The organism is Priestia sp. KCTC 13724 (assembly GCF_056820425.1).
This window is the reverse complement of the sequence record NZ_JBXDLD010000054.1, coordinates 1-57671: the sequence shown is the minus strand read 5'-3', so window position 1 is coordinate 57671 and position 57671 is coordinate 1. Positions and strand designations below refer to the sequence as shown.

General features: G+C 37.6%; 55 protein-coding genes, 1 riboswitch and 2 other annotated features (1 of these 58 running past the window's edge). Of the genes, 50 read left to right on the top strand and 5 right to left on the bottom strand.

Annotated elements, in window-relative coordinates; all coding sequences use genetic code 11:
- From citZ to AC1UFB_RS07850, 22 genes are all read left to right on the top strand, one after another.
- On the top strand, nucleotides 1–585 hold the 3' portion of the coding sequence (gene citZ, locus AC1UFB_RS07955; protein ID WP_062686864.1) for a citrate synthase. It extends 534 nt beyond the left edge of the window; 585 of the gene's 1119 nt are visible here — the last part of the coding sequence; its start codon lies beyond the left edge, outside the window; it ends in the stop codon at nucleotides 583–585.
- A gap of 91 nt (nucleotides 586–676) precedes the next feature.
- Nucleotides 677–1963 (top strand): NADP-dependent isocitrate dehydrogenase, encoded by a 1287-nt coding sequence (icd, locus tag AC1UFB_RS07950; protein WP_025907251.1) that lies wholly within the window; start codon nucleotides 677–679, stop codon nucleotides 1961–1963.
- Between the two features lie 31 nt (nucleotides 1964–1994).
- Nucleotides 1995–2933 carry a malate dehydrogenase gene (mdh, locus tag AC1UFB_RS07945; RefSeq protein WP_025907249.1) on the top strand — a complete coding sequence of 313 codons (939 nt, stop codon included), beginning with the start codon at nucleotides 1995–1997 and terminating at the stop codon, nucleotides 2931–2933.
- A 179-nt stretch (nucleotides 2934–3112) separates the two neighbouring features.
- The gene (locus tag AC1UFB_RS07940) at nucleotides 3113–3589 is read left to right on the top strand and encodes a MaoC/PaaZ C-terminal domain-containing protein (RefSeq protein WP_100346727.1); all 477 of its coding nucleotides are present in this window, start codon (nucleotides 3113–3115) and stop codon (nucleotides 3587–3589) included.
- Between the two features lie 171 nt (nucleotides 3590–3760).
- Nucleotides 3761–4477: a response regulator transcription factor gene (locus AC1UFB_RS07935; RefSeq protein WP_025907245.1), complete on the top strand. Its 717-nt coding sequence runs from the start codon at nucleotides 3761–3763 to the stop codon at nucleotides 4475–4477.
- On the top strand, nucleotides 4470–6239 hold the full coding sequence (pnpS, locus tag AC1UFB_RS07930; RefSeq protein ID WP_482588934.1) for a two-component system histidine kinase PnpS: 1770 nt from the start codon (nucleotides 4470–4472) through the stop codon (nucleotides 6237–6239). Before AC1UFB_RS07935 ends, pnpS begins: the two co-directional genes overlap by 8 nt.
- A 352-nt stretch (nucleotides 6240–6591) precedes the next feature.
- Complete coding sequence (gene polA, locus AC1UFB_RS07925) at nucleotides 6592–9216, top strand: DNA polymerase I (RefSeq protein WP_100346729.1); 2625 nt, start codon at nucleotides 6592–6594, stop codon at nucleotides 9214–9216.
- A gap of 33 nt (nucleotides 9217–9249) precedes the next feature.
- Nucleotides 9250–10083, top strand: a complete 834-nt coding sequence (gene mutM / locus AC1UFB_RS07920; RefSeq protein WP_100346730.1) for a DNA-formamidopyrimidine glycosylase — start codon at nucleotides 9250–9252, stop codon at nucleotides 10081–10083.
- 61 nt (nucleotides 10084–10144) lie between these two features.
- Nucleotides 10145–10777 (top strand): sporulation membrane protein YtaF, encoded by a 633-nt coding sequence (gene ytaF / locus AC1UFB_RS07915; RefSeq protein WP_025907237.1) that lies wholly within the window; start codon nucleotides 10145–10147, stop codon nucleotides 10775–10777.
- 20 nt (nucleotides 10778–10797) lie between these two features.
- Complete coding sequence (gene coaE, locus AC1UFB_RS07910; RefSeq protein WP_025907234.1) at nucleotides 10798–11394, top strand: dephospho-CoA kinase; 597 nt, start codon at nucleotides 10798–10800, stop codon at nucleotides 11392–11394.
- Nucleotides 11395–11548: 154 nt separating this feature from the next.
- Nucleotides 11549–12580 carry a glyceraldehyde-3-phosphate dehydrogenase gene (locus tag AC1UFB_RS07905; protein ID WP_025907232.1) on the top strand — a complete coding sequence of 344 codons (1032 nt, stop codon included), beginning with the start codon at nucleotides 11549–11551 and terminating at the stop codon, nucleotides 12578–12580.
- Nucleotides 12581–12919: 339 nt separating this feature from the next.
- On the top strand, nucleotides 12920–13300 hold the full coding sequence (speD, locus tag AC1UFB_RS07900) for an adenosylmethionine decarboxylase (RefSeq protein WP_025907230.1): 381 nt from the start codon (nucleotides 12920–12922) through the stop codon (nucleotides 13298–13300).
- A gap of 173 nt (nucleotides 13301–13473) precedes the next feature.
- Nucleotides 13474–13857: a cytosolic protein gene (locus AC1UFB_RS07895; protein WP_482588930.1), complete on the top strand. Its 384-nt coding sequence runs from the start codon at nucleotides 13474–13476 to the stop codon at nucleotides 13855–13857.
- A gap of 239 nt (nucleotides 13858–14096) precedes the next feature.
- Nucleotides 14097–14558, top strand: coding sequence for a transcriptional regulator NrdR (gene nrdR / locus AC1UFB_RS07890; RefSeq protein WP_025907227.1), 462 nt, complete (start codon nucleotides 14097–14099; stop codon nucleotides 14556–14558).
- Nucleotides 14559–14621: 63 nt separating this feature from the next.
- Nucleotides 14622–16049, top strand: coding sequence for a replication initiation and membrane attachment family protein (locus AC1UFB_RS07885; RefSeq protein WP_100348143.1), 1428 nt, complete (start codon nucleotides 14622–14624; stop codon nucleotides 16047–16049).
- Nucleotides 16050–16073: 24 nt separating this feature from the next.
- Nucleotides 16074–17006, top strand: a complete 933-nt coding sequence (dnaI, locus tag AC1UFB_RS07880; protein ID WP_025907224.1) for a primosomal protein DnaI — start codon at nucleotides 16074–16076, stop codon at nucleotides 17004–17006.
- Nucleotides 17007–17101: 95 nt separating this feature from the next.
- Nucleotides 17102–17965 (top strand): sporulation protein YtxC, encoded by an 864-nt coding sequence (gene ytxC, locus AC1UFB_RS07875; RefSeq protein WP_100346731.1) that lies wholly within the window; start codon nucleotides 17102–17104, stop codon nucleotides 17963–17965.
- 387 nt (nucleotides 17966–18352) lie between these two features.
- Nucleotides 18353–20290 (top strand): threonine--tRNA ligase, encoded by a 1938-nt coding sequence (thrS, locus tag AC1UFB_RS07870; RefSeq protein WP_061784962.1) that lies wholly within the window; start codon nucleotides 18353–18355, stop codon nucleotides 20288–20290.
- 171 nt (nucleotides 20291–20461) lie between these two features.
- Nucleotides 20462–20587, top strand: a sequence feature (ribosomal protein L20 leader region).
- Nucleotides 20588–20653: 66 nt separating this feature from the next.
- Nucleotides 20654–21157 carry a translation initiation factor IF-3 gene (infC, locus tag AC1UFB_RS07865; protein WP_025907220.1) on the top strand — a complete coding sequence of 168 codons (504 nt, stop codon included), beginning with the start codon at nucleotides 20654–20656 and terminating at the stop codon, nucleotides 21155–21157.
- Nucleotides 21158–21178: 21 nt separating this feature from the next.
- Nucleotides 21179–21379 carry a 50S ribosomal protein L35 gene (gene rpmI, locus AC1UFB_RS07860; protein ID WP_013059426.1) on the top strand — a complete coding sequence of 67 codons (201 nt, stop codon included), beginning with the start codon at nucleotides 21179–21181 and terminating at the stop codon, nucleotides 21377–21379.
- 38 nt (nucleotides 21380–21417) lie between these two features.
- Nucleotides 21418–21777, top strand: a complete 360-nt coding sequence (gene rplT, locus AC1UFB_RS07855; RefSeq protein ID WP_025907209.1) for a 50S ribosomal protein L20 — start codon at nucleotides 21418–21420, stop codon at nucleotides 21775–21777.
- Nucleotides 21778–21842: 65 nt separating this feature from the next.
- Complete coding sequence (locus AC1UFB_RS07850) at nucleotides 21843–22097, top strand: DUF1294 domain-containing protein (RefSeq protein ID WP_025907207.1); 255 nt, start codon at nucleotides 21843–21845, stop codon at nucleotides 22095–22097.
- 427 nt (nucleotides 22098–22524) lie between these two features.
- On the opposite strand, the gene AC1UFB_RS07845 is transcribed toward AC1UFB_RS07850, so the two are convergent.
- Complete coding sequence (locus AC1UFB_RS07845; RefSeq protein WP_225001589.1) at nucleotides 22525–22902, bottom strand: hypothetical protein; 378 nt, start codon at nucleotides 22900–22902, stop codon at nucleotides 22525–22527.
- A gap of 122 nt (nucleotides 22903–23024) precedes the next feature.
- On the opposite strand from AC1UFB_RS07845, the gene AC1UFB_RS07840 reads away from it, so the two are divergent.
- Together AC1UFB_RS07840 and AC1UFB_RS07835 are read left to right on the top strand one after the other, a co-directional pair.
- On the top strand, nucleotides 23025–23513 hold the full coding sequence (locus AC1UFB_RS07840) for a dUTP diphosphatase (protein WP_061784965.1): 489 nt from the start codon (nucleotides 23025–23027) through the stop codon (nucleotides 23511–23513).
- A gap of 71 nt (nucleotides 23514–23584) precedes the next feature.
- Nucleotides 23585–24670 (top strand): M42 family metallopeptidase, encoded by a 1086-nt coding sequence (locus AC1UFB_RS07835; protein ID WP_328100890.1) that lies wholly within the window; start codon nucleotides 23585–23587, stop codon nucleotides 24668–24670.
- Between the two features lie 38 nt (nucleotides 24671–24708).
- On the opposite strand, the gene sspI is transcribed toward AC1UFB_RS07835, so the two are convergent.
- Nucleotides 24709–24915 carry a small acid-soluble spore protein SspI gene (sspI, locus tag AC1UFB_RS07830; protein WP_061784967.1) on the bottom strand — a complete coding sequence of 69 codons (207 nt, stop codon included), beginning with the start codon at nucleotides 24913–24915 and terminating at the stop codon, nucleotides 24709–24711.
- 104 nt (nucleotides 24916–25019) lie between these two features.
- On the opposite strand from sspI, the gene AC1UFB_RS07825 reads away from it, so the two are divergent.
- From AC1UFB_RS07825 to pheT, 3 genes are all read left to right on the top strand, one after another.
- The gene (locus AC1UFB_RS07825; protein ID WP_025907196.1) at nucleotides 25020–25778 is read left to right on the top strand and encodes a TrmH family RNA methyltransferase; all 759 of its coding nucleotides are present in this window, start codon (nucleotides 25020–25022) and stop codon (nucleotides 25776–25778) included.
- A 48-nt stretch (nucleotides 25779–25826) separates the two neighbouring features.
- Nucleotides 25827–26055 (top strand) — a binding site (T-box leader).
- Nucleotides 26056–26106: 51 nt separating this feature from the next.
- The gene (gene pheS / locus AC1UFB_RS07820) at nucleotides 26107–27141 is read left to right on the top strand and encodes a phenylalanine--tRNA ligase subunit alpha (protein WP_138116558.1); all 1035 of its coding nucleotides are present in this window, start codon (nucleotides 26107–26109) and stop codon (nucleotides 27139–27141) included.
- Nucleotides 27142–27154: 13 nt separating this feature from the next.
- Nucleotides 27155–29566 carry a phenylalanine--tRNA ligase subunit beta gene (gene pheT / locus AC1UFB_RS07815; protein WP_482588925.1) on the top strand — a complete coding sequence of 804 codons (2412 nt, stop codon included), beginning with the start codon at nucleotides 27155–27157 and terminating at the stop codon, nucleotides 29564–29566.
- 224 nt (nucleotides 29567–29790) lie between these two features.
- Here the strand turns inward: pheT and rnhC are convergent, their stop codons facing one another.
- Nucleotides 29791–30714 carry a ribonuclease HIII gene (rnhC, locus tag AC1UFB_RS07810; protein WP_239428614.1) on the bottom strand — a complete coding sequence of 308 codons (924 nt, stop codon included), beginning with the start codon at nucleotides 30712–30714 and terminating at the stop codon, nucleotides 29791–29793.
- 158 nt (nucleotides 30715–30872) lie between these two features.
- Between rnhC and zapA the strand changes: the two genes are divergently transcribed.
- The 13 genes from zapA to AC1UFB_RS07745 all read left to right on the top strand — a co-directional run bounded on the left by zapA (nucleotide 30873) and on the right by AC1UFB_RS07745 (nucleotide 45825).
- Nucleotides 30873–31133, top strand: a complete 261-nt coding sequence (zapA, locus tag AC1UFB_RS07805) for a cell division protein ZapA (RefSeq protein ID WP_025907834.1) — start codon at nucleotides 30873–30875, stop codon at nucleotides 31131–31133.
- A gap of 8 nt (nucleotides 31134–31141) precedes the next feature.
- Entirely contained in the window at nucleotides 31142–31684 is a 543-nt protein-coding gene (locus tag AC1UFB_RS07800) for a CvpA family protein (RefSeq protein ID WP_482588923.1), read from the top strand.
- Between the two features lie 184 nt (nucleotides 31685–31868).
- On the top strand, nucleotides 31869–33584 hold the full coding sequence (gene polX / locus AC1UFB_RS07795; RefSeq protein WP_025907836.1) for a DNA polymerase/3'-5' exonuclease PolX: 1716 nt from the start codon (nucleotides 31869–31871) through the stop codon (nucleotides 33582–33584).
- A gap of 22 nt (nucleotides 33585–33606) precedes the next feature.
- Entirely contained in the window at nucleotides 33607–35970 is a 2364-nt protein-coding gene (locus tag AC1UFB_RS07790) for an endonuclease MutS2 (protein ID WP_482588921.1), read from the top strand.
- Nucleotides 35971–36003: 33 nt separating this feature from the next.
- Nucleotides 36004–36411: a DUF350 domain-containing protein gene (locus AC1UFB_RS07785; RefSeq protein WP_076512640.1), complete on the top strand. Its 408-nt coding sequence runs from the start codon at nucleotides 36004–36006 to the stop codon at nucleotides 36409–36411.
- 224 nt (nucleotides 36412–36635) lie between these two features.
- Nucleotides 36636–38324 carry a long-chain-fatty-acid--CoA ligase gene (locus tag AC1UFB_RS07780; RefSeq protein WP_100346738.1) on the top strand — a complete coding sequence of 563 codons (1689 nt, stop codon included), beginning with the start codon at nucleotides 36636–36638 and terminating at the stop codon, nucleotides 38322–38324.
- A 108-nt stretch (nucleotides 38325–38432) separates the two neighbouring features.
- On the top strand, nucleotides 38433–39023 hold the full coding sequence (locus AC1UFB_RS07775; RefSeq protein ID WP_025907840.1) for a TetR/AcrR family transcriptional regulator: 591 nt from the start codon (nucleotides 38433–38435) through the stop codon (nucleotides 39021–39023).
- 48 nt (nucleotides 39024–39071) lie between these two features.
- Entirely contained in the window at nucleotides 39072–39845 is a 774-nt protein-coding gene (locus AC1UFB_RS07770; RefSeq protein WP_025907841.1) for an enoyl-CoA hydratase, read from the top strand.
- Nucleotides 39846–39867: 22 nt separating this feature from the next.
- Nucleotides 39868–40641 (top strand): electron transfer flavoprotein subunit beta/FixA family protein, encoded by a 774-nt coding sequence (locus AC1UFB_RS07765; RefSeq protein WP_100346739.1) that lies wholly within the window; start codon nucleotides 39868–39870, stop codon nucleotides 40639–40641.
- Between the two features lie 29 nt (nucleotides 40642–40670).
- A complete protein-coding gene (locus AC1UFB_RS07760) occupies nucleotides 40671–41651 on the top strand; it encodes an electron transfer flavoprotein subunit alpha/FixB family protein (protein WP_025907843.1) in 981 nt (326 codons plus the stop codon).
- Nucleotides 41652–41930: 279 nt separating this feature from the next.
- Nucleotides 41931–42245 carry a thioredoxin gene (trxA, locus tag AC1UFB_RS07755; RefSeq protein ID WP_025907844.1) on the top strand — a complete coding sequence of 105 codons (315 nt, stop codon included), beginning with the start codon at nucleotides 41931–41933 and terminating at the stop codon, nucleotides 42243–42245.
- Nucleotides 42246–42442: 197 nt separating this feature from the next.
- Nucleotides 42443–44209 (top strand): excinuclease ABC subunit UvrC, encoded by a 1767-nt coding sequence (gene uvrC / locus AC1UFB_RS07750; protein WP_100346740.1) that lies wholly within the window; start codon nucleotides 42443–42445, stop codon nucleotides 44207–44209.
- Between the two features lie 66 nt (nucleotides 44210–44275).
- A riboswitch (Lysine riboswitch) is annotated at nucleotides 44276–44453 on the top strand.
- 133 nt (nucleotides 44454–44586) lie between these two features.
- Nucleotides 44587–45825 carry an aspartate kinase gene (locus tag AC1UFB_RS07745; protein WP_100346741.1) on the top strand — a complete coding sequence of 413 codons (1239 nt, stop codon included), beginning with the start codon at nucleotides 44587–44589 and terminating at the stop codon, nucleotides 45823–45825.
- A gap of 19 nt (nucleotides 45826–45844) precedes the next feature.
- Here the strand turns inward: AC1UFB_RS07745 and AC1UFB_RS07740 are convergent, their stop codons facing one another.
- Complete coding sequence (locus AC1UFB_RS07740) at nucleotides 45845–46360, bottom strand: YslB family protein (protein WP_025907847.1); 516 nt, start codon at nucleotides 46358–46360, stop codon at nucleotides 45845–45847.
- 467 nt (nucleotides 46361–46827) lie between these two features.
- Here AC1UFB_RS07740 and AC1UFB_RS07735 point away from each other — a divergent pair, with 467 nt between their 5' ends.
- The 7 genes from AC1UFB_RS07735 to AC1UFB_RS07705 all read left to right on the top strand — a co-directional run bounded on the left by AC1UFB_RS07735 (nucleotide 46828) and on the right by AC1UFB_RS07705 (nucleotide 52825).
- The gene (locus tag AC1UFB_RS07735) at nucleotides 46828–47436 is read left to right on the top strand and encodes a succinate dehydrogenase cytochrome b558 subunit (protein WP_025907848.1); all 609 of its coding nucleotides are present in this window, start codon (nucleotides 46828–46830) and stop codon (nucleotides 47434–47436) included.
- A 28-nt stretch (nucleotides 47437–47464) separates the two neighbouring features.
- Nucleotides 47465–49258 (top strand): succinate dehydrogenase flavoprotein subunit, encoded by a 1794-nt coding sequence (sdhA, locus tag AC1UFB_RS07730; protein ID WP_025907849.1) that lies wholly within the window; start codon nucleotides 47465–47467, stop codon nucleotides 49256–49258.
- Nucleotides 49259–50032, top strand: a complete 774-nt coding sequence (sdhB, locus tag AC1UFB_RS07725; protein WP_025907850.1) for a succinate dehydrogenase iron-sulfur subunit — start codon at nucleotides 49259–49261, stop codon at nucleotides 50030–50032.
- 158 nt (nucleotides 50033–50190) lie between these two features.
- Entirely contained in the window at nucleotides 50191–50415 is a 225-nt protein-coding gene (gene gerE, locus AC1UFB_RS07720) for a spore germination transcription factor GerE (RefSeq protein ID WP_013059396.1), read from the top strand.
- A gap of 183 nt (nucleotides 50416–50598) precedes the next feature.
- Complete coding sequence (locus AC1UFB_RS07715) at nucleotides 50599–50922, top strand: hypothetical protein (RefSeq protein WP_025907851.1); 324 nt, start codon at nucleotides 50599–50601, stop codon at nucleotides 50920–50922.
- A gap of 193 nt (nucleotides 50923–51115) precedes the next feature.
- Nucleotides 51116–51616 (top strand): cation:proton antiporter regulatory subunit, encoded by a 501-nt coding sequence (locus AC1UFB_RS07710; protein WP_076512646.1) that lies wholly within the window; start codon nucleotides 51116–51118, stop codon nucleotides 51614–51616.
- Between the two features lie 3 nt (nucleotides 51617–51619).
- Complete coding sequence (locus AC1UFB_RS07705; protein ID WP_328101403.1) at nucleotides 51620–52825, top strand: cation:proton antiporter; 1206 nt, start codon at nucleotides 51620–51622, stop codon at nucleotides 52823–52825.
- 238 nt (nucleotides 52826–53063) lie between these two features.
- On the opposite strand, the gene AC1UFB_RS07700 is transcribed toward AC1UFB_RS07705, so the two are convergent.
- The gene (locus AC1UFB_RS07700) at nucleotides 53064–53270 is read right to left on the bottom strand and encodes a hypothetical protein (protein ID WP_061785402.1); all 207 of its coding nucleotides are present in this window, start codon (nucleotides 53268–53270) and stop codon (nucleotides 53064–53066) included.
- 236 nt (nucleotides 53271–53506) lie between these two features.
- Between AC1UFB_RS07700 and AC1UFB_RS07695 the strand changes: the two genes are divergently transcribed.
- From AC1UFB_RS07695 to AC1UFB_RS07685, 3 genes are all read left to right on the top strand, one after another.
- Nucleotides 53507–55504, top strand: coding sequence for a penicillin-binding transpeptidase domain-containing protein (locus AC1UFB_RS07695; RefSeq protein WP_328101401.1), 1998 nt, complete (start codon nucleotides 53507–53509; stop codon nucleotides 55502–55504).
- Nucleotides 55505–55892: 388 nt separating this feature from the next.
- On the top strand, nucleotides 55893–56510 hold the full coding sequence (locus AC1UFB_RS07690) for a DUF47 domain-containing protein (RefSeq protein WP_078989216.1): 618 nt from the start codon (nucleotides 55893–55895) through the stop codon (nucleotides 56508–56510).
- Between the two features lie 13 nt (nucleotides 56511–56523).
- Nucleotides 56524–57525, top strand: a complete 1002-nt coding sequence (locus AC1UFB_RS07685) for an inorganic phosphate transporter (RefSeq protein WP_025907857.1) — start codon at nucleotides 56524–56526, stop codon at nucleotides 57523–57525.
- Nucleotides 57526–57671 lie beyond the last annotated feature (146 nt).

Here is a 57671-nt window from a genome sequence, read left to right as displayed (position 1 = left end):
TTACACGCTGACCATGAGCTAAATGCATCTACATTTACCGCTCGCGTCTGTGTGGCAACTCTCTCAGATATTTATTCTGGTATTACAGCAGCAATCGGAGCCTTAAAAGGACCTCTTCATGGTGGTGCAAATGAAGCCGTTATGAAAATGCTATCTGATATTGAAACGGTAGAAAATGCAGAGCCGTATATTCGTAGTAAGTTAGCAAATAAAGAGAAGATTATGGGCTTTGGTCACCGAGTGTATCAGCAAGGGGATCCACGTGCTAAACATTTGAGAGAGATGTCTGAGAAGCTTACAAAACAAGCTGGAGACTCTACTCTTTATGAAATGTCTGTAAAGATTGAAGAGATTGTTACAAGTGAGAAGAGGCTTCCACCAAACGTAGACTTCTATTCCGCTTCTGTCTATCACAGTCTAGGAATTGATCATGATTTGTTTACACCAATCTTTGCTGTAAGCCGCGTATCAGGTTGGGTAGCACATATTTTAGAACAGTATTCAAACAATCGATTAATTCGTCCACGTGCCGATTATATCGGCGAAGGAAAGCAAGCGTATATTCCGATTGAGCAAAGAGATTAACTTTTATGTAAGAAAGTGCTCAGCGTAAGTTGAGCACTTTATAATAAGCTATTAATCTATTAAGCTTTAAAACTTCAAGGGGGTTATTTTTATGACAAACGGACAAAAAATTACGGTAACAAACGGAGTATTAAATGTACCTAACAATCCAGTAATTCCATATATCGAAGGAGACGGAATTGGTCCGGATATTTGGGCAGCAGCATCTCGTGTATTAGAAGCAGCTGTTGAAAAAGCATATGATGGCGAAAAAGAGATTGTTTGGAAAGAAGTATTAGCAGGGGAAAAAGCATTCAACGAAACTGGCGAGTGGCTACCAGCTGAAACATTAGATGTTATTCGTGAGTACATAATCGCGATTAAGGGACCATTAACAACGCCAGTAGGTGGAGGAATCCGTTCACTAAACGTTGCTTTACGTCAAGAGTTAGATTTGTTTACTTGCTTACGTCCAGTACGTTATTTCGAAGGTGTTCCATCACCAATTAAACGTCCAGAAGATACGGACATGGTTATCTTCCGTGAAAATACAGAGGATATCTATGCTGGTATCGAGTATGCAAAAGGTTCTGAAGAAGTTCAAAAGTTAATCAACTTCTTACAAACTGAAATGGGTGTTAATAAAATCCGTTTCCCTGAAACATCAGGTATTGGAATTAAGCCAGTATCATCTGAGGGTACAGAGCGCTTAGTTCGCGGAGCAATTAACTATGCAATCGAACACGGTCGTAAGTCTGTAACGCTTGTTCATAAAGGAAACATCATGAAGTTTACTGAAGGTGCCTTCAAAAACTGGGGTTATGAATTAGCTGAAAAAGAATTCGGCGATAAAGTATTTACTTGGGCTCAATATGACCGCATCGTTGAAAAAGAAGGAAAAGATGCTGCAAATAAAGCACAAGCAGAAGCAGAAGCTGCTGGAAAAATTATCGTAAAAGATTCAATTGCAGATATCTTCTTACAGCAAATCTTAACTCGTCCTCGTGAGTTTGACGTAGTTGCAACAATGAACTTAAATGGTGACTATATTTCTGATGCTTTAGCTGCACAAGTAGGTGGAATTGGTATTGCACCGGGTGCTAACATTAACTATGAAACTGGACATGCAATCTTTGAAGCAACACATGGTACTGCTCCTAAATATGCAGGTCTAGACAAAGTAAACCCTTCATCTGTATTATTATCAGGTGTGTTAATGCTAGAACATTTAGGCTGGACTGAAGCAGCTGCGCTTGTAATGGAATCAATGGAAAAAACAATCGCTTCTCAAGTAGTAACATATGATTTTGCTCGCTTAATGGATGGAGCGAAAGAAGTAAAATGCTCTGAGTTTGCAGATGAGTTAATTAAAAACTTAGGAAATCAAGTAACAGTATAATAGTAAACGAGAACGATTTGGGGGAATTAACATGTCAAACAAACGAAAAAAAGTCTCAGTTATTGGTGCTGGCTTTACAGGTGCAACAACTGCGTTTTTGATCGGACAAAAAGAATTAGCTGACGTTGTATTGGTGGATATTCCACAGGCAGAAAACCCAGCTAAAGGTAAAGCGTTGGATATGTTAGAAGCAGGCCCAGTACAAGGTTTTGACGCTAATATTACAGGAACAGCTAACTATGAAGATACAGCTGACTCTGATGTCGTCATTATTACGGCTGGTATTGCACGTAAACCTGGTATGAGCCGTGACGATTTAGTTACGACAAACCAAAAGGTAATGAAGTCTGTAACGCAAGAAATTGTTAAATACTCACCAAATTGTTATATTATCGTGTTAACCAATCCAGTTGATGCGATGACGTATACAGTATTTAAAGAATCAGGATTTCCAAAAAATCGTGTAATTGGTCAGTCTGGTGTACTAGATTCGGCTCGTTTCCGTACATTTGTAGCACAGGAACTGAATGTATCAGTTAAGGACGTTACTGGCTTTGTACTAGGAGGACATGGTGACGATATGGTTCCTCTTGTGCGCTACTCATACGCAGGTGGAATTCCGCTTCAAACGTTAATTCCACAAGATCGCTTAAATGCTATTGTGGAGCGTACGCGTAAAGGTGGCGGCGAGATTGTAAACCTTTTAGGAAATGGTAGTGCTTATTATGCACCTGCTGCATCTCTCTTAGAAATGACAGAAGCTATCCTAAAAGATCAGCGTCGTATCTTACCTGCAATTGCGTACTTAGAAGGTGAATATGGCTACAGTGGTATTTACCTTGGTGTACCAACAGTTCTAGGTGCCAATGGTATTGAGCAAGTGATTGAATTAGAACTAACTGAACAAGAAAAAGCAGCTTTAGATCAATCTGCTGATTCAGTTAAAAATGTGATGAGTGTTCTTGTTTAAAAATAGACAAGCACTTGGTAAACGGTGTGGTAAAAAGCATCATTTATAAAAGAAAAACAGGAAAATTCGAGGGAAACCTCGAATTTTTTTGTTGTAGAAGTTTCACTGCTTTAGACAAGAACTGTTCGCATGATTAGCGATCGTTCATGAAAGCTACAAAGAGAAAGGATGAAGTAGCAATGGTGCTAGGGAAAAAACAAAAGGTTGGAAGAACCATAAAACAAATCCAAGTTGGCGAAAAGCTTTCACTTACTGAACGCATAGAGGACAAGGATATTCTTCTATATCTAGGCTTAACAAATGACGCCAATCCCCTTTATATTCAGCATGATTATGCTGCGCAAACGACGTTTAAAAAGCCGATTGTTCCAGCAATTATGATCAATGGAATGATGACAGCGGCTATCTCCAAATATTTGCCGGGTCCAGGAAGTCATATTCTAAAGCAAACCGTTGCATTTCCTAAGCGTATTTACCATTACAGTACAGTCGAGTTTTTATTTGAAGTAGTTAATAAAAATATGGACGAAAAGACAATTACAATTGATGTACAGGCAACAGATGAGAATGAGGAGAGCGTTGTACAAGCTCAATTTATTGTATGTCCTCCTCAAGAACTATCGATTGCCGAAACACATGAGTTTGAGAACTTTTAATGCAGTGACAAACGGGCCTCCTTTTTAATTAGGGGGCTTGTTTATTGGCATAATATTATGAAATGCCTTTGAGAACTTTAAGGAACCAGTGTATGATAATGACATACATATAGACAAAATATTGGGTGAAGTGGCGTTTAAAATGAATTGATGGAGGCTTATGTTACGAACATGAATAAGAGATTATTAGTAGTAGACGATGAACAGTCAATCTCAACATTATTACAGTATAACCTGCAGCAAGCTGGTTTTGAGGTCAGCACGGCAATGGATGGAGAAGAAGGGTACAATAAAGCACTGGAAGAAAACCCAGATTTAATCGTGTTAGACTTAATGCTTCCCAAAATGGATGGAATTGAAGTGTGCAAAAAGCTTAGACAGCAGAAAGTTATGACGCCTATATTAATGTTAACGGCTAAGGATGATGAGTTTGATAAAGTGTTAGGTTTAGAACTTGGAGCAGATGACTATATGACAAAACCGTTTAGTCCACGAGAAGTTGTTGCTCGGGTAAAGGCCATACTTCGTCGTTCTCAAATTAGTAATCAAGCCAATCAGGAAGAAGAGGATGGAGAAAGAATCTTTATTGGAGATTTAAAAATTCTTCCCGAGCATTACGAAGCTTATTTTCAGCAAGAGCAGCTAGAATTAACGCCAAAAGAGTTTGAACTATTATTATATTTATCAAAACATAAAGGGCGAGTGCTGACGCGTGATCAGTTATTAAGTGCCGTTTGGAATTATGACTTTGCGGGTGATACAAGGATTGTAGATGTCCATATTAGTCATTTGCGTGAAAAGATTGAAAGCAATACAAGAAAACCAATTTATATTAAAACCATTCGTGGTTTAGGGTATAAATTAGAGGAACCAAAGGTAGATGAATAAGTTCCGCTCGCGCTTACTTTTTGCACTGCTAACGTTAATTATTGTGGTACTGGTTTGTTTAGGCTTATTATTAGCTCAGCTTTTCAAAAATTTCTATTTTCAAACCTTTCAAGAACGGATGGAAAAAGAAGCTGAGCTTGTCGAACTTTTTATTGGGAAAGAAGGCCTGACAAATCCAACTCTTCAAGAAAATGTAGATTCGATTAGTGAGTCATTAAGTGTTCGAGCAACTATTATTAACAATGACGGTACAATTCTTGTAGATTCAAATGCAAGTAGTCACAATGGCTCCTTGGAAAACACTCGTATACTCCAAGAGGTAATAAAGAAGCAAAGCGTGAATCAGGAAGCATTCAGCCGCATCGAAGAAAATCATGACCTCTACTATTATGGTGTGCCACTTGTCATTGACGGTCAGAAAGAAGGGTTTGTTGTTTTAAGTACTTCTTTTGCGTCATTAAATCAAGTCAATCAACAAATATGGGGACTGTTAATTGGAAGTCTTGGCGTTGCGTTAATCGTCATTTTATTACTAGGAATAAAGATTATGAATCGCTATACCAGACCAATTGAATCGGCTACTCAGGTAGCCATGGAGCTAGCAAAAGGCAATTATAAAGCTCGTACTTATGAAGATTATATGGATGAAACAGGAATGCTAAGTCAATCCATTAATGCATTAGCCCGTAATTTACAAGAGTTAATTCGTAGCCAAGAGATGCAACAAGATCGCCTGCGGACGCTCATTGAAAATATGGGTAGCGGGATGATTTTAATTGATAGTCGCGGCTATATTAACCTAGTAAATCGAGCTTATAAAGAACAATTTCAAATAAAGATGAATGATTTCTTATATCACCTATATTATGAAGTGTTTGAACATAAAGAAGTCGTTTCCCTAGTAGAAGAGATTTTTATGACAGAAGTGAAGGTTCGCAAATATGTTGTACTCTCTCGAAATATCGAACGTCGACATTATGATGTATACGGAGCGCCAATTATCGGATTAAATGATGAATGGAAGGGGATTGTTCTGGTTTTTCATGACATAACAGAACTTAAGAAACTAGAGCAGGTTCGCCGAGACTTTGTTGCTAACGTATCTCATGAGTTAAAGACACCCATCACATCAATTAAAGGCTTTAGTGAAACGCTTTTAGATGGTGCTATGGAGGAACCAGAGCTAAGAAAGCAGTTTCTATCGATTATCATGAATGAAAGTCAACGGATGGAAACGTTAATACAAGATTTGTTAGATTTATCAAAAGTGGAACAGCAAGGTTTTCAGCTAAACGTTCAAGCCATTAATATTAATACGCTTCTTTATGAAATCGTTATGGTTCTTTCTAATCGAGCAAAAGAGCGAGGAATTGATCTTCAAATTGAAACACTTGAAGAAGAATGTTTAATTGAAGCAGATATCCAGAGGTTAACCCAAATCTTTATGAACTTAATTAGCAACGCATTGAATTATACGATGCCAAGCGGTAAAGTTCATATTCGAATTGAAGAAAAATTAGACAAAGTCCTTGTTCATATCACCGATACAGGGATTGGCATCGCACAAGAAGAAATTCCTCGAATTTTTGAACGCTTTTATCGCGTAGATAAAGCAAGAAGTAGAAATTCCGGTGGTACAGGTCTTGGACTAGCAATTGTCAAACATCTTGTAGAAGCACATAAAGGGCATATTGGCGTACAGAGTAAAGTGAATGAAGGGACAACTTTTTCTGTCACGTTAAATAAATACTTAGAAAACTAAGCAAATGTTTACGTTCCTTTTACAAAGCATTTAAGGAAGCTTAATATAAGCTTGTTATACTTTTCTATGGAAACCCCTTCATCCAAGGAACCAATTTTGGAAGACGAGAGGAGTCTTCATACTCCTTTCGTCCATTTTTTTTATAACATAAGACAAAGGTATTATTCTATAAAGGATAATGCCTTTTTTGTTTATATCATTTATAATTAGGGCGCATTCTTAGTTCGAATTATGCATGAAACTAGTTTCTGGTAAAAAACTAACTGTAATTAGATAGATTAGTTTTTGTTGTTGAGAGGAAACTTTTGATAAAATAGAATAAACGTTCTTTTTTTGAAATGGAGGATTATTCATGTCCAAGAAATTAGTATTAATAGACGGCAATAGTATCGCATATCGTGCATTTTTTGCTCTGCCTTTACTGAATAACGATAAAGGTATACATACAAACGCAATTTACGGATTTACAATGATGTTAATGCGCATTTTAGAAGAAGAGAAACCAACACATCTTCTTGTAGCATTTGATGCTGGTAAAACAACTTTTCGTCATAAAACATTTACAGAGTATAAAGGTGGAAGGCAAAAAACGCCCCCTGAGCTATCAGAGCAATTTCCATTTATTCGAGACCTGCTAGATGCCTATGGAATAAAGCGCTATGAGCTAGAGAATTACGAAGCCGATGACATTATTGGTACATTAGCAAAGCAAGCTGAAAAAGAGAACTTTGAGGTGAAAGTAATTTCAGGTGACAAAGATTTACTTCAGCTTGTTTCAGAACACATAACAGTAGGTATCACGCGAAAAGGTATTGCAGATGTTGATGCCTATACGCCAGCTTTAATCGATGAGAAGTATGGCATTAAAGCTATGCAAATTATTGATATGAAGGGACTTATGGGTGACTCTTCTGATAATATTCCAGGTGTTCCTGGAGTTGGAGAAAAGACGGCTCTGAAATTATTAAAAGAGTTTGGAACAGTTGAAAACGTCTTAGAATCAATCGATCAAGTGAGTGGTAAAAAATTAAAAGAAAAGCTATCAGATAACAAAGAGCAGGCACTCATGAGTAAAGAGCTTGCTACAATCGACACAAACGCACCTATTGAAGTGAGCTTGGAAGCTGTTGCGTATCAAGGTGAAAACAGTGAAAAGCTTGTAGCACTATTTAAAGAACTTGGCTTTAATTCTCTTTTAGATAAATTTGGTGGCGATTCAGAGGAAAGTAGCTCTTTTGAAGAGCTTGAATACAAGATAGTGAACAGTGTAGACAACGAGATATTAACAAACGATGCTGCGCTTGTTGTGGAAGGATATGAAGAAAACTATCACCATGATCAGCTGCTAGGTTTTGGTATTAGCAATGAAAATGGCCATTTTTTCATTGGAAAATCAGTAGCTTTAGGGTCCGCTGAATTTGTGAACTGGTTACAGGATCAATCAATGAAAAAGACTGTATTTGATGGAAAAAGAATGGTCGTTTCAATGCGATGGGAAGGCTATGAGATTAAAGGAATTGAACAGGACATTATGATTGCTTCTTACATCTTAAATCCTGCTGAAGCCAACGATGATCTAGCTACAATTGCTAAGCTAAAAGGATATACGCAAGTGAGCTCTGATGAAGTGGTATACGGAAAAGGGGCAAAAAAATCAGTACCTGAAGTAGGAGAATTAGCAGAACATGTTGCTAGAAAAGCAGCGGCTCTTCAATTTTTAAAAGAAAAGCTGCTAGCCGAGCTAAAAGAAAATGAGCAGTATGACTTATATGAACAGCTCGAAATGCCCCTGTCATTTGTATTAGCTGATATGGAATATCAAGGAGTGAAAATTGACCATAACCGCTTAGATGAATTAGGGAAAACCATTCATGAACGTCTGAAGGAATTAGAAGCTACTATTTATAGTTATGCTGGAGAAGAATTTAACATTAATTCAACGAAGCAGTTAGGCGTTATTTTGTTTGAAAAGCTTGAGCTCCCTGTTATCAAAAAGACAAAAACAGGCTATTCTACTTCCGCAGACGTGTTGGAGCAGTTAGCTGATAAGCATGACATTATCCAAGAAATTTTAGAATACCGTCAGCTTGGCAAGCTCCAGTCCACATATGTGGAAGGGCTAAAGAAAGTCATCCATTCCGATCAGAAAGTTCATACGCGTTTTAATCAAACTCTAACGCAAACAGGGCGCTTAAGCTCAGTTGATCCGAACTTGCAAAATATTCCAATACGCTTAGAAGAAGGGAAAAAAATACGTTCAGCTTTTGTCCCGTCAAAGAAAGGTTGGGTAATCTTTGCTGCTGACTATTCTCAAATCGAGCTACGCGTTTTAGCGCATATTGCAGCTGATGAAAAACTAATTGAGGCATTTACAGAAGATCTCGATATCCATACAAAAACGGCTATGGACGTGTTCCATGTAGCAAAAGAGGACGTGACGTCTAATATGAGGCGTCAAGCAAAAGCGGTTAACTTCGGAATTGTGTATGGTATTAGTGACTATGGGTTATCACAGAACCTCGGGATTACGCGAAAAGAAGCGGCAAAGTTCATTGAGCGCTACCTGGAAAGCTTTCCTGGTGTTCAAGAATATATGGCGGATATTGTACGTCAAGCAAAAGAAGCGGGATACGTAACAACTTTATTGCATCGTCGTCGCTATCTGCCAGAGATTACAAGTCGCAACTTTAATCTGAGAAGCTTTGCTGAGAGAACGGCTATGAACACACCTATTCAAGGAACAGCTGCTGATATTATCAAAAAAGCAATGATTGAAATGGCAAAGCGATTAAAAGAAGAGAAATTAGAAACAAAGCTTCTTCTTCAAGTACATGATGAGCTTATCTTTGAAGCGCCAAAACATGAAATTGAAATTCTTGAGCGTATTGTTCCAGAGGTGATGGAAAGTGCACTAAAATTAGATGTACCTTTAAAAGTAGATTACTCGTATGGTGCTACTTGGTTTGACGCTAAGTAAACAACAATGAATTAGCAAAGAGAGGTGGATAAGGTGCCCGAATTACCAGAAGTTGAAACGGTTCGCCGCACGCTCATTCATTTAGTAAAAGGAAAAACAATTGATGAAGTAAAAGTAACATGGCCAAATATCATTAAGCGACCGGTTGAAGTTGAACAGTTTTGTGATGCACTAAAGGGACAGACGATTCAAGATGTACACCGTCGAGGGAAATTTCTAAAAATCATTTTAGATAACTACGTATTAGTTTCTCACCTCCGAATGGAAGGTAAGTATGCTCTTGCTAAGAAGGATGAACCAATTGATAAGCATACACATGTTATTTTTCTGTTTAAGGATGGTACGCAGTTAAGGTATAAAGATGTACGAAAATTTGGGACCATGCATTTATTTCAACCAGGAGAAGAAGAGCTCTCACCACCTCTAAGTACACTGGGTCCGGAGCCTTTTGAAGAACTGTTTACGGCGGAAGTTCTAAAAAAACGAATCGGTCGAACGAGTCGAAAAATTAAGGCGGTTTTATTAGACCAACAAGTGGTCGTTGGGCTTGGGAATATCTATGTGGATGAAGCGCTTTTCCGAGCTCGTATACATCCTGAGCGTGTAGCAAGCCAGCTCACCGATGAGGAGTTGGACCGTTTGCATAAAGAAATCGTAGCAACTCTACAGGAAGCGGTTGAAAAAGGTGGAAGTACCATTCGATCCTACGTAAATACTCAAGGAGAGATGGGGATGTTTCAGCTTCAGCTTTATGTTTATGGTAAAAAAGACGAACCTTGTGTTGTATGTGGCACTCCGATTAAGAAATATGTAGTAGCGGGAAGAGGTACGCATATTTGTCCAAGTTGCCAGAAGCTTGAAGAATAATAACAATGGATGGGCTCCTTTCATATACTTTAGATAGATGAAATGGAAGGAGCTCTTTAAGATGATTTCACTTTCTTTAATACTAGTAGCTTTTGCAGTAAGCCTAGATAGCTTCAGCGTAGGATTAACATACGGATTGCGAAAACTTAAAATTCCGTTTAAATCAATTTTAATTATTGCTTGTTGTTCCGCGTTTACATTAACGCTTGCGATGTTTGTCGGCAAAATGATTACGCATTTATTTTCTCCGGCTGCGCTTGACACCATTGGTGGCATTATTTTTGTATTGTTGGGCATGTGGATTTTGTATCAATTTTTTCGTCCTGAAGAAGAGGAAACAGCAAAGCTGGAAGAAAAAATCATTTTTAAAGTAGAAATAAAATCCATTGGCTTGGTCATTAATATTTTGAAAAAGCCGACGACAGCAGATTTAGATAAATCAGGCTCTATTACGGGAGTTGAAGCGTTAATTTTAGGTATCGCGTTATCATTGGATGCATTTGGAGCTGGAATAGCAGCAGCTTTATTAGGTTATTCGCCAGTCATATTGGCCATCGCAGTAGCGGCAATGAGCTTTATTTTCCTTACATTAGGAATTCAAATTGGAAAATGGTTTTCTAAACTAGCTTGGATGAGGATGTTTTCATTTGTACCAGGTGTTGTATTGATTTTAATGGGAATATTGAGATTATAAGAAGTAAAAGGGAGAACATTATGACGATTGTTGTTGGTTTAACGGGTGGAATCGCTAGTGGAAAAAGTACGGTCTCAGCGATATTCCGTGAAATGAATATACCGGTAATCGATGCTGATCAGATTGCAAAAGAAGTCGTTCAGAACGGTAGAGTCGCTTATAGTAAGATTGTTGAGGCATTTGGAAAAGAGATTTTACAAGAAGATCTAGAAATTAATCGTGCTGCTCTTGGTCAGATTATCTTTCATAACGAACAGGAGCGTCAAAAGCTCAATTCAATTGTACACCCGGAAGTTCGAAGTGAAATGTTAAAGCAAAAAGAACAATTGATTGCTGAGCAATATCAGCTAGTTGTGTTGGATATTCCACTTTTGTTTGAAAGCAAATTAACGTATCTAGTAGACCAAGTTATTGTTGTCCATGTAAATGAACTTGTGCAGCTTGAGAGACTACAAAAAAGAAATAACCTCTCTAAAGAAGATGCATTAGCGAGAATTAAGTCTCAACTGCCTTTAACTGAAAAGGCAAAGATGGCAGATTTTATTATTGATAACAATGGAAGTATAGATGAAACAAAAGAGCAAGTTATAAAACTTGTATCAAAATTAACAAATTGAGTTGGAGAGAAGTCATTCTTTCCAGCTTTTTTTAATATATGTAGAATAAGACAACAAAATAATGTGCAATAATTCTTCATTTTAAAATTATTTATGTTATACTATTTTGTATAAAAAGTTAATTAGTATAACATATTTGTTAGGGGGAATAACCATGAAAGCACGAATTGCAATTAATGGTTTTGGGAGAATTGGAAGAATGGTTTTTCGAACAGCGATTGAAGAGGAAAAGTTAGATATTGTTGCAATTAATGCAAGCTATCCTGCAGAAACTTTAGCGCATTTAATCAAATATGACTCCATTCATGGTCCATTTGCTGGAGAAGTTATCTGTGAAACAGATGCGTTGATTGTAAATGGTAAAAGAATTCAGCTACTTGACTCGCGAGATCCACTCTTATTACCATGGAAACAATTACAAATTGATTTAGTAATTGAAGCAACTGGAAAATTTAATTCTAGAGAAAAAGCGCAGTTACATATTGAGGCTGGTGCTCAAAAAGTTGTCTTAACGGCACCTGGTAAAGATGAAGATGTCACAATTGTAATGGGAGTAAATGAAAAGGTGCTGGATGTGCATAAGCATCATATTATCTCAAATGCATCTTGTACGACAAACTGCCTAGCGCCTGTTGTCAAGGTATTAGACGAGGCTTTTACTATTGAGAACGGTTTAATGACAACGGTTCACGCATATACGAACGACCAAAAAAATATTGATAACCCACATAAAGATTTACGACGCGCGCGCGCATGCGGTCAGTCCATTATTCCTACAACAACTGGGGCTGCCAAAGCATTATCACTTGTGCTTCCTCATCTCAGTGGGAAATTACATGGTATGGCGCTGCGAGTTCCAACGCCAAATGTATCGCTTGTAGACCTCGTTGTTGATGTTAGGAAAGCGGTAACAAAAGAAGCGGTGAATAAAGCGTTTATTCAATCCGCAGAAGGTCCACTACAAGGAATACTGGCATTTACAACAGAACCGTTAGTATCAATTGATTTCAATACAAACCCCAATTCAGCAATCATTGACGGCTTATCAACCATGGTCATGGATGAACATAAAATTAAAGTATTAGCGTGGTACGATAACGAATGGGGATACTCACAAAGAGTAGTCGATTTAGTAAAATATATTACAGCAGAGATGATTCAAAATTCAAAGCTAAAGGTTGGATAAATAAGCGAGGCAATCATGCCTCGCTTATTCTATTTGAATTCATTGTTTGTTCTAACTGAGATAGGGAACTAATAAATGAGAGGTCTTAAAAAGTGGTGGGGCAGAGAATAAATCGAGTTTAGCTACGGATTGCAAATTTAAATAAAATCACGTGTTGCAAAATGAGTCTAAACAAAGTATACTATGTTTCGTGAACTTCTTGTGTACCTTTCGGTTATGTATCTACTTAAAGGGTTAGGACCTCTCTGGACTAACTTTCCCCCGTGGTAGTTAACATGCTATATGGCGAAAGAATTTCATATTTAACGATTAAAAATTGTTAAAGGGGGAAATATCATTATGGAAACAATGGGTCGTCACGTTATCTCAGAATTATGGGGTTGTGATTTCGATAAGTTGAATGATATGGATTATATTGAAAAAACGTTTGTAGATGCAGCACTAAAAACTGGAGCGGAAGTTCGTGAGGTTGCGTTTCATAAATTTGCACCTCAGGGCGTAAGTGGGGTTGTTATTATTTCAGAATCACATTTAACTATCCACAGCTTTCCAGAGCATGGGTATGCAAGCATCGATGTATACACATGTGGAGACTTAGATCCAACAATTGCTGCTGACTATATTGCAGATGAACTAAATGCTCAAACACGTGAGACAATTGAAGTACCGCGTGGAATGGGTCCTGTACAAGTAAAGCAAACGAAAGCAAATGTACTTTAATAGTATAAAACAAAGCTAAGAACAATTAGGGACTGCTCTATAAATTGGACTCGCCATTTATAGACAGTCCTTTTTAGATACAAAAATACCGTTTATCCATTATAATAAAGAAAGTAGCTAGGGTATCTTTAGTAGCTATAGCGATTATTTTGATAAAAAGGAGTCTACACAACATGGGGATTATTCAAAAAGTAAAGTCAGTTTTTTCGAATCATTCTGAAACTAGGGACCACCACGAAAATCCAAAGTTACAAACACATTACTACAAATCAACAGCCTCTCAAACATTTACTCAGGTGCAAAATTTATTGAAGAATATGAATGGAGTAGAAATTTTAGCCGCTTATGAAGAGCGTGGAGAGATTAGCTTAAACGTGTCAAAGGGGAGAAAGGCGTTTGTTGTTATTACGATTATTTCATTACGACCTTTTGAAACCGCTATCGATTTTTCGGTTACAACGGAATCAAAAGTAATACCATTCGATTTTGGTTATAGTAAAGAATTAATCATCTTTTTTTATAAATATTTTGATCAACATCTGATTGCTATTAAGTAAGGGAAATAAAGTGTATTAAACAAATAAAGCTGTGTAGCGCCTTTATCTATTGGAAAACAAATGTTTTAGGAAATAAAATTTCAGAATTCATTCTCCTTCACTTGTATTCAAGCTTTGTTTTCTATAATATGAAAACAAAGTGAATTTTTATTTTGAATTTCTAACGTACACAAGTGGTTAGTTCGTACAAGCTGCTTAGTTTATACAAATATAAAAGGTTATTTATTGGAGTTGAGAAGATGAAATGTCCTTCCTGTCAGTATAATGGAACGAGAGTGTTAGACTCACGGCCTGTTGAAGAAGGTCGTTCAATTCGCAGACGGCGTGAATGCGAAAGTTGTCACTATCGTTATACAACATTTGAAAAAGTAGAAGAGCCACCTTTAATTGTAGTGAAAAAAGATGGGGCGCGTGAAGAGTTTAGCAAAGAGAAAATTTTACGCGGTTTAATAAAGGCATGTGAGAAAAGGCAAGTTAGCTTAAAACAATTAGAAGATACTGTACATGATATTGAATCTGAATTGCGCAGTCAAGGTGCATCGGAAGTACAGTCAGACGTTGTTGGGGAAATGGTAATGGAAAGACTAGCTGCTATCGATGAAGTATCGTATGTACGCTTTGCTTCTGTTTATCGTCAATTTAAAGACATTAATGTATTTATTGATGAACTAAAGGAGTTAATTAAGAAGGAAAAATTATAAAAGAGCTATTAAAGAGATTTTTTAGCTCTTTTTTGCTATTTTAGAATTGGGTAGGTAATGATGATGAATGAGCAACATTGGAAAGAAATCATTCCAGTTGACCGTTATGTTGTGAGAACGAGCGGCGTTATTCAAGAATATGATCGAAAAGTGTTAACAACTCTATATCAACCGTTAATTGGAACCGTGTGCTATGGCTTATATATGACGTTATGGAGTGAACTAGAACAAGGACGCTTATGGGGAACAGAAGCAACGCATCATCACCTAATGGCCGTTATGCAAATGAACTTGAAATCCATTTATCAGGAGCGATTAAAGCTTGAAGGTATTGGCTTATTAAAAACCTATATGAAAGAAGAGGACGGGGGAAGAGTTTATATTTATGAGTTAATTCCACCATTAACACCACAGCAGTTTTTTGATGATGGTGTTTTAAACGTCTACTTATACAATCGATTAGGTAAAAATGTATTTCAAAAAATTAGACGATATTTTATGGATCCAGCTGTGGACCACAGTGAGTTTAAAGACGTTACTCGTTCATTTAATGATGTGTATAAGTCAGTACAAACGACAGAGCTCACGTCAAGTTTACAACGAGAGAACCAAGATGTCTTCAAACCAAGTGGAGATCTGGACTATGTGGATAATTCACAAAGAGCTAGTATAACAATTAAGGATGCTAGCTTTGACTTTGATTTATTTTTGACAGGGTTAACTGAGTCTATGATTTCGAAAAAAGCAATTACAGCCAAGGTGAGGTTAGCAATTGAAAAGCTAGCATTTTTATATCAAATTGATGCTCTGCAAATGAAGAATGTGGTCTTGGACGCGTTGAACGAAAATGATCAAGTAGATATTGAGCTGCTTCGAAAAGCTGCTAGAAACCATTATCAGTTTGAAAATGGAGAAGCGCTGCCTAACTTAAGTGAACAAATTCAGCCGCCGTTATTGCGAACTATGGAACATAGAGAGCCAACTTCTCAAGAAGAGAAGTTAATTAAGCAGTTAGAAGTGACGTCTCCAAGACAGCTACTGACGGACTTGTCCGGTGGAGCAACGCCTTCTAAAGCAGATTTACAAATGGTTGAAGACGTTATGTTTCATCAAAACCTTTCTCCAGGTGTTGCTAATGTACTCATTTATTATGTCATGCTAAGAACGGATATGAAGTTATCAAAAGCATATGTGGATAAAATTGCAGGACACTGGGCTCGTAAAAAGGTAAAAACAGTGGAAGAAGCGATGGTCATTGCGAAAAATGAGCATAAAGAATACCAAAACTGGGCTGAATCTAAGCAAACGGCGACGAAGAAACAAAGAACAGTTCGTAAAGAGATGGTGCCAGATTGGTTGAAAGAAGAGTCTGAAGAGAAAAAGAAGCCTCAAAGTCAAAAAGAAGATTTAGACTTTGAAGAAGAAAAGCGGAAACTTGAAGAAGAGTTAAAACAGCTTGATTTAGATTTAAAGAAAAATCGTGAAGATTAATGAATGGAAAGGAGAGGTGATGGGGTGAAGTCAATCAATGATTCGCTAAACAAACTAGCAAATAATCAAGGTTTCAAGGAACGATTTGAAACGTTAAAATCAGAAGTGCTTTCTGATCGTAATGTCCAAGATTTCTTAAGGAAGAATCGAGATCAATTGGATGAAGGTATTGTAGAACGAGGTCTCATTAAGATGCATGAATTTAAAGGACAAAGCAAAGAGTGTCAAGACTGTCCATCCCTGCAAAGCTGCGTTAATATGATTAAAGGTTATCAGCCAAAGCTTGTAATTGATGGTAAAAACATTGATGTGACCTATGAGCGCTGCCCTCGAAAAGTAACTGAAGATGAACGCAAAGAGCAAGAATCATTTATCCAGTGTCTTTATGTACCGAAAGATATTTTAGGTGCTTCCATGTCAGATATTGAAATTGAGCAAGGAAGGCTTGAAGCAATCAAGTTAGTACGAGATTTTGTCAGGGAGTATGAACCTAATAAGAAGATGAAAGCTCTTTATCTACATGGATCGTTCGGTGTTGGAAAAACATACTTTTTAGGTGCCATTGCTAATGCTTTAGCTGAAAAGAAAGTAAAATCAACGATTGTATATGTTCCTGAATTCTTACGTGAGCTTAAAGGATCTTTTCAAGATAAAACCTTTAACGAGAAGATTGAATACGTCAAAAAAGTGCCCGTCCTAATGTTAGATGATTTGGGAGCAGAATCCGTAACAAGCTGGATGCGCGACGATGTATTGGGTACCATTCTTCAATTTCGAATGTTAGAAAATTTACCTACTTTCTTTACGTCAAACCTAAATTTTCAGCAGATGAAGCACCATTTAACGTATACGCAAAAAGGCGAGGAAGAAGAGCTGAAAGCTGCCCGGATTATGGAACGAATCAAGACGTTAGCCACTCCTGTAAAGGTAGAAGGTGAAAATAAACGTAATAAATGAGCAGTTCTTTTACATTTCATGTAAGGACTTGCTCATTTTTTTTCATGTTGCCCCATATATATAAATAAAGCGTGTCCAAAAGGGGGCTAACATTAGTGAGAATTTTCTTTAAGTATGAAAAAGAAGCAATTGGTATTTACAGGTCGCTATGCGCGAAACGAAGCGCTTTATCATATGCTCCGCAATGCTTTAAACTTGTGAACAGTCAGCTTCTAGTAATTGACGTGACATATAATCGAGACGAAATTGTACACGATATGCTAATCCCAGTATTGACAGACTTTATATTAGAGCAGAAAGAAGAGACGATTTTAAGTGAGATTTTGAAACAGAAATTTTTCTATACGGATGAACAAGAGCTACAGCTTATGATAGACATGGTCTATCATATTGTAGAAGGTGAGAAAGTTGACGTACCTAAACGTGACTTTCCGATGCCTAAAGATTTATTAATTAGAGAAGCGCTTCAAGATTTTCTGGTTAACAACGTTACGTTTACATTTGAGTCTTTTCTCCAGTTTCGATTAAAGAACTATCGCTCTCGCTTACAGTACTATTTAGAAATCGCTATTGATGAATATAAACTAGAATATGAATATCAAATGTTTGTTGAACAGCTGCGACAAGTTATTTTAACGGAGGAAGCAAGTTGCGAAGCTGTACATGTTGTGCATTCACAAGAGAACGAATTTCAACTCTATGATGAAAACTTTGGATTGCTAACAGTGAATCAGCGTCAACATCTGGCTGAAGAATTTATGAAAAAGAATGAGTCGTTATACATAGACCCATCCGTTATAGCGCCTCTCATTACACTATCTCCGCAGCATATTTATATTTATAGTGATCGTGAGAATACACATGATTTCATTTATACTATTCAAAATCTTTTTCAAGAACGAGTGGTCATATGCACAAAACAAGAAGCGTCATTTTTAAAAAAAGAGAATCTGACTTGAGAGGTTGATTTCTATTTTAAAAATGAATATAATAGGCTCATATTGTAAAAATTTTAATCAGCGATAAGTAATGATGAGGACATGAGTTTATATTTACGGTTTATTAGAGAGAGAATCCGTGGCTGAAAGATTCTTAACACGATTTATATCCTTACCACCTCTAAACTTCAGTAGTAAACAAGTATTTTACTTTAGTAATTACTGACGGAATTTCCGTTATCAAACCTCGAGCTGTCTTTCATTGTGCCTTGTTAAGCAAAAAGACAGAAACAAGGGTGGTACCACGTGTATACACAACTCGTCCCTTATTAAGGGATGAGTTTTTTTATTTGCGTAAATAACCAGTTTATGCAAGATTATATTGAGATAAATAAGGAGTTGAATCACATGTCAGAAGTTATTTCAATGACATTTCCAGATGGAGCAGTAAAAGAGTATCCTAAAGGTACAACGACAGAACAAATTGCATCATCAATTAGCCCAGGGCTAAAGAAAAAATCAATTGCGGGTAAAGTAAACGGTGAGCTTTTAGATTTGCGTACACCAATCCATGCAGACGGTCAGCTTGAAATCATCACACAAGATTCAGGTGAAGCACTTGAGATTATGCGTCACAGTACGGCGCACTTAATGGCTCAAGCAATTAAGCGTGTTTTTAAAGATCAAAAGGTCCAGCTTGGTGTAGGACCAGTTATTGAGAATGGATTTTATTATGACATTGATATGGAGCATTCCATTACACCTGACGATCTAATTGAAATTGAAAAAGAAATGAAGAAGATTGTAAACGCCAATATTGATATTGAGCGTCGCGAAGTGTCTCGTGAAGAAGCAATTGAGCTTTATAAAGAAGTTGGAGATGAATTAAAGTTAGAGCTTATCGATGCTATTCCAGCAGGTGAGACTGTAACGGTTTATCACCAAGGAGAATTCTTTGATCTTTGCCGAGGTGTCCACGTTCCATCAACAGGAAAAATTAAAGAGTTTAAACTGTTAAATATTGCAGGTGCTTACTGGCGTGGAGATAGCAACAATCAAATGTTGCAGCGCATTTATGGCACGGCATTCTTCAAAAAAGCAGATTTAGATGAGCACTTACGTTTATTAGAAGAAGCGAAAGAGCGTGATCACCGTAAAATTGGTAAAGAGCTTAACTTATTCACAAACTCACAAAAAGTTGGACAAGGTCTTCCATTATGGTTACCAAAAGGTGCCACAATTCGTCGCGTTATTGAGCGCTACATTGTGGATAAAGAGGTTGCGCTAGGTTATCAACATGTGTATACACCAGTCCTAGGTAGCGTAGAGCTATATAAAACATCAGGTCACTGGGATCACTATCAAGACGGTATGTTCCCAGCAATGGAAATGGATAATGAAGATTTAGTTCTTCGTCCAATGAACTGTCCACACCATATGATGGTATATAAAAATGATATCCACAGCTATCGTGAATTACCAATTCGTATTGCAGAGCTAGGTACGATGCACCGCTATGAAATGTCAGGTGCACTTGCAGGTCTTCAGCGTGTTCGCGGTATGACGCTAAATGATGCACATATCTTTGTTCGTCCAGACCAAATTAAAGACGAATTAATTCGTGTGGTTCGCTTAGTAGAAGCTGTATACAAAGACTTTGGCTTTGAAAATTACTCGTTCCGCTTATCGTATCGTGATCCAGAAGATACAGAGAAATACTTCGATGATGATGCAATGTGGGAAAAAGCACAAACCATGTTAAAAGACGCGATGGATGAGCTTGGCTTAGACTATTACGAAGCAGAGGGTGAAGCAGCATTCTACGGTCCGAAGCTAGACGTTCAAGTTAAAACGGCTCTTGGAAAGGAAGAAACTCTTTCAACAGTGCAGCTGGACTTCTTATTGCCAGAGCGTTTTGATCTAACATATATCGGTGAAGATGGAAAACAGCATCGCCCGGTTGTTATTCACCGAGGTGTCGTATCAACAATGGAGCGCTTTGTTGCTTTCTTAATTGAAGAATACAAAGGGGCATTCCCAACATGGTTAGCACCTGTTCAAGTTCAAGTGATTCCAGTATCGCCAACTGTTCACCTAGACTATGCAAAAGAAGTTCAAGAGAAACTTCAGTTAGCTGGCGTACGTGTGGAACTAGATTCACGTGAAGAGAAAATTGGCTATAAAATTCGTGAAGCTCAAATGCAAAAAATTCCTTACATGCTAGTAGTGGGAGATAAAGAAGTAGAAGAAAAAGCGGTTAATGTTCGTAAATACGGTGAGCAAAATTCAGAAACTGTTGATTTTGAACAGTTCTTAGCAGGATTAAAAGTAGAAATTACTCGCTAATGAAAAAGCGGAGAGGGCAACTTCTCTGCTTTCCTTTTTAAAAAAAGTAAAAAAATGTTGCATAAATGTTTTTCCTTTGGTAAAATGATTTTTGTTGTTAAATAAAGAATGAAATCATTGACTTTTGTCTTTGTTGATACTATAATAGCTTAAGTAATTGAATACTTGTTTGTGCAGAAGAAGAAGCACCCGCTTCTCACCTGATTGACGCGTATAGAGCAGTTAGCAGGTTGACATCGTATTTACTTTTAACGATAGTAGTGTGGGTGCATTGTGTACTCACGCTTTTTTGTGTGTATACCAATATCTACACAAGCGTATTCATTCATTAAACCTTGGAGGTGGCTACTTATTAGCAAGGACATGATGGTAAACGAGGGCATTCGAGCTCGCGAAGTTCGTCTAATTGATCAAAACGGTGAGCAATTAGGAATTAAATCAAAAAATGAAGCACTTGATATTGCTGCACGAGCAAATCTTGACTTAGTAATGGTTGCTGCAAACGCGAAACCACCTGTATGTCGTATTATGGACTACGGTAAGTTCCGCTACGAGCAACAGCGTAAAGAAAGAGAAGCTCGTAAAAACCAAAAGGTTGTTAACTTAAAGGAAGTTCGTTTAAGCCCAACAATCGATGAGCATGATTTTAACACAAAACTTCGTAACGCACGTAAGTTCCTTGAAAAAGGTGATAAAGTAAAAGCGTCAATTCGTTTTAAGGGTCGTGCTATTACTCATAAAGGAATTGGACAAAAAGTACTTGATCGTTTTTCAGAGGCTTGCGCTGATGTTAGTTCAGTTGAATCAGCTCCAAAAATGGAAGGACGCAGCATGTTCCTAGTGCTTGCACCTAAAAACGAAAAGTAATAGAACGAGGAGGAACACCCCATGCCAAAAATGAAAACACATCGTGGCGCTGCAAAGCGTTTCAAAAAAACTGGAAGCGGTAAGTTAAAGCGTGCTCGTGCTTACACTAGTCACTTATTCGCTAACAAATCTACTAAACAAAAACGTAAATTACGTAAAGGTTCTTTAGTAAGCAAAGGTGACTTCAAACGTATTCGTCACTTATTAGATAACATTAAGTAATTTGGGTTGAGATAGAAACATAACAGGAGGTAACAATTATGCCACGCGTAAAAGGCGGTACAGTAACACGCAAACGTCGTAAAAAAGTTTTAAAATTAGCCAAAGGTTTCTTCGGTTCAAAGCATAGATTATACAAAGTTGCTAATCAGCAAGTAATGAAATCATACATGTATGCTTATCGTGACCGTCGTCAGAAAAAACGTGATTTCCGTAAATTATGGATTACACGTATCAATGCAGCAGCTCGTATGAATGGTCTTTCTTACAGCCGTTTAATGCACGGATTAAAATTAGCAGGTATTGAAGTTAACCGTAAAATGCTTGCTGAATTAGCTGTAGCTGACGAAAAAGCATTTGCTGAATTAGCAGCAGCTGCTAAAAAAGGCTTAGAGAAGTAATTTCTGCTAAAAAGTCTTGTTACCACTAGGTAGCAAGGCTTTTTTGTTTATTGGAGGGATTATCTTTGTTTTTAATGATATACGCGATACTTATCAACCTTATAGGCTTATATGTAATGAATGCAGACAAAAAAAGAGCTCAGCGAAATGAATGGAGAATCAAAGAGCAAACACTTTGGACGATTGCCATTATCGGAGGAGCTCTAGGTGCAACCATTGGCATGAATCTTTATCGTCACAAAACAAAGCACGCAAGCTTTCGTTTCGGTCTGCCTGCTTTGGTGGTTGTTCATTTGGCATTATTGCTAATCTATATGTAGATGAATAATTTGAAAAATGAAATGGGAGAAGCCATGAACAAACATCTTGCTTTTTATTTTTAAGGCTATTGTTTTAGATAGATGTAGTAGTAGGCTCCTTATCTATGAGTTAGAAGAAAACGTTTCAAACGTAGAGGTTAATGGAGCTGAATATGCAAAGTGGAGAGCGTTTTTAAAATTCCTTCAAGAGAGTAATCTCATCAAAAGGCTTCCCTATCCAAAAGCCCGGTGATTGAAATGAAAGATGTGATACTCCAGCAGGACTAGCGAGTCAGGTGAGACCTCACAGTATACAAGGAGGGTCGGTCGCTCGCCCTGAGGAAAGGGAACAATCTGGAATGGAAATCGCACTAAGCAGAGAGGCCTTCTTCAACAAGAAGTAAGCATACTGTTTATCAAAAGCTTTCTCAATAAAAAAGCCCAAAAGCTATTGCTTTTGTGGCTCGTTCTTTAAAAACTCTCGTACGGGACTTTTCCAGCTAATAATGGCTTTTGGGTATAAAGTTGATACCTTAGCAGACACCAATCTGATATCCTCATGAGTTAAATCATTGAGCTGGTCAGGATTTTTTAATAACATAGTAATAGAAAAAATTTGTTCATTTATATATTTTTCGCCTTCAAACAAAACACCTTTATACGTTAACTCCAAATTTTTACGAACATTTTCTGCTTCATCCACCACGTAAAATTCATTTTGCTCTTTGGCTTGCATTAATTTTCGTTTTGGATTTCGAACATATCGTATAATAAAAAGGACGAAATAGACTAATAAAGCAATTACTAATAGTCGCATTAAGAGCACAATCAAAGCGATATCGCCTCCTTGCCGAGGGTTGTTTCCTAACAGTACGTATAAAGGGCGAAAAGGTTTCATTTATTTTTAATTTTATATTAATATTTATTTTATTTTAGGAGAGATTAGATATGAACTTACAGTCTTTATTTAACATGCAGCGCCAGCTAGATCAACATATTGAAACAAATCATAAGCTTCAAAACGAAGACTTGGTTTCCCGCAAACTTCTTGCTTTATTAGTAGAATTAGGCGAGCTGGCTAATGAAACGCGTTGTTTCAAATTTTGGAGCCTAAAACCGTCGGCAGATAAAAAGGTTATTTTAGAAGAGTTCGTAGACGGTGTTCACTTCTTATTATCTTTAGGAATTGAATGGGGATTTGATTCAATTGAAGAACTTCCGGTTAAAGCGGACAAAGAAACTGCAACAGAACAATTTTTACATGTGTTCTCTTTGCTCACACAATTAAAAGGAAGCGTAGATCAAGAACAGTACATAGAATCATTCTCTTCATACATGGGTCTTGGAGAAATTCTTGGCTTCGCAGCTGAGGAAGTGAAAACGGCTTATATTATGAAAAATGAAGTGAACTTTAAGCGTCAAGACGAAGGGTATTAAGAAGAAAACATTTCCTCTGAAAATACTTTCTTATATAATAAAAGATATACATATGAAAGGGGTATGGATAAATGAAAAAGTTAGATGAAACATTACAAATGTTAAAAGACTTAACTGATGCAAAAGGTATTCCTGGAAACGAACGCGAACCAAGAGAAGTGATGAAAAAATATATTGAATCTTATGCTGATAGCATTTCAACAGACGGACTTGGAAGCCTTATTGCCAAAAAAGTTGGTGATGAAAAAGGCCCTAAAATTATGGTTGCAGGTCATTTAGATGAAGTTGGCTTTATGGTCACTCAAATTGATGATAAAGGCTTCATTCGTTTTCAAACTGTAGGTGGCTGGTGGTCGCAAGTTATGCTAGCGCAACGTGTTACAATTGTAACGCGCAAAGGCGATATTACAGGAGTTATCGGCTCTAAACCTCCTCATATTTTACCTGCTGAAATACGCAAGAAGACGGTTGAGATTAAGGATATGTTTATTGATATCGGTGCATCTAGTCGTGAAGAAGCAATGGAATGGGGCGTAAAGCCTGGCGATCAAATTGTTCCGTACTTTGAATTTACCGTTATGAATAACGAAAAAATGCTTTTAGCTAAAGCATGGGATAACCGTATCGGCTGTGCTATTGCTATTGATGTGCTCAAGAATTTAAAGGGTCAAGAGCATCCAAACGTTGTATACGGCGTTGGAACAGCGCAAGAAGAAGTTGGTTTACGCGGTGCAAAAACGTCAGCCAATCTTATTCAACCTGATATTGCATTTGGCGTAGATGTAGGTATTGCTGGTGATACGCCAGGAGTGTCTGAAAAAGAAGCAGCATCAAAAATGGGTGACGGCCCACAAATCATTTTATATGATGCATCAATGGTTTCTCACAAGGGTCTACGTGACTTTGTAACAGATGTAGCAGATGAAATGAACATCCCATATCAGTTTGATGCGTTATCAGGCGGTGGTACTGATTCAGGAGCTATTCATATTTCAGCTAACGGCGTACCTGCACTATCTATTACAATTGCAACTCGCTATATTCATTCACATGCCGCAATGTTACATCGCGATGATTATGAAAATGCGGTGAAGTTAATTACAGAAGTTATTAAAAAACTTGATCGTGAAACGGTTAATAAAATTACGTTTGAATAAAACAAAAGGTGCACTCAATTTGAGTGCACCTTTTGTACTTACTTTAAGCTATTTTCAAGTGTTGTTAAAATTTCTTCTTTTTCACTTTTAGGCGAGTTTTCCCATAGTACTTCGAAAAGTACACCTAGACCTGGAAGCATTTTTTCTTCACCACTTTTGATAGCATCCATAATCGTTGCTTCAAGCTCTTCTTGAGAATTACCTGAAACATTTGATATAATAGCATTTCGTAAATTAAGATCCATCGTGATCACCTCAACTATAGATAGTAAAATCAAAAATAGTTTGTGTATGTCACATTCAATTTATGTATCGTAACTGAAATTGATAAATAGAGGAGTTATGTTTGGTGAAGCGAATTGATTCCGTGAAGAACCCACAGGTTAAACTATGGAAAAAATTACATACAAAAAAAGAGCGCGATAATCAAGGTTTATTTTTGGTGGAAGGCTTTCATCTTGTCGAAGAAGCTTTAAACCAAAGAGAAATGATTAAGTATCTCATTCTTGCTGATAATGTTGATATTCCATCGCATTGGAATGTTGATACGGTTGAGATGATTGTGGTGACGCCTGCTGTTATTAAAGCAATTGCTGATACAGAAACCCCTCAGGGAATTGCAGCCGTTTGTTACCAAAACCAATCATCATCCGTCTTACAGACAGCGCGTCGATTAGTGCTGTTAGATGCCGTCCAAGATCCAGGTAACGTAGGAACCATTATTCGTACAGCAGAAGCTGCTGGAATCGATGCAGTCATTATTGGAGCAGGCTGTGTAGATGTTTATAACAGTAAAGTCATCCGTTCGACTCAAGGTGCAATCTTTAACTTGCCTGTTATTAAGAAAGACTTAATTAGTGCGATTAAAGAACTAAAGGAATGTGGAGTTAGCGTGTATGGTACATCATTACAAAATGCTTCTGTGTACACGGAAGTTGAAAAGCCAGAAGCTTTTGCTCTGATTGTTGGTAACGAAGGGCAAGGTGTAAGCTCAGCGGTGCTGAATGAAACGGACCATAACCTATATATACCGATATTTGGAAAGAGTGAATCGTTAAATGTAGCAATTGCATCAGCAATTTTAATGTACTATTTACGTGGAATGTAGTTGCAACGGCTAGCCGTTTTCACTATAATAATACAATAGCTAAATATGCGAAAAGCAGTGATAGAGAGCAGTAGCTTATGTAGCGTTATTCAGGGAGAAAATGCCGTGACTGAAAGCATTTTTATAAGCGCAATAAGTGAATTCACCTCTTGAGTTGACACTTGGACCATCATTTTTGATGTAAAGGTGTTCCGGATATTCCGTTAACGTTAATGAAGTGAACTGTGCAGATGCATGGTTAACAAGGGTGGTAACGCGATTAAACCTCGTCCCTTTTGGGAGAGGTTTTTTTATTTGCAATTTTTTAAAACAAAAGGAGGATTATTCAATGAAAGAGCGTTTACAAGAGCTGCAACAAGAAGCGATTGTTAAAATTGATGACTCAAAAGATTTAAAAGCATTGAATGATGTACGTGTAGCTTATTTAGGAAAAAAAGGACCAATTACAGAAGTACTTCGCGGAATGGGGAAATTATCTGCTGAAGAGCGTCCTGTAATGGGAGCACTTGCAAATGAAGTGCGCGAAGCAATCGCTTCAAAGATTGAAGAAAAGCAAGCGGCGCTAGAAGCAGAAGAAATCAACCGTAAACTAGCTTCAGAAACAATCGATGTGACACTTCCTGGTCGACCAGTTAAAGTCGGTACACATCATCCGCTAACAAGCGTAATTGAAGAGGTTGAAGATTTGTTTTTAGGCATGGGCTATGAAGTAGCTGAAGGACCTGAAGTGGAGCAAGATTACTACAACTTCGAAGCGTTAAATTTACCAAAGGGTCACCCAGCACGTGATATGCAGGATACATTCTATATTACTGAAGAAACGTTATTACGTACTCATACATCAACAGTACAAGCCCGCGTAATGAATGGAAATGAAGGGAAAGGTCCAATCAAAATCATTTGTCCTGGTAAAGTATATCGTCGTGATGATGATGACGCTACGCATTCACATCAATTTATGCAAATTGAAGGTTTAGTTGTAGATGAAAATATTCGTATGAGTGATTTAAAAGGAACGCTTGAGGTATTTGTGAAAAAAATGTTCGGTGCAGAGCGTGAAATTCGTCTACGTCCAAGCTTTTTCCCGTTTACTGAACCATCTGTTGAAGTGGACGTATCATGTGCTAAATGTGGAGGAAAAGGCTGTAATGTTTGTAAGCAAACAGGCTGGATTGAAATTTTAGGCGCTGGTATGGTACATCCAAATGTACTTGAAATGGCTGGCTATAACTCTAAAAAATATCGCGGCTTTGCATTTGGAATAGGCGTAGAGCGTATCGCTATGTTAAAGCACGGCGTTGATGATATTCGTCATTTCTATACAAATGATGCTCGTTTCTTAAATCAATTCAAACAAGTATAAAGGAGGGACTAACATGTTTGTATCATATCGTTGGTTGCAAGAATATGTAGATTTATCAGGAGTAAAAGCTGAAGAACTTGCTGATAAAGTCACAAAAAGTGGAATTGAAGTTGAAGGTGTAGAAAATTTAAATAAAGGCGTAAGCGGTGTTGTCATCGGTCACGTAGTAGAACGTGAACAGCATCCAAACGCAGATAAGTTAAGTCGTTGTCAGGTTGACCTTGGGGATGAAACGGTTCAAATCGTTTGTGGTGCTCCAAACGTAGCACAAGGTCAAAAGGTAGCGGTAGCTAAAGTAGGCGCTGTATTACCAGGCAATTTTAAAATTAAGCGTGCTAAGCTTCGCGGTGAAGAATCAAACGGCATGATTTGTTCTCTTCAAGAGCTTGGAATTGAAAGCAAGCTTGTTGCAAAAGATTACCAAGAAGGAATCTTTGTATTCCCAAGCGATGCTGAAGTTGGAGCAGATGCTTTAGAAGCATTGAATTTGCATGATGAAGTATTAGAACTTGGCTTAACGCCAAATCGTTCAGACTGTTTAAGCATGCTAGGGGTAGCTCATGAAGTAGCAGCAATCTTAAATCGTGAAGTAAAATACCCAGAGGTTGAGTTTCAAGAGACGGAAGAAAAAGCATCGGATTACATTTCAGTTGCAGTAGAAGCAAAAGAAGATAATCCTTTATACGTAGCACGTATGGTGAAAAATGTTAAAATTGCGCCGTCACCGCTATGGATGCAAACGCGCTTGATGGCAGCTGGGATTCGACCACACAATAACGTAGTTGATATTACAAACTACATTTTACTTGAATACGGTCAACCACTTCATGCGTTTGATTATGATCGTCTTGGCTCAAAAGAAGTTGTTGTTCGTCATGCACAAGAAGGCGAAGAAATTGTAACTCTCGATAATCAAAAACGTGTACTAAAAGAGAACCAGCTTGTCATTACAAATGGTAAAGACCCAATCGCTTTAGCCGGTGTAATGGGAGGAGCGAATTCTGAAGTCCAAGATGACACAGTAAATGTGTTAATTGAATCTGCTTACTTCCGCGGGTTATCTGTGCGCCAAACATCGAAAGAGCACGGTCTTCGGAGTGAAGCAAGTGCACGTTTTGAAAAAGGAATCGACCCAAGCCGCACACGTATAGCAGCTGATCGTGCTGCTGAACTAATGGCTGCTTATGCGGGTGGAGAAATTGTTTCAGGAACAGTTGAATTTGATGAAATGACAATTGAACCAGCTGTTGTATCTGTAACGCTTGAGCGCATCAATCATGTTCTTGGTACAGAGCTAGAAATGGCTGAAGTTCAAGAAATCATGAATCGTCTTCAGTTCGAAAGCAAAGTGGAAGGCGATGCCATTATCGTAACCGTTCCAACGCGTCGCGGTGATATTACAATTGAAGAAGATATTGTGGAAGAAGTAGCTCGTATGTATGGGTACGACCACTTACCAACAACTCTTCCTGTGACTGTAGCAACGCCAGGCCGTTTATCTGATTATCAGCTAAAGCGTCGTAAAGTACGCCGTTTCTTAGAAGGCGCTGGGTTAGCTCAAACAACAACATACTCATTAACAAGTGCAGAGAAAGCAACACAGTTTGCATTAAATACTGCATCAACAGTTCGTTTAGCGATGCCAATGAGTGAAGACCGCAGCGTTCTTCGTCAAAGCTTAGTACCACACTTACTTGAAGCTGTTAAACACAATAACGCTCGTCAAACAGACTCAATTGCGCTATATGAAACAGGTTCAGTGTTCTTGGGAACTGAAGAAGGTCAGCTACCAATAGAAGAAGAGCGAGTAGCAGGAGCAATTACAGGCTTATGGCATTCTAACAGCTGGCAAGGTGAAAAGAAAGCAGCTGATTTCTATGTGGCTAAAGGCGTTGTAGAAGGATTATTATCAGCATTAGGTCTTGATAATCACATTGAATATAAGCCTACAAATCAAGAAGGCATGCACCCGGGACGTACAGCGGCAGTTGTATTAAATGGTCAAGAAGCTGGGTATGTTGGTCAGCTTCATCCAGTGACGCAAAAACAATATGGTCTTCGCGAAACGTACGTATTTGAGCTAAACTTAAAAGCAATCTTTGCGGCGAAAGTAGAAGAAGTTCGCTATTCTGCAATTCCTCGCTTCCCATCAATCACAAGAGATATTGCTCTTGTTGTGGATAAAGAAGTATTAGCAGGAGAACTTCAAACAGCGATTTATGAAGCTGGTGGAGAACTATTGAAAGAAGTTGCGGTGTTTGACTTATATGATGGTGAAAGAATGGAAGAAGGCAAAAAGTCTGTCGCTTTCTCTTTACGCTATCTAGATCCAGAGCGCACGCTTACGGATGAAGAAGTATCAGCAGCTCATGCTAATGTATTAAAAGTTGTTGAAGAACAATTTAAAGCAAGCTTACGTTCATAAAAAAACAAGAGGCTGGGACATAAGTAATTCAGCCAATGATAAACCTGAACGATTGAGAGTTTCTCACTTTTAATCGTTCAGGTTTTTTGTTGATTGTGAAAACAATGTTGGAAACAGCGAGTGGCCGTAGCGCAATGGAACGAACGTGTTGGGACAAACCAAAAAGATTGGAACAGCTATTGTTCGTCTCTTAGAAGCAATCATTTTGTTATGTCCCAAACTCTTTATTTTTTTACTAAAGCTAAAGCTTTTTCTGTATTTGCGAAGTGAGTTTTAGCAATGGAATGTAAACCTTTAACTCCGTGCTTTTTAATAATGGAGGCAGCTGCAATATCCACCTGTTTGCCTGCGCCACGAGGAATGGTCATACCGACCGTTTCTGAAAGCTTATCCATCTGTTTTAAAAAGGCATACCTTGCAATAATAGAAGCAGCAGCTACTGCTAAATGTACGCCCTCGCCTTTCGTACTAAAATATACGTTTTCATTAGCTATTGCTTTTTCATTAGCGATATGTTTGTAATAAGTATTCTTTTCAACAAATTGATCAATTAAAATGCCGTCTGGCTTTTCAGGACTAAGCTTATTCAGCACGTTTAAAATTGCTTTATTATGAAGAAGTGCTTTCATTTTTCCTTGTGTCATACCTCGTTCTTGGAAAGTATTATACTTTTCATTATGTAGGACGAGCAAGCTGTAAGGAGTAATTTTTATTAATTGCTGAGCAAGGGAAATAATTTTTTGGTCGGTTAAATCTTTTGAATCGCGGACACCGAGCTCTTTCAATAATGGAATTTGTTCTTTTTTAACGTATGCAGCAACAACCGTCATTGGACCAAAGTAATCACCAGTTCCTGCCTCATCAGAACCAATTACCGATAGCTCACTAAAGTTTGGAGGTAAAACGGCTTTAGTTTTAGAAATTTGCTTTTTAATTGGTGCGGTTGTGTTGCCCCATTTCACAGCTTCTACTTCCGCACCTTTCCCTTGAAACAGTACTTTTCCAGATTTATAAGCGGTGATTGAGCTGTTACCTGTCTTTGCAGTAAATATTGCACCGGCAGGTACTTTAGCCTGTAAGTGCGGAGTGTAAAATGTTTTCATTTTGAAGATGTCATCAGATGATAAAGTTAAAACAACGTGTGACATATGTCTCCACCTTTCATTGTCGATAAGCTGATTAGTCAACTTATTTTACAAATAAATGTCTATTTTTTATAATAACGTAAATATTGATATGTTTCCATTGCAGTCTTCTTCATGATATGATATTGATTAGGATTTTTTGTGGAACGGAGGACTTTCTCGTGTCAGGACAAGATAAAACACGTGCGACAGTTGATATATATGGTCAGCCTTATAAAATCGTTGGAACAGAAAGTACTAGTCATATCCGACTGGTAGCTTCGATTGTTGATGATAAAATGAGGGAGATTAGCAAAAAAAATCCGTATTTAGACATTAATAAATTAGCTGTTCTAACTGCGGTCAATATTGTGAATGAGTATGTAAAGCTCAAAGAGGAATATGAAATGTTAGAAAAAAAACTTCATCAGAAAGAGGAATGAGACTTCTAATGTTAGACATTATTTTAGTTATCCTGCTGCTGTTAGGATTTGTTACTGGATTAAAACGCGGGCTAATACTACAAATCGTTCACCTTGTGAGCTTTGCCGTAGCGTTTATTGTAGCCTATATTTTTAGCGCAGATTTAGCACCTCGACTACGTTTGTTAATTCCGTTTCCAAATATGCAACAGCAAAGCGTTGCATCATTTGTATTAGATCCTGCGTTTCTTGAAGATGCTTTTTATCGCATGATAGCTTTTGCGATTTTGTTCTTTGTTACCCGTCTTGTTTTACGTATGGTTGGTTCTGTGCTAACTGCTTTAACGGATCTTCCGATCTTACGTCAACTGAATAGATGGGGAGGGGGAGCATTAGGCTTCGTAGAGGTTTACGTTCTCGTATTCATTCTACTCTATATGGGGGCGGTTCTTCCTGTAAATGACGTACAAACGGCGATTCAACAGTCAGCAATTGCCACAAATATCGTTGAAAATACACCTTATTTATCATCTGTTATTCAAGATTTGTGGACAGAATACGGTATGGTATAAGCAAGTAATTTAAATAGACAGTGGAGAGGATTGCTCAGAAGTGGCATAATACTTTTGAAATCCTCTTTTTTTGTTTTACAATAATAAAGAAGGACTAAACGTAAATAAAGCTTTTTGGTGTCAAAGTAGTACAAGTAAATATAGACCGCACTCATACATATAAATCTTGAATCGAGGTTGAATAATGAATAAAAAAGATGTTATTAAACTTTTAGAGACTATTGCTACATATATGGAGTTAAAAGGAGATAATCCATTTAAGATTTCTGCTTTTCGTAAAGCTGCGGCAGCGCTTGAGAGCGATGAGCGTAGCCTAAGTGATATTGAAGACGTAACAACTCTACAAGGAATTGGAAAAGGTACAGCGACGGTAATTGAAGAATTTAGAGAAAAAGGCCAGTCATCCGTATTAGACGAATTGAAAAAAGAAGTGCCGGAAGGGCTAGTACCGCTTTTAAAACTTCCTGGATTAGGTGGAAAAAAGATTGCAAAGTTATATAAAGAGTTAGACATTGTGGACATCATTTCACTAGAAGAAGCTTGTCATAATGAAAAAGTTCAGGGATTAGCTGGCTTTGGTAAGAAAACAGAAGAAAAGATTTTAGCCGCAATCGCGGAATATGGAAAAAGACCAGAGCGGTTACCACTTGCATTTATGCTACCAATTGCTGAAGAAATTCTAGGACAATTAGAAGCGATGACAGATATTATTCGATATTCACAAGCTGGAAGTATTAGACGAATGAAAGAAACGGTAAAGGATTTAGATTTTATTATTTCAACGGAAAACCCAGCAGCTGTTCGAGAACAGCTTGTGTCATTGCCGCTTGTTAAAGATATCATTTCAAATGGAGATACAAAAGTTTCTGTGACGCTCGGCTATGACTACGACGTATCCGTTGACTTCCGTCTTGTTGAAGATCAAGCTTTTGTTACAACGCTTCATCATTTTACTGGTTCCAAAGATCATAATGTTCGTATGCGTCAATTAGCTAAGGAGAACGGGGAGAAGATTAGTGAATACGGTGTGGAAAACATAGAGACAGGTGAAATCCAAACATTTGAAACAGAAGAAGCGTTCTATCATCATTTTGGACTAGCATTTATTCCACCTGAGGTTAGAGAAGATGGACGTGAAGTAGACATATTTACAAAGAATCAAGAGCTCTTAAAGCATGATGATATTAAAGGCGACTTACATATGCACTCAACGTGGAGTGATGGAGGTTACTCTCTTGAAGAAATGGCTGAAGCTTGCCGAGCAAAAGGTTATGAGTATATGGCGATTACCGATCACTCACAGTATTTAAAAGTAGCTAACGGATTAACGCCAGAGCGCATTCGTAAGCAGCGAGAAGAAGTAAAGAGGTTAAATGAAAAATATACGGATTTTACGATTCTAGCAGGAATTGAAATGGACATTTTACCAGACGGGACGCTCGATTATGAAGATGAGCTATTAGCTGAAATGGATTTTGTCATTGCCTCTATTCATTCAAGTTTTTCACAATCTCGTGAAGACATTATGATGCGTTTGAAAAACGCGTTAACAAATCAACACGTAGATTTAATTGCACATCCAACGGGACGCTTAATTGGTCGAAGAGAAGGGTATGATGTGGATATTAATTTGTTAATTTCACTTGCTAAAGAAACCGATACTGCTCTTGAATTAAACGCAAACCCAAATCGTTTGGATTTAGCAGCAGAGCACATTAAGAAAGCGCAAGAAGCAGGAGTGAAAATTGCTATTAATACAGATGCTCACAACCTCGAGATGTTAGAAGACATGAAGGTTGGCGTATCTACTGGCGTAAAGGGATGGTTAAAGCCTCAAACAGTGTTAAATACGTATAGTTTAGATGAGTTAAAGGTGTTTTTAAACCGCCACAAAGAGTAATAATTATCAGGAGGAATTTATTTTGCAACCAAGGATCTTTCAAGTGCTTGAATTTAATAAAGTAAAAGAACAGCTAGCTACAAAAGTTGCCTCATCTTTAGGGAAAGAAAAAGTAGATCAGCTTGTTCCATCTACAGACTATGAACAGGTTTTAAAATGGCAGGATGCTACAGATGAAGCCACAACAGTTCTAAGACTTCGTGGACATGTACCTCTCGGTGGAGTTTCGGATGTAAGACAAAGCGTAAAGCGAGCTGAAATTGGAGGAACGTTAAGTCCAAATGAACTCTTAGATATTGCTGGCACAATCTATGCAGCGAGACAATTAAAACAATTTGTTGAGCAATTAGTAGAAGACGAAGACGTCCAGATTCCAATCATCCAAGAACATATCGAAAAGTTGGTACCCCTGCCAGAAGTAGAGCAAGCGGTTAAGATGAGCATTGATGAAAATGGAACGGTTCTAGACGGTGCTAGCGAACAGCTGAGAGGCATTCGTCAAAAGCTTCGTTCGACTGAATCACGTATTCGTCAAAAGCTAGAGAGTTTAGTGCGCTCATCTTCTGCTCAAAAAATGCTCTCAGATACGGTTGTAACGATTCGAAATGACCGATTCGTTATTCCAGTAAAACAAGAGTATCGCAGTGCTTATGGAGGTATCGTTCACGATCAGTCATCTTCAGGTGCAACGCTATTTATTGAACCGCAAGCAATTGTTACGTTAAATAATGAATTGCAAGAAGCGAAAATGAAAGAAAAGCAAGAAATCGAAAAAATCTTAATTGAGCTCACGACTCAAGTGGCAGAAGTAGCAAATGAGCTAAGACAAAACATTTATTTACTCGGTGAATTGGATTTTATGTTTGCTAAAGGACGTTATAGTCACGAGTTAAAAGCTTCAAAACCAAAGATGAATGACCGAGGCTACATCAAGTTATTTAAAGCAAAGCATCCTCTGATTTCGCAAGATGAAGTGGTAGCCAACGATATTGAGCTTGGTGATGACTATACGTCGATTGTGATTACAGGTCCTAATACAGGCGGTAAAACCGTTACGCTAAAAACAATTGGTTTATTTACACTAATGGCTCAAGCTGGCCTCCAAATTCCAGCGCTAGACGGTTCAGAGATGGCGGTATTTAAGCACGTATTTGCCGATATTGGAGATGAGCAGTCAATTGAACAAAGCTTAAGTACGTTCTCTTCTCATATGGTTAATATTGTGGATATCTTAAAGAAGGTAGATAGCGAAAGCCTTGTTTTATTTGATGAGCTAGGAGCCGGTACAGACCCTCAAGAAGGAGCAGCGCTAGCCATTTCGATTTTGGATGAAGTATATGGGTGCGGTGCAAGAGTAGTTGCAACCACTCATTATCCAGAACTAAAAGCATATGGATATAACCGTGCCGGTGTTGTGAATGCGAGCGTTGAGTTTGATATTGAAACGCTAAGCCCAACTTATAAGCTATTAATTGGTGTACCAGGACGAAGTAACGCATTTGAAATTTCAAAGCGATTAGGGCTAGAAGATAAGGTTATCAATCATGCTAAAAGCTATATTGGTTCTGAGACAAATAAAGTGGAAAACATGATTGCGTCCCTTGAAGAGAGCAGACGTAAATCGGAAGCTGAACTAGCTGAAGCGGAAACATTACGTAAGGAATCTGAAAAGCTTCATCAAGAGCTTCAGCGTCAAATTATTGAATTCAATGAACAGCGCGATAAGTTATATGAAAAAGCAGAAAAGAAAGCTGAAGATACAATTAAGGAAGCATCACAAGAAGCGGAAAACATTATTCGGAATTTACGCCAAATGCAAAAAAATCAGCAAGCATCGATTAAAGAGCATGAGCTGATTGAAGCAAGAAAACGCCTAGAAGATGCGGTCCCTACATTGGAGAAAAGTAAAAAGCAAGTTTCTAAACCTAAAAAGCAAGAGAGAGTCCTGTCTCCGGGCGACGAAGTGAAAGTTGTGACATGGGGACAAAAAGGTACGTTACTTGAGCGGACAGGAAGTAATGAGTGGCAAGTTCAGATGGGTATTATGAAAATGAAAGTAAAAGAAAAAGACCTAGAGTACATCAGCTCACCAAAACCTGTTGAAACAAAGCCTCTTGCAACGGTAAAAGGTAAAGATTATCATGTTAGCTTAGAACTTGATCTTAGAGGAGAAAGATACGAAAATGCACTTAGTCGAGTTGAAAAATATTTAGATGATGCGCTTCTTGCAGGTTATCCACGCGTATCTATTATTCATGGAAAAGGAACTGGTGCTTTACGAAAAGGTGTGCAAGAATATTTAAAGAACCACTGTTCAGTTAAATCAGCTCGTTTTGGCGAAGCTGGTGAAGGAGGGACAGGTGTTACTGTCGTAGAATTTAAGTAATAGAGAAGATGAGGGGGAGGAGAGCTGCAAGGAATGGATAATTTTTGGAAAGATCCTTATGTGGAATCAGCGGCTTACTACAGCGTTGTTATATTAAGTATTGTTGTATTTTTAGCGATTTTCGAACTTGTAACAAAATATAAAAACTGGGAAGAAATTCAAAAAGGGAACCTTGCAGTTGCCATGGCTACAGGAGGTAAAATATTTGGCTTAGCCAATATTTTTAAGTATTCCATCGAGCATAATGATAATTTATTTACAATGCTGGGCTGGGGAATCTATGGGTTTGTTCTTTTGTTAATGAGCTACTTTATCTTTGAGTTTTTAACACCAAAGTTTCGAATTGACGACGAGATTGAAAATGATAATCGCGCGGTCGGCTTAATTTCATTGATTATTTCTGTTGGCATGTCGTTTGTCATTGGTGCAGGAATTGGATAGGGGAGCAGAGACATGGAACTATTGGCAAAAGTATTGATTGGATTATGCGGATTGTTTATGGTAATTGGCCTTATTTATTTGTTGTTTTTTTCATAAATTAGTTAGACAAGAGAAGAGTGAAAATCTCTTCTCTTTTTTTATAACTATTTGTCATGCTAATTACTGATTCAAAAGTAGTATACTTTAAGAAGAAAGAAAATTTAAAAAATAAAGGAGGGAGCAGTATGCTTGATAAACCATGGGTTTCTCAGTACCCACCTGAAATACCTCATTCACTTGCATACAGTGAAAAGACGTTAGCTCAGCTTTTTGAGGAAGCAGCTAAGAAGAATCCACATAAGTGTGCTGTGCACTTTTTAGGCAAGCGACTCACGTTTCATGAACTATATGAGCAAGCAATTACTTTGGCTGTATACCTCAAGGAAATAGGTGTACAAAAGGGAGATCGAGTCGCCATAATGTTGCCAAATTGTCCTCAAGCTGTTATCTCTTTTTATGGAGTTCTCTTGGCAGGAGGAATTGTTGTTGAAACCAATCCGTTGTATACAGAAAGAGAATTAGAGTATCAATTAAATGATTCAGGAGCAACATGTATCATTGCTTTAGATCTATTGTATCCGCGCATCTCAAAAGTGAAAGCGTTAACAAAAATTAAACATGTTATTTCAACTTCAATTAAAGACTACTTACCATTCCCGAAAAATCTATTATATCCTTATGTACAAAAAAAGCAGCAAGCTATAACTGTTCAAGTTGAGCATATGGGTGATACGCATCTATTCCCAACTATTATGAAGCGTAAAAGAGAATCTGAAACCTTTGTATACGACGTTACTTCTAATGAAAATATTGCCTTATTACAATATACTGGTGGAACAACTGGATTTCCAAAGGGAGTTATGCTTACTCATAAAAACTTAGTAACGAACGCAACAATGTGCTCTCATTGGCTTTATCGGTGCAAACAAGGTCATGAAAAAATTCTTGGAATCCTACCGTTTTTTCACGTATATGGTTTAACCACGGTACTCATTTTATCTGTTTTAGAAGGATATGAAATGATTTTATTACCCAGATTTGATGTGGAAAGCGTTTTAAAAACAATTCATAAGCAGCGTCCTACTTTGTTTCCAGGTGCCCCAACTATTTATATTGCGTTATTAAATCATCCTGATCTCAGCAAATACAACTTATCATCCATTGATTCATGTATTAGTGGTTCTGCACCTCTCCCTGTTGAAGTACAGGAAAAATTTGAGGAAATAACGGGAGGGAAGTTAGTAGAAGGTTACGGTTTAACTGAGACATCTCCAGTTACACACTCTAATTTTGTTTGGGAGAAGAGAATTAGAGGAAGTATCGGTGTTCCTTGGCCAGATACAGATGCCAAAATTGTCTCGTTTGAAACAGGCGAAGCATTGCCAATTAATGAAATTGGTGAAATTGTAGTAAAAGGTCCACAGGTTATGAAAGGATATTGGCATCGTCCTGATGAAACCGAAGCTGTGTTACAAGATGGGTGGCTGAAAACAGGTGATGTTGGTTACATGGATGAAGATGGCTTCTTCTATATTGTAGATCGTAAAAAAGATATGATTATTGCAGGTGGATATAATATCTATCCTCGTGAAATTGAAGAGGTACTGTATGAGCACCCGAAAGTGCAAGAAGTCGTTGTTGCTGGAATTCCAGATGAATACAGAGGAGAAACAGTAAAAGCTTACATTGTTCTAAAAAATGGTGTATCATGTACAGAAGAAGAATTAAATACTTTTTCACGTCAATATTTAGCGGCATACAAAGTTCCTCGGGTATACGAGTTTCGAAAAGAACTTCCGAAAACAGCAGTCGGAAAGATTTTAAGAAGAGCACTCGTTGAGGAAGAAAAGGAAAGTCAAAAAAAGGCGACATGATAAACGTCGTCTCTTTTTTTATAAAACACAATTGACAGAATCATCTTATTTCTTTATTATAAAAATATGAATGAATCATCATTCATATTTTAAAGGAGCGTATTTAGATTGAAAAGAAATAAGCCAAAGTACATGCAAATTATTGATGCAGCAGTAATTGTTATTGCTGAAAACGGCTACCATAATGCTCAGGTTTCAAAGATTGCTAAGCAAGCAGGAGTAGCTGATGGAACGATTTATTTATACTTTAAAAATAAAGAAGATGTATTAATTTCTTTATTTCAAGAAAAGATGGGACAGTTTATTGAAAAGGTACAGGAAGAAATTGTTGAAGTAAACACTGCTTCTGAACGCCTATATATGTTAATTGATAAACATTTCTCATTCTTAGCAAGTGATTATTCATTAGCGGTTGTCACACAGTTAGAGTTAAGACAATCAAATAAAGAGCTTCGCTTGAAAATTAATGATGTATTAAAAGATTACCTTACTGTTATTGATACCATCCTTCAAAAGGGAATCGAAACAGGAGAGTTTCCAGAAAACTTGGATATTCGCTTGGCCCGCCAAATGATATTTGGGACGATTGATGAAACGGTCACTACATGGGTGATGAATGATCAGCGTTACGAATTAAGCGAACTATCTAAAAAAGTACACTATTTATTAATGAATGGATGCAGTGGCTCTCCGCTTTAATGGGGAGAGCTTATGCTCTACATAAATTGAAGCAAGAGGTGAGTAGAATTGAGCGCTTTGTATAGTGAAACAATTCAAGGAATAACGTTTATTACATTTAACAACCCACCTGCTAATGCGCTGTCTCAAGGCGTATTACAAGAGCTTTCACAACTACTAAAAAAGTACGAAGAGATTGAGGAAACTCGAGTTATTATTCTAAAAGGTGAAGGGCGCTTTTTCTGCGCAGGAGCCGATATTAAAGAGTTTACTTCCTTACAACAATCCACTCAATATGAAAATTTAGCTAAAAAAGGTCAAAACTTATTTGAGTATATTGAAAATTATCCAAAGCCTATTATTGCCATGATTCATGGAACGGCTCTTGGAGGAGGGTTAGAATTAGCGATGAGCTGTCACATGCGATTTGTTACGCATGATGCAAAGCTTGGCCTACCTGAACTCCAGCTTGGAATCATTCCGGGATTTGCAGGTACCCAGCGACTGCCACGCTATGTGGGAGCTGCTAAGGCATGTGAAATGATGCTAACAAGCAGGCCAATCAAGGGAACAGAAGCGGTAACCCTTGGATTAGCCAATGCTTCCTACCATGAGGAGGAACTTCATTCAAAAGTAACGGCGATAGCGGAAGTAATTGCTAAAAAGAGCCCAAGTTCTGTAAAAGCGACCCTTGAATTACTACAGTATACAAAAACGAGTCGTTATTACGAGGGAGTAGAAAAAGAAGCACAACTTTTTGGAAGCGTATTCAACACGGAGGATGCAAAAGAAGGGGTTACGGCTTTTATTGAAAAAAGAGAGCCAAAGTTTGTTGGAAAGTAACTATCTTTAGGAGGGGAAATAAATGAATATTTATGTTTTATTAAAAAGAACATTTGATACTGAGGAGAAAATTGTTTTACAAAATGGTCAAATTGCAGAAGATGGAGCAGAGTTTATTATTAACCCTTACGATGAATATGCAGTAGAGGAAGCAATTCAGCTGAAAGATAAGCATGGGGGAGAAATTACGGTTGTAACGGTAGGAAACGAAGAAGCAGAAAAAGAGCTTCGTACAGCACTTGCAATGGGAGTTGATAAAGCGGTGCTGATCAATATTGAAGACGACGTAGAGTATGGGGATCAGTATACGACAGCTAAAATTTTAGCGCAGTATTTAAAAGATCAATCGCCGGATTTAGTTTTAGCAGGGAACGTGGCAATCGACGGAGGATCAGGCCAAGTTGGTCCGCGTGTCGCTGAACTATTAGAAATTCCGTACGTTACTACGGCAACAAAGCTTGATATCGATGGAACAAACGTAACAGTTGTACGAGATGTAGAGGGTGACTCAGAAGTTATTGAGACAACTTTACCGCTACTGGTTACGGCGCAACAAGGTCTAAATGAGCCACGCTATCCATCTTTACCAGGCATTATGAAAGCAAAAAAGAAGCCGCTGGAAGAACTGGAGTTAGATGATTTAGATTTAGATGAAGGTGATGTAGAAGCAAAAACAAAAACAATCGAAATTTATTTACCACCTAAAAAAGAAGCAGGACGCGTTTTGAGTGGCGATATTCAAGATCAAGTAAAAGAGATGGTTACGCTATTGCATTCAGAAGCAAAAGTAGTTTAAAAAAAGCTTAAGATAATGGGGGAATTGAAATGGGACGCAAAGTATTGGTGTTAGGAGAAGCAAGAGAAGGTGCATTACGGCACGTATCATTTGAAGCAATTGCTGCAGGCGCAACGGTTGCTGAAGGTGGAGAAGTCGTTGGCGTTCTTGTTGGTAAAGGAGTGAAAAATTTAGGAGACGAACTCATTCATTACGGAGCAAACCGAGTAATTGTAACCGAGCATGATGACTTGGATTCTTATACATCTGATGGCTATGCACAAGCACTATTGGCTGTTATTCAAGAAGAAAAGCCAGAAGCAATTATATTTGGTCATACGGCTTTAGGAAAAGATTTATCACCTAAATTGGCTGCGCGTCTAGATAAGGGGCTAATATCAGACGTAACAGCACTTGAAGCAGCAGGTGGAAACTTAGTCTTCACTCGCCCAATCTATTCAGGAAAAGCATTTGAAAAGAAGATTTCTACAGAAGACTTTATCTTTGCTACCATCCGTCCAAACAATATCTCGGCTTTGGAAAAAGACACGAATCGTACAGGAGACGTAAAAGAATTTGATGTGGAAATTAAAAATCTACGTACAATTGTAAAAGAAGTAGTTCGCAAAGCCACTCAAGGGGTAGATTTATCAGAAGCAAAAGTGGTCATTGCAGGTGGACGTGGTGTAAAAAGTGAAGATGGATTTAAGCCGCTAGAAGACTTAGCTGATGTGCTTGGTGGAGCAGTTGGAGCATCCCGCGGAGCTTGTGACGCTGAGTACTGCGATTACTCACTTCAAATTGGCCAAACGGGAAAAGTTGTAACACCAGATCTTTATATCGCTTGCGGTATCTCAGGAGCTATTCAACATTTAGCTGGAATGTCTAATTCAAAAGTTATCGTGGCTATTAACAAGGATGCAGAAGCAAACATCTTTAAAGTAGCGGATTATGGCATTGTCGGTGATTTATTTGAAGTCGTACCACTGCTTACAGAAGAATTTAAAAAATTAAAAGTACAATCCTCATAAGAAAAAGTCTTTTCTGCCAGCTACGGTGGAAAAGACTTTTCTTATGAAAATAATGAATGAATTGTTTAAAGGTGTGTAAAATAGGATACAGGTATTATATAAAGCCATTTAGCTTGGCTAGTCTTTCGCTGTTCCATGTCCTGGAACGACCTGTATTATGTAGTAAATAAGTTGTTACGAATACATTAAAAAGTATAAGCAAATAAATAGCCACTGTTATATGAAGGTGGTATACTTTCTTTATCATGTAGATATAGCATATATTTAGGAGGAATTACAATGGCAATTGCACACGCAACAGATCAAACTTTCTCAAATGAAATTGGTTCAGGGCTAGTTCTTGTTGACTTTTGGGCACCATGGTGTGGACCATGTAAAATGATCGCGCCAGTTCTTGAAGAGTTAGATCAAGAATACGGTGAAAAAGTGAAAATCGTAAAGGTGGACGTGGATGAAAACCAAGAAACTGCTGGTAGCCACGGCGTAATGAGTATCCCAACTTTAATTTTATTTAAAGATGGACAAAAGGTAGACCAAGTTATTGGTTACCAACCAAAAGAAGCACTAGCTGAATTAGTTGATAAACACGCGTAAGTAAAAAACCTAGCGATAGCTAGGTTTTTACTACTTTATACCGCATTGACGGTTTCGTACATTTTTTCTAAAAGTGATATAATAAAAGGAAACGAATAAACGTTCGTTTCCTTTTATTTTTGTATAAATGAAGAATAAATATAGATAAGCAAGAAGGTTTTGGCGAAAGTTAAAAATATTGAAGGAAGGAGAGCCGTATGAATCCTTATTTAAAAGAAAAGCTGGCTATTTTACCTGAACAACCGGGTTGTTATTTAATGAAAGATAAGTATGGAACGGTTATTTATGTTGGAAAAGCAAAGGTTCTAAAAAATCGAGTTCGTTCTTATTTCACAGGGTCTCATGATGGAAAAACGCTGCGCCTGGTTAATGATATTGTAGACTTTGAGTATATTGTGACGTCGTCAGACTTAGAAGCCCTTATTTTAGAAATGAATTTAATTAAAAAGCATGATCCTAAATATAATATTATGCTGAAAGATGATAAGGGGTATCCCTTTATTAAAATTACGAATGAAAAACACCCTCGCCTTGTCATCACGCGCAAAATTAAAAAGGATAAAGGAAAATATTTTGGACCGTATCCAAATGTTCAGGCTGCAAATGAAACCAAGCGGCTATTAGATCGCATTTATCCTTTGCGGAAATGTACGACGATGCCTAATCGAGCATGTTTATATTATCATATTGAACAGTGCCTAGCTCCCTGTGTATATGACGTTACGGATAGCCAAAACAAAGAAATTATTGATAATATTACGCGCTTTCTAAGCGGTGGTTATGAACAGGTGAAAATTGAATTAACAGAAAAGATGATGAAAGCTTCAGAAGAGCTAGATTTTGAACGTGCAAAAGAGTATCGAGATCAAATTGCTCATATTGAAGCTACAATGGAGAAGCAAAAAGTAACGTTCAATGACTTTATTAACCGTGATGTATTTGGCTATTCTTATGATAAAGGCTGGATGTGTGTACAAGTTTTCTTTATTCGACAAGGAAAGCTAATGGAACGCGAAGTGTCTATGTTTCCGTTTTACCACGAACCAGAAGAAGATTTCCTAACGTTCATTGGACAATTTTACGGAAAAAACTTAAAGCCTAAAGAAGTTCTTGTGCCAGCAACTGTAGATGCAAACCTTGCAGAACAGCTTTTAGAAGTAGACGTTCAGCATCCAAAACGAGGAAAAAAGAAAGAGCTTGTTGAGCTTGCGTCAAAAAACGCTCAAATTGCCTTAAAAGAAAAGTTTTATTTAATTGAACGAGATGAACAGCGTACGGTTGGTGCTGTCGAGCAGTTGGGGCAAGCACTAGGAATTGAAGCGCCTTATCGTATTGAAGCTTTTGATAATTCCAACATTCAAGGAACAGATCCTGTTTCTGCTATGATCGTTTTCGTTGACGGTAAACCTGAAAAGAAAGAATATCGAAAGTATAAAATTAAAACGGTTGAAGGCCCTGATGATTATGGTTCAATGCGTGAAGTGGTACGAAGACGATATACGCGCGTATTAAAAGAAGGTTTACCTTTACCAGATTTACTTATTGTTGACGGTGGAAAAGGTCATTTAGCAGCTGTTCAAGATGTTTTGGAAAATGAACTAGGGCTGCTTGTTCCAACAGCTGGATTAGTCAAAGATGAAAAGCATAGAACATCTAATTTAATGATTGGAGATCCTCCTGAAATTATTCCACTTCAGCGTAACAGCCAAGAATTCTACTTGCTTCAGCGAATTCAAGATGAGGTTCACCGCTTTGCTATTACGTTTCATCGACAAGTTCGTTCTAAATCGGCTTTTCAGTCTATATTAGACAATATTCCAGGAGTAGGTGAAAAGCGGAAAAGAGCGTTGTTGCAAAAGTTTGGATCCGTTAAAAAGATGAAGGAAGCATCAATCGAAGAGATTCAAAATGCAGGAGTTCCAAGGCCGGTTGCGGAACAAATTGTTGAAGCCTTAAAAAATTAGTATTGAATTCCAGTTTAAACTCTGATAAGCTAGAACATAATTTCATATGACACTTCATTAAACTGAAGTGAAGATAGAGGTGCGAATTTTAAGAGTACACATTTGGAAGAGTATGAGCTCTAAAGACAAATGTGGAAAGGAAAATTTGCCGAAGTGAATGACATCTCATAGAGTCATTTGCTGGTTCTGCGTTGAATAAATGTAGGATTGTCAAGAATGTGTTTCTTGGAGAGCTATCTCACGGCATTGAACGTTTTATATACTTTTCGTTCGTTAAGCAATGAGATATCCATCTCATTGCTTTTTTTATTGTCTGAGCTTAAGCAATAGATCGCCTCTTTATCATATTGAAAACAAGTGAAAGGATGAGGAGACTTATGGGATTAATCGTTCAAAAATTTGGTGGAACTTCTGTTGGATCAACAGAACGAATTCAGCATGTAGCAAACCGGGTTATCCAGGAAGTTGAGCAAGGCAATCAAGTAGTAGTGGTTGTATCAGCAATGGGTAAAACAACAGATGAATTAGTAAGATTAGCAGGAGAAATTACAAGTAAACCAAGTAAACGAGAAATGGATATGCTACTAACAACCGGTGAGCAAGTTACCATTTCTCTCCTTACAATGGCGCTGCAAGAAAAAGGCTATGACGCTACTTCCTATACAGGATGGCAGGCAGGAATTTATACGGAAGCTCAGCATGGAAATGCACGAATCACCAAGATTAATGAACAAGCCATTGCAGGGCGTTTGAAAGAAAATCATATTGTGGTCGTAGCAGGATTTCAAGGAATGTCGGAAGATAACAGCATTACAACGTTAGGAAGAGGCGGATCTGATACAACAGCCGTAGCTTTAGCAGCGGCATTAAAAGCAGATAAGTGCGATATCTATACAGACGTAACGGGAGTATTTACAACGGACCCTCGCTACGTGCAAGACGCTCGTAAACTGCAGTCTATTTCATATGATGAAATGCTAGAGCTTGCAAATCTAGGGGCAGGTGTATTGCACCCTCGAGCAGTAGAGTTTGCAAAAAACTATCAGGTGCCACTAGAGGTAAGGTCAAGTCTAGTATTAGAAAGAGGAACGATTGTTGAGGAGGAAGTATCGATGGAACAGAACTTAGTAGTAAGAGGAATTGCATTTGAAGATAATATCTCAAGAGTCACAATTGAAGGGCTAAATAATGAGCTTCAGACATTATCAACCATTTTTACAGCATTAGCAAAAGAGCACGTTAACGTGGATATTATTATTCAAAATGTGACGTCAGACAATCGTTTATCTATTTCTTTCTCGATTAAAACAGAAGATACGGATACGACTTTATCTGTGCTAGCTCAGTTAAAAGAAGTAGTAGGTCATAAAAAAGTGGAGCATGAAAGGGGCTTAGCTAAAGTTTCGATTGTTGGATCGGGTATGATTTCAAACCCAGGCGTTGCTGCCGATATGTTTGAAGTATTAGCTGTGGAAGAAATTGAAGTGAAAATGGTAAGTACGTCTGAAATTAAAGTATCAACAGTTGTGCCACATAAAGACATGGTCAAAGCGGTAGAAACTTTGCACACTGCTTTTGAATTAGAAGAGCAAGATATTTATCAAGTTCAAAAATAAAAGCGGGCACAGCCCGCTTTTATTTTTTATATCTTTCCGTTCTAGTTTCAGGTGTAATGATATCTTTTTTATCCCATTGAACGGAAAAAAGGACTTTGTCGGCTTTTTCTTTGTTGGTTAAATAAGTTTCTGTTAGACGGTTTTTTAACTGTTGAACTTGTTCAGCAACAAAGCCAGCTTCAAGATGGAAAGATGAATTGGGATACTCAGTAAATCTTCGTTTGACAACTTCACCTGTTAATTCCATTTCAATGTTATATTTTTCAGTTTTTAAAATGGTTAATTGTCCCCAGCCAGCTTTCACAAAAAAGCCGCTAATCTCTTCAATAGAGGAAAGTGGAAATTTTCGTGCTAACCGTTTTCCTGCCCAGTACGAGATTTCATTCGTATCATTGCTAAGAAGTTCTGGAATTAACACGTCTCGAAGTAAGCTGTATCCAAAATAAGGAGTTGTAGGTGCTTGTGGAGTATCGGTTTGATTGATTTCTTCACTTTCAACGATTTCTTGCTGCGTTTCAGTTTGTTGATTGCTCATTTTTTCCCCTCTTTCTTTACATCTATTATATACAAATTGAGCAGTTCTCTCATCTATTTTTAAAAATAAATCAAGCAAAGTCCATGAGATGGTTGTTGCATCTATAACTTTTCGAAATACGTAAAAAATTATTGTACAATAAAATGAATATCCTTTTATAGGAAGTCGCAATCTTTTGTGGAAAACGGTTACATAAAGGTGTACAATAAGAAGTGTAAAAAATATAAAATCCTATAACATCAACTTAGTAAGCGTTAACAAACTTAATTTTTTATAAATTTATATTTTAATGAAGATTTAAATATCTTATCTTGACGCTCTATGTTGATGGGAGTAAAATTGATGTGTCACATATTTTAATAGAGAATGCAAAGGTTTTCATTTTCTGTTGTATCAATCTATTTATTTTATTCGGGAGCTTTGTTTTCACTAACATTGTTTATCTAACTAAGGGGGGTATTACGCACATGGCAGCGAACAAAGAGTTTCAGTATCGCAAACTACATTCTTTACTAGGTGTCATACCAGTAGGCATATTTTTAGTCCAACATCTGGTTGTCAACCACTTTGCAACAAAGGGAGAAGAAGCGTTTAATCAAGCAGCTCATTTTATGGAGAGCTTACCTTTTCGCTACGCACTTGAAATCTTTATTATCTTCTTACCTATTCTATTTCATGCTATCTATGGCTTGTATATTGCGTTTACTGCCAAAACGAGTGTAAGCAGATACGGTTTCTTCCGTAACTGGATGTTTGTCTTACAACGTGTATCTGGCGTTGTAACGCTTATTTTCATTACATGGCATGTTTGGGAAACACGTATTCAAGCTGCGCTTGGTCAAAAAGTAGACTTTAATATGATGCAAGATATTTTAAGTAATCCTGGTATGATGGTATTTTATATTGTTGGTGTTGTGTCAACGATTTTCCATTTTGCTAATGGATTATGGTCATTTGGCGTTAGCTGGGGGTTAACTGTAACACCTCGCTCTCAACGAATTTCAACATATGTAACATTAGCGATCTTCTTCGCATTAACATTTGTAGGTGTACGTACATTATTCGCATTTGCATAAAATTACGTTTTAAAGGAGTGAGGTTACGATGAGTAAAGGAAGAATTATTGTTGTTGGTGGCGGCTTAGCGGGCTTAATGGCAACAATTAAAATTGCTGAGTCTGGCAAACAAGTTGATTTGTTTTCATTAGTTCCAGTGAAGAGATCTCACTCAGTTTGCGCTCAAGGTGGTATTAACGGAGCTGTAAATACAAAAGGTGAAGGAGATTCACCGTGGGAACACTTTGACGATACGGTATACGGCGGAGACTTTTTAGCCAATCAACCTCCAGTAAAAGCAATGTGTGAAGCTGCCCCAGGCATTATTCATTTATTGGACCGTATGGGTGTTATGTTTAACCGTACTCCTGAAGGTTTGTTAGACTTCAGACGATTCGGAGGAACACAGCATCACAGAACTGCGTTTGCAGGCGCAACAACAGGGCAGCAGCTTCTGTATGCATTAGATGAACAAGTTCGTCGCTATGAAGTAGCAGGGCTCGTAACAAAGTATGAAGGTTGGGAATTCTTAGGAGCAGTATTAGATGATGAGCGTACCTGTCGTGGAATTACCGCACAAGACTTGAAGTCTATGGAAATTAAAACATTCCCTGCAGATGCGGTAATTATGGCCACAGGTGGACCTGGTATTATTTTCGGAAAATCAACGAATTCAGTTATTAATACTGGTTCAGCAGCATCCATTGTGTATCAACAAGGAGCTTACTATTCAAATGGGGAGTTTATTCAAATTCATCCAACAGCCATTCCTGGAGACGATAAGCTTCGCTTAATGAGCGAATCTGCTCGTGGTGAAGGCGGACGTGTTTGGACATATAAAGATGGTAAGCCTTGGTACTTCTTAGAGGAGAAATATCCTGCTTACGGTAACTTGGTACCTCGTGATATTGCAACACGTGAAATATTTGATGTATGCGTAGCGCAAAAGCTTGGTATTAACGGCGAAAACATGGTTTACTTAGACCTTTCTCACAAAGATCCAAAAGAGCTTGATATCAAGCTTGGTGGAATCATTGAAATTTATGAAAAATTCATGGGAGACGACCCACGTAAAGTACCAATGAAAATCTTCCCAGCTGTTCACTATTCAATGGGCGGATTGTGGGTAGATTATGATCAAATGACAAATATTCCTGGTCTGTTTGCAGCAGGTGAGTGTGATTACTCCCAGCACGGTGCAAACCGTCTAGGTGCTAATTCACTTCTATCAGCTATTTATGGCGGTATGGTCGCTGGGCCAAAAGCGGTTGATTACATTAATGGCTTAGAGAAAAGTGCCGATGCTCTACCAACAAGCCTATATGATCAACATGTGAAGCAGGAAGAAGAAAAATGGCAAAGTATTATGTCAATGGATGGAACAGAAAATGCGTATATTCTTCATAAAGAGTTAGGAGAATGGATGACTGACAACGTGACAGTTGTACGTTATAATGACAAGCTGTTACAAACAGATGAGAAAATTCAAGAGCTTATTGAACGCTATGATCGTATTAATATTAACGACACAGCGAAGTGGAGTAACCAAGGGGCAACGTTTACTCGTCAGCTTCAAAATATGCTTCAGCTTTCTCGCGTAGTGACGCTAGGTGCATACAATCGTAACGAAAGCCGTGGGGCTCACTATAAGCCTGAATTCCCAGATCGTAACGATGAAGAATTCTTAAAAACAACAATGGCTCAGTTTGTTGATAAGAAAAAGGCACCAGCTTTCCATTATGAAGAAGTAGATGTGTCATTAATTAAGCCACGTAAACGTGACTATACAAAGAAAAAAGATGAGAAAAAAGCAACGAAAAAACAACAAGAGGGGGTTCGTTAAATGAGTGCACAACAAACGGCACAAAAAACAGTTCGTTTTGTTATTACTCGTCAAGATTCGCCTGAGACAGCTCCTTATAATCAAGAATTTGAGATACCTTATCGTCCTAATATGAACGTGATTTCTGCGCTAATGGAAATCCGCCGTAACCCTGTTGATGCAAACGGTAATGAAACAACACCTATTAACTGGGATATGAACTGCTTAGAAGAAGTTTGTGGAGCATGTTCAATGGTCATTAACGGCAAGCCCCGTCAATCTTGTACCGCTCTAGTAGATAAGTTAGAACAGCCGATTCAACTTCAGCCAATGAAGACATTTCCTGTTGTTCGTGACTTACAAGTTGACCGAAGCAGAATGTTTGATTCATTAAAGAAAGTAAAAGCGTGGGTTCCAATCGATGGAACATACGACTTAGGACCGGGGCCTCGCATGCCTGAGAAAAAGCGTCAATGGGCATATGAACTTTCAAAATGTATGACGTGTGGAGTTTGTTTAGAAGCATGTCCAAACGTTAACGATAAATCAAACTTCATCGGACCAGCACCACTTTCTCAAGTAAGATTATTTAATGCTCACCCAACTGGTGCTATGAATAAAGGAGAAAGACTAGAAGCAATTATGGGGGATGGAGGCCTTGCAAACTGTGGTAACTCACAAAACTGCGTGCAGTCTTGTCCAAAGGGTATTCCATTAACAACATCAATTGCAGCGCTTAACCGAGACACAACGATTCAGGCATTCCGTAACTTCTTCGGTAGCGATCAAGTATAATTACAAAAGAGCTCCACGGCTTTTGCAGCTGTGGAGCTCTTTTTATTTTGAAAAAATGTAGAATGCAGTAACCCAGTTATTGCTTCCTACATAAGATATGGTGACTAAATTTACACCCATCCGATAGTTCAACTCAGGATCAGGCAAGGAGGGTTACATTGAAAGAAAAAGAGTTTCAACCCAAACCACTGCTGACAAAGCGTGAAAGAGAAGTATTTGAGCTTCTAGTACAAGACAAAACAACAAAAGAAATCGCGAGTGAACTATTCATTAGCGAAAAAACAGTGCGCAATCACATTTCAAATGCGATGCAAAAGCTTGGAGTTAAGGGGCGTTCTCAAGCAGTTGTCGAACTCCTTCGTATGGGGGAACTTGAATTATAACATGAGCGGGGTATCCCTGTTGGGAACCCGCTTTTTGTTAGTGTTTAGAATGTATCATTAGAAAAAATTAAAATAAATAAAAATATACATAAATGAAACTTATCGCTTGAATACAAAACGCATTCTCCGTATAATAAAAAGTGAGAGAGATTTTCTCTACTTTAGATAAAAGGAGGTGCAAATATGAGAAGAGTTTGGTTTTTAATTATGTTTTTCATGCTGCTTGCTTTACCTTTAGGTAATTTGCCAGTTTCATTAAACGATGGTACACAACAACATGCCATTGTTGATACTGTAGCATTAAATCATCCTACAGAAAGTGTACAGCATTCAACTGGCGTAAAGCTCGTTACCAAGCATTTTAATATATCGTTCGAAACGGGATACGCACCTGTTTTGTCAGTAACACAAGTTGAACAACCTCTAATATATAAAAGTCAAAAAGAGTTATTTGCTCTCCGACAACCCTTTATTTATGCAAAACAATTTCAAACAAATTACCTCTAACTATTCAACAATTAAAATCCTACGTTTACCTTATAAAAAATTAACGTTTAATAAGGTTATTTGCTGTGCAAACTTTTATGTATTAAACGTTACCCTATAAAACTGTAATTTCCCATATACACTTTGTTAGATTTACACGAAATTAAGATGAGTAACTATCAAAAAATCATTATGTTATAGGAGTTGTTCATGCATGGTTATTAGAGAATCTGAGCTTCCAGGTATCGGCAGAAAATTTGAAATTGATACACAGGAAGGCAATCGTATTGTTATTATTCTTCATGATGACGGTCGTCGTGAAGTATATTATTTTGATAAAAGAGACTTGGAAGAAAGTGCTTTTGATATTACGCTTAACGATACAGAAGCCAGACAGTTGGCTGCCATTTTAGGAGGCATGATTTATAAGCCAAAGGCAATGGAAACAATCGAAGTGGCTTTTAATGACCTCATCATCGAATGGTATAAAGTTGAATCGGGCGCCAAAGCTCATAATAAAACTATCGGCGATATAGACGTTCGTAGTAATTATGATGTAACAATCATCGCCATTATGAAAGGACCTAAAACAAAGCTTTCTAGTCCTGGTCCAGATACTGTTATTGAAGAAGGAGACACGCTCGTTATTTCTGGTGAGAGAGGCAACTTGAAACGGTTAATTACAGAGCTTCTTTCGAAAGGAGGTAGCGCTTAATCTATGGATCATTTAGTTTTTGAAGTTGGAACAGCGCTAGTATTGGTGGCAGTGGCTGCTGTTTTGGCAAATAAATTAAAATTTACTATTATTCCATTTTTAATCTTATTAGGAATGGCAGTAGGACCACATGCTCCGGAATTTGGAGCCCTAAGCTTTAAGTTTATTGAAAGTGAAGAAATTATCTCTTTTATGGGCAGAATTGGGGTGCTATTCCTTCTCTTCTACTTGGGCTTGGAATTTTCAGTCGGAAAGTTAATTAAATCGGGGCGTTCTATCGCTGTTGGTGGTTCCATTTATATCTTAATTAACTTTAGTCTTGGTTTGTTGTATGGGTACTTGACAGGTTATCCTCTTTTAGAAGTACTCATTATGGCTGGTATTATTACGATTTCTTCAAGCGCAATTGTTGCTAAAGTTCTGGTTGACTTAAAGCGAACGGCTAACCCTGAAACTGAACTTATTCTAGGAATTATTATGTTTGAGGATATTTTCCTAGCAGTCTATTTATCCGTCATGTCAGGGCTTGTACTTGGTGACCACACGTCCATCTGGAGCTCTGTCGTATCGGTTTTAATTGCGTTTGGTTATATGTTGTTGTTCTTTATCATTGCTCGCAAAGCAACGCCTCTACTCAACAAATTGTTAAACATTTCTTCAAATGAAATTTTTATTATTGTTGTGTTTGCAACACTGTTTTTTGTTGCTGGATTCTCAGAAACAATTCACGTTGCAGAAGCAATCGGAGCATTGCTGTTAGGCCTAGTGTTTTCAGAAACGGAGCATCGCGATCGCATTGAGCACTTAGTCATTCCATTTAGAGATTTCTTTGGAGCGATTTTCTTCTTTAGCTTTGGATTAAGCATTGATCCTTTAACGCTATTAGATGCAGCATGGTTAGCAACCGGTGCGGTTATCTTAACCATCATCGGAAACTTCACATCCGGTATGATAGCTGGTCGTAAAAGTGGATTATCTCATAAAGCATCAACGAATATTGGATTAACGATTGTTTCACGTGGGGAATTCTCAATTATTATGGCTAATATTGGAATAGCGGGTGGACTGGCTTCAATTTTACAACCATTCGCAGCTTTATATGTACTCATTCTAGCCATTCTCGGACCATTATTAACGAAAGAGTCGAAGATGATTTATGGAATGTTAAACAAGATTTTTAAATGGAAAAAGGTTGAAAAATCTCATTAATCATAGTTGGAAAATCGGAATAATTTGATATATTTCAAGATAATGAAATGGATGGCTTGGTATTTTGAGGACCAGCGAATTGCTGAACGGAAAGCTTCTACCCATTTTAGGTGAGAGTTTTTGTTCTAATAGGATAATAAAATGAAGGAGTTCTCTAAAGAAGCAAGATCTTGTCTATTTATCATAAAGGAAGTCAAAATAAAAATTTTAAAAAAGCCGACTCATAAAGAGCGGCTTTTTAGGTTGTTGGTTTTGGTTTAGTAGGAACAGCTTGATCGACTTTTTTAGTTTGCTGGATATAGACTTTGAATAAGAAGATATTTAAGCATCCTAATGTTAAGAACAAAGGTGCGAAATAATATTCTTTTACGAGAAATAAAACAAAAACGCTTCCAAAACAGAACAGAGAACTAAATAAAAAGTAAAACTGTAAGAACTTTTTCACTTTAATCGCCTCCTGTTTACAACTTCTTACACTTATTATATCAAATGATTAACAAAATAGACACAAAATATTCACAAATTGTTCAAAAAAAATTCGCAAAATATCTTGATTTTTTGTCGAAAACAATCATATGTGTATGATGTATAACAAATGGACGAAAAGAGTTGCTTAAATTGGGAATATATATGTAAAATTTAATATTGCAGGAAAAACGTACAATTAAAGGGGATGAATAGATGAAAAAATTGAGCTTGTTTTGTTTGATGATGTTAATCATGATTATAGCGGGCTGTTCAAATGAAGAAGCAGCGAGCGATCGCTTTGAACAATATGTGAAGCTTTGGAATGATCAAAAGTTTGAAGACATGTATTCTTATCTATCTCAAGAAGCTAAAAAAGATGTGACAAAAGATGAGTTTATAGCTAGATATCAAAATATTTATGGCGGAGCTGAGGTAAAGAAATTAAAAGTAAAGGCCATAAAATCTGAGGGAAAGCCAGAAAATAATGAAATTTCTTTACCGTTTGAAGTAAGTATGGACACGGCAGCTGGGAAAGTTTCTTTTAAAGAAAACGCGCTATGGGTTGAAGAAAAAGTTGATGATAAAAACAAGTGGAGCGTATCTTGGAAACCCAGCATGATTTTTGAGGGAATGACGGACGGAGATGAAGTAAGCGTTAAAACATTGCGAGCTGAGCGAGGAGAGATTACCGATCGTTCTGGAAGTTATTTAGCTCAGAATGGAAATGCTTCTCAAGTAGGCATTGTACCAGTAAAATTCAAGGCGAAGATGGATGAGAATAAAGAGAGCTTAAGCAAGCTTTTAAATATATCCACTGAAGAAATAGATAAGGCGCTTAATGCTTCATGGGTAAAAGAAGATCAGTTTGTGCCAATCAAAACAATGACAGAAGATGAAGCTTTAAAAGGAGAAGAGCAGCTTCTAGGCATTGAAGGAGTTCAAATTAATAATGTACCTGCACGTGTTTATCCATGTGCTGAAGCGTGTGCACACTTAGTAGGTTATGTAGCCCCTGTGACGGTAGAGTTTTTGAAACAACATAAGGGTGAAGGATACAACTCCCAGTCTAGCGCTGGTTTAATTGGTATAGAAGCTCAATACGAAGAGACGCTGCGTGCCAAAGATGGAGCAGTAATTTCGATTGTGGGTTCTGATGGTAACGTAAAGAAAGAAATTGCGAGTAAGGAAGCTGAAAACGGAAAAAATGTGCAGCTGACAGTAGATGTAGCAATGCAGAAAAAGCTATATGAACAAGTAAAAGATGAAAAGGGGCTCGGGGTTGCGATTCATCCTACAACAGGAGATGTATTAGGAATGGTTAGTGCACCTTCTTTTAATCCAAACCATTTTTCTTTAGGAATTACATCTACAGAGTACAGTAAACTGTCTAACGACGCAGCTAAGCCGTTACTGAACCGTTTTAACAAAACATATTCACCTGGCTCTACATTTAAATTACTATCGGCAGCATTGATTGCTGACAGTGAGAAGTTTGATTTGAATGAAAAGAGAACAATCGGTGATAAATGGCAAAAAGATAGCAGTTGGGGCGATTTTTATGTCACGCGTGTAGGCAATCAACCTAACGTCAATTTTCGAGATGCGCTTGTCACATCAGATAATATTTATTTTGCCCAAGCAATAACGGAATTAGGAGTAAAAGCGTTTGAGCAAGGTAGCAAGAAGTTTGGTTTTAACGAAAAGTTACCAATCGAGTTTCCGTTTCAAACGTCTAAAATTTCACAAAGCAATTCTATAGACTCTGAACTTCTCTTAGCAAATTCAGCATATGGACAAGGAGAAGTGCAGATTAGTCCTCTTCATCTAGCATCTGTATATTCGTCTATTGTAAACGATGGGAATATGATTAAACCAAAGCTTGTTATGAATGAGGAAACAGAGCCTGAGTTTTGGAAAGAGGACGTAATGAGTAGTGAAGCGGCTTTAAAGATCAAAGAAAGCTTAATTGGCGTTATTGAAGATCCTAATGGGACAGCGAAAGAAGCGAAAATAAGTAACTTAACGCTTGCTGGAAAAACTGGTACAGCAGAATTGAAACTTTCTCAAGGTGAGAAAGGAAAAGAAAATGGTTGGTTTGTAGCTGTAGATACTGAGTCACCACATTTACTAGTAGCTATGATGGTTGAGGATGTAAAAAAAGGTAGTCATGATGTTACGCCAAAGGTAAAAAATATATTTAGCCAAAAATAACAATTAAATAAGAAAAAAGAGGGGGAGAATTTAAGTATTCCCCTTCTTCTTTGTTTCGATTTAATTTTCAGAATAAATAAAAATGTTAAAAGTTTGTAAACCCCAATATTATCCAATGGTTTGGTATCCCTTGATACAACAAGGGTTTATATAATAAGAAAATAAGATTGTAAAGTGGGGTCTTTACAATTCGTCTGAAAACATATTGACATTCGTTCATAATAGGAGTAATTTTTGTTTTGGTATTAAAAAATTCAGTGAAAAAGCTAAGTTTTTGTCGAACGATGTAAAGAGATATAATCTACGATGAAAGCTTAATTAAAATAGGGACTGAAAAAATACATAACGAGTCCTTATAAAGGTTAATAAATTGGATGGAGGCTTTACCGTGATTAAAAGGAAAAAAGACAAATTTTCTGAAATGTTGCTTGATATTGCTCAAAACCTAAAAGACTCAGCTGACTTTTTAGGCGACTTTGAATTAAACAATGTATCAGATTTAAAAGAATTCGCTAATGTATTAAAAGCATACGAATCAAAAGGTGACCAATATGTTCATACAGTAATTACAGAACTGAATAAAGCATTTATCACACCGATTGAACGTGAGGATATTTTACAATTAGCGATGAGTCTAGATGACGTATTAGACGGTATTGATAACTTTGCAGCTATGCTGGAAATTTACTCAATTGCAAAATTTGATGAGTATGTAAAAGAATTTGTGAAGAATATTCAAAGTTGTGCAGCTGAAATTTTACTAACAATTAATCTTTTATCTGAAAAGAAATTATCTCAAATCAGTGCACATGCAATTAAAATTAAAGAATATGAGTCGCAATGCGATATTTTATATAGAAGAGCGTTGAAGCAATTATTTTCTACATGTAAAGATCCAATTCAAGTAATACAGTATAAAGAAATTTATGAAATATTAGAAGAGGTGGCAGATTACTGTCAAACTGTTGCTAATAATTTAGAGACAGTTATCATGAAGAACGCGTAAAGGGGCAATAAAATTGGATTCACTGTTACTTTTAACTATCCTTGTTGTCGTTGGAGCGCTTGCCTTTGATTTTATCAATGGCTTTCATGATACAGCAAATGCAATTGCTACGTCTGTTTCAACCAAAGCGTTAAAGCCTAGACATGCAATTATTATGGCGGCAACAATGAATTTTATAGGAGCAATGACTTTTACAGGAGTTGCAAAAACAATTACAAAAGATATCGTTGATCCATTTACACTTCAAAATGGATCAGTTGTAATACTAGCTGCGTTAATCGCTGCGATTGCATGGAATTTAATTACGTGGTATTACGGAATACCAAGTAGTTCGTCACATGCTATCATCGGTGCAATTGCGGGAGCTGCCATTGCAGCAGCGGGATTTGGTGCATTAAACTATGGCGGTTTTATCAAAATTATTCAAGCTCTTATCATCTCACCAATCCTTGCTTTTGTTGTTGGTTATATTGTATATACCATCATAAAGCTAGTCTTTAAACATAATAGTAATTTATCTAAGACTAACAAGCAGTTTCGTCATGTTCAAATCTTAACAGCGGCATTACAATCTTACACTCACGGAACGAACGATGCTCAAAAGGCGATGGGGATTATTACAATGGCCTTAATTGCAAACAATATGCAGAGCTCAACTGATATTCAGTGGTGGGTACAGCTCTCTTGTGCATTAGCAATGGGAATTGGAACATCAGTTGGTGGTTGGAAAATCATCAAAACAGTTGGTGGTAAGATTATGAAAATTCGTCCGGTTAACGGTGTAGCGGCAGACTTAACAGGTGCTGCGATTATTTTTGGAGCGACGTTTATTCACCTACCAGTTAGTACGACGCATGTTATTTCATCATCAATTCTTGGTGTTGGTTCAGCTCATCGTATTAAAGGTGTTAAATGGGGGACGGCACAGCGTATGTTAATTACATGGGTTATTACGTTGCCAATCTCCGCTACGTTAGCAGCAATTGCGTATTTCATCTTAGATCTATTCTTTTAAAGAAGCTCAATTCCTGAGCTTCTTTTTTAGTTATCTAAACGAAAGGTTAGATTTTAGGCAGCCGTTTAAGTTCTAGCGTAAGCCCGAAATATAAAAAATAGCGCACCTTCACGGTACGCACGACGAACGGCCAGCTAACTGAATTT

What these genes read in the sequence shown, in the direction of transcription:
- icd (WP_025907251.1), top strand. Translation starts at nt 677, where the DNA reads ATGACAAACGGACAAAAAATTACGGTAACAAACGGAGTATTAAATGTA.
- mdh (WP_025907249.1), top strand. Translation starts at nt 1,995, where the DNA reads ATGTCAAACAAACGAAAAAAAGTCTCAGTTATTGGTGCTGGCTTTACA.
- AC1UFB_RS07940 (WP_100346727.1), top strand. Translation starts at nt 3,113, where the DNA reads ATGGTGCTAGGGAAAAAACAAAAGGTTGGAAGAACCATAAAACAAATC.
- AC1UFB_RS07935 (WP_025907245.1), top strand. Translation starts at nt 3,761, where the DNA reads ATGAATAAGAGATTATTAGTAGTAGACGATGAACAGTCAATCTCAACA.
- pnpS (WP_482588934.1), top strand. Translation starts at nt 4,470, where the DNA reads ATGAATAAGTTCCGCTCGCGCTTACTTTTTGCACTGCTAACGTTAATT.
- polA (WP_100346729.1), top strand. Translation starts at nt 6,592, where the DNA reads ATGTCCAAGAAATTAGTATTAATAGACGGCAATAGTATCGCATATCGT.
- ytaF (WP_025907237.1), top strand. Translation starts at nt 10,145, where the DNA reads ATGATTTCACTTTCTTTAATACTAGTAGCTTTTGCAGTAAGCCTAGAT.
- coaE (WP_025907234.1), top strand. Translation starts at nt 10,798, where the DNA reads ATGACGATTGTTGTTGGTTTAACGGGTGGAATCGCTAGTGGAAAAAGT.
- AC1UFB_RS07905 (WP_025907232.1), top strand. Translation starts at nt 11,549, where the DNA reads ATGAAAGCACGAATTGCAATTAATGGTTTTGGGAGAATTGGAAGAATG.
- speD (WP_025907230.1), top strand. Translation starts at nt 12,920, where the DNA reads ATGGAAACAATGGGTCGTCACGTTATCTCAGAATTATGGGGTTGTGAT.
- AC1UFB_RS07895 (WP_482588930.1), top strand. Translation starts at nt 13,474, where the DNA reads ATGGGGATTATTCAAAAAGTAAAGTCAGTTTTTTCGAATCATTCTGAA.
- nrdR (WP_025907227.1), top strand. Translation starts at nt 14,097, where the DNA reads ATGAAATGTCCTTCCTGTCAGTATAATGGAACGAGAGTGTTAGACTCA.
- AC1UFB_RS07885 (WP_100348143.1), top strand. Translation starts at nt 14,622, where the DNA reads ATGAATGAGCAACATTGGAAAGAAATCATTCCAGTTGACCGTTATGTT.
- thrS (WP_061784962.1), top strand. Translation starts at nt 18,353, where the DNA reads ATGTCAGAAGTTATTTCAATGACATTTCCAGATGGAGCAGTAAAAGAG.
- infC (WP_025907220.1), top strand. Translation starts at nt 20,654, where the DNA reads ATGATGGTAAACGAGGGCATTCGAGCTCGCGAAGTTCGTCTAATTGAT.
- rpmI (WP_013059426.1), top strand. Translation starts at nt 21,179, where the DNA reads ATGCCAAAAATGAAAACACATCGTGGCGCTGCAAAGCGTTTCAAAAAA.
- rplT (WP_025907209.1), top strand. Translation starts at nt 21,418, where the DNA reads ATGCCACGCGTAAAAGGCGGTACAGTAACACGCAAACGTCGTAAAAAA.
- AC1UFB_RS07840 (WP_061784965.1), top strand. Translation starts at nt 23,025, where the DNA reads ATGAACTTACAGTCTTTATTTAACATGCAGCGCCAGCTAGATCAACAT.
- AC1UFB_RS07835 (WP_328100890.1), top strand. Translation starts at nt 23,585, where the DNA reads ATGAAAAAGTTAGATGAAACATTACAAATGTTAAAAGACTTAACTGAT.
- sspI (WP_061784967.1), bottom strand. Translation starts at nt 24,915, where the DNA reads ATGGATCTTAATTTACGAAATGCTATTATATCAAATGTTTCAGGTAAT.
- pheS (WP_138116558.1), top strand. Translation starts at nt 26,107, where the DNA reads ATGAAAGAGCGTTTACAAGAGCTGCAACAAGAAGCGATTGTTAAAATT.
- pheT (WP_482588925.1), top strand. Translation starts at nt 27,155, where the DNA reads ATGTTTGTATCATATCGTTGGTTGCAAGAATATGTAGATTTATCAGGA.
- rnhC (WP_239428614.1), bottom strand. Translation starts at nt 30,714, where the DNA reads ATGTCACACGTTGTTTTAACTTTATCATCTGATGACATCTTCAAAATG.
- AC1UFB_RS07800 (WP_482588923.1), top strand. Translation starts at nt 31,142, where the DNA reads ATGTTAGACATTATTTTAGTTATCCTGCTGCTGTTAGGATTTGTTACT.
- polX (WP_025907836.1), top strand. Translation starts at nt 31,869, where the DNA reads ATGAATAAAAAAGATGTTATTAAACTTTTAGAGACTATTGCTACATAT.
- AC1UFB_RS07785 (WP_076512640.1), top strand. Translation starts at nt 36,004, where the DNA reads ATGGATAATTTTTGGAAAGATCCTTATGTGGAATCAGCGGCTTACTAC.
- AC1UFB_RS07780 (WP_100346738.1), top strand. Translation starts at nt 36,636, where the DNA reads ATGCTTGATAAACCATGGGTTTCTCAGTACCCACCTGAAATACCTCAT.
- AC1UFB_RS07765 (WP_100346739.1), top strand. Translation starts at nt 39,868, where the DNA reads ATGAATATTTATGTTTTATTAAAAAGAACATTTGATACTGAGGAGAAA.
- AC1UFB_RS07760 (WP_025907843.1), top strand. Translation starts at nt 40,671, where the DNA reads ATGGGACGCAAAGTATTGGTGTTAGGAGAAGCAAGAGAAGGTGCATTA.
- trxA (WP_025907844.1), top strand. Translation starts at nt 41,931, where the DNA reads ATGGCAATTGCACACGCAACAGATCAAACTTTCTCAAATGAAATTGGT.
- uvrC (WP_100346740.1), top strand. Translation starts at nt 42,443, where the DNA reads ATGAATCCTTATTTAAAAGAAAAGCTGGCTATTTTACCTGAACAACCG.
- AC1UFB_RS07745 (WP_100346741.1), top strand. Translation starts at nt 44,587, where the DNA reads ATGGGATTAATCGTTCAAAAATTTGGTGGAACTTCTGTTGGATCAACA.
- AC1UFB_RS07740 (WP_025907847.1), bottom strand. Translation starts at nt 46,360, where the DNA reads ATGAGCAATCAACAAACTGAAACGCAGCAAGAAATCGTTGAAAGTGAA.
- AC1UFB_RS07735 (WP_025907848.1), top strand. Translation starts at nt 46,828, where the DNA reads ATGGCAGCGAACAAAGAGTTTCAGTATCGCAAACTACATTCTTTACTA.
- sdhA (WP_025907849.1), top strand. Translation starts at nt 47,465, where the DNA reads ATGAGTAAAGGAAGAATTATTGTTGTTGGTGGCGGCTTAGCGGGCTTA.
- sdhB (WP_025907850.1), top strand. Translation starts at nt 49,259, where the DNA reads ATGAGTGCACAACAAACGGCACAAAAAACAGTTCGTTTTGTTATTACT.
- AC1UFB_RS07715 (WP_025907851.1), top strand. Translation starts at nt 50,599, where the DNA reads ATGAGAAGAGTTTGGTTTTTAATTATGTTTTTCATGCTGCTTGCTTTA.
- AC1UFB_RS07710 (WP_076512646.1), top strand. Translation starts at nt 51,116, where the DNA reads ATGGTTATTAGAGAATCTGAGCTTCCAGGTATCGGCAGAAAATTTGAA.
- AC1UFB_RS07705 (WP_328101403.1), top strand. Translation starts at nt 51,620, where the DNA reads ATGGATCATTTAGTTTTTGAAGTTGGAACAGCGCTAGTATTGGTGGCA.
- AC1UFB_RS07695 (WP_328101401.1), top strand. Translation starts at nt 53,507, where the DNA reads ATGAAAAAATTGAGCTTGTTTTGTTTGATGATGTTAATCATGATTATA.